We start from the raw sequence: 56247 nt of genomic DNA on the forward strand, positions 1-56247 counted from the left end.
GGCCGCCCGATCCACCGTCCCGCCCCCGCCGGCACCGGGACGGCGGATCGGTCTCGTGCGGCCGGAACGGGCGGACATGCCCGTCAGGGCGCGGCCCACAGCCCCCTGACGTGCCCGAGGTGCCGGACCATCACCGCCCGCACGGCCGCCTCGTCCCGGGCGAGCAGCGCGTCCAGGATCTCCAGGTGCTCCTCGGCCGACGCCTCCAGCCGCCCCTGCTCCACCAGCGACGTCAGTCCGTAGAGCCGGGAGCGGCGTCTCAAGTCGCGTACGACGTCCACGAGATGGCCGTTGCCGGCGAGGGCCAGCAGGCCGAGGTGGAAACGCAGGTCGGCCTCGACGTAGGCGATGAGGTCGCCGGCCGCGGCGGAGGTGACGATCTCCTGGGCGACCGGGCGGAGCGGCTCCAGAGCCACCGGGTCGGCCGTGCGGGCCAGTTCTGCCGTGGTGGGGATCTCGATCAGCGCCCTGATGTGGGTGTACTCGTCGAGCTGCCGCTCGGACACGGCGGTGACCCGGAAGCCCTTGTTGGGCACGGTGTCGACCAGGCCCTCCTTCGCGAGGTCGAGCATGGCCTCGCGCACGGGCGTGGCGGAGACACCGAAGCGGGCGGCGAGACCCGGGGCCGAGTAGACCTCGCCGGGCCGCAGTTCACCGGCGATCAGGGCGGCCCGCAACGCGTCCGCGACCCGCTCCCGGTGGCTGGGCTTCCTGCTGCCCAGCACGGGCAGGGCGGGGGTGTGCTGCGGGGCCATGACGGTCGGAGTCCTCTCTTGCGCAGGGGCGGGTTCGGCTCACAGGACGAACCCCGCCGGGAACGGGTCCTCGGGGTCCAGCAGGTACTGGGCGGTGCCGGTGATCCAGGCGCGGCCGGTGAAGCTGGGCAGCACGGCCGGGCGGCCGGCGACCTCGGCCGTGCCGAGCAGTCTGCCCGTGAAGCGCGTGCCGATGAAGGACTCGTTCACGAACTCGGTGTGCAGCGGCAGTTCGCCGCGCGCGTGCAACTGTGCCATCCGGGCACTGGTCCCGGTGCCGCAGGGCGAGCGGTCGAACCAGCCGGGGTGGATGGCCATGGCGTGCCGGGAGTGGCGGGCGGTCGAGCCGGGGGCGGCCAGGTACACGTGGTGGAGGCCGTGGATGGACGGGTCCTCCGGGTGGACGGGCGGGTCCTCGGCGTTGACGGCGGCCATCAGGGACAGGCCGGCGGCGAGGATCTCGTCCTTGCGTTCCCGGTCGAAGGGCAGGCCGAACTGCTCCAGCGGCAGGATGGCGTAGAAGTTGCCGCCGAAGGCGAGGTCGTAGGTCACCGTCCGGCCGTCGGCGAGGGTGGCCTTGCGGTCGAGGCCGAGGGCGAAGGAGGGCACGTTCCGGAGGGTGACCGTCCTGGCGGCCCCGTCCTCGACGGCCACCTCGGCGACGACCGGCCCCGCCGGGGTGTCGAGCCGGATGGTGGTGACCGGTTCGACGACCTCGACCATGCCGGTCTCGACGAGCACGGTCGCCACGCCGATGGTGCCGTGCCCGCACATCGGCAGGTAGCCGGACACCTCGATGTAGACGACGCCCCAGTCACAGTCGGGCCGGGTCGGCGGCTGGAGGATCGCGCCGCTCATGGCGGAGTGCCCGCGCGGCTCGTTCATCAGCAACTGCTTGATGTCGTCGCGGTGTTCGCGGAACCACAGCCGTCGTTCGTTCATGGTGGCGCCGGGGACGGTGCCGATACCGCCGGTGATCACGCGGGTCGGCATGCCCTCGGTGTGGGAGTCGACGGCGTGCAGGACGAGTTTGCTGCGCATGGTCCTTATGCCAATCCGGCCGCGACGGCCTTCTCCGTGGCGGCCCGGACCGCCGCCTCCTGACCGGGCAGCAGCGCGGCGCGCGGCGGGCGGCAGGGCCCGCCGTGACGGCCGACGAGGTCCATGGACAGCTTGATGGCCTGGACGAACTCCACCCGCGAGTCCCAGCGCAGCAGCGGATGCAGCTGCCGGTACAGGGGCAGCGCGGTGTCCAGGTCGCCGCCGACGGCAGCGCGGTACAGCTCGACCGAGGCGCGGGGCAGTGCGTTCGGATAGCCCGCCACCCAGCCCTTGGCGCCCGCGACGGCCAGCTCCAGCAGGACGTCGTCCGCACCGATCAGCAGGTCCAGTTCGGGGGCGAGTTCGGCGATCTGGTAGGCCCGGCGGACATCGCCGGAGAATTCCTTCACTCCGCGGATGTATCCCTCGCCGTGCAGCCGGGCGAGCAACTCGGGCACGAGATCGACCTTGGTGTCGATGGGGTTGTTGTACGCGACGACCGGCAGGCCCGACCGGGCGACCTCGGCGTAGTGGGCGAGGACGGAGCGCTCGTCGGCGCGGTAGGCGTTCGGCGGCAGCAGCATCACCGCGTGGCAGCCGGCCTCGCCGGCCTGCTCGGCCCAGCGCCGGGACTCGGCGGACCCGTACGCGGCGACGCCGGGCATCACGCGCTCCCCGCCGATCGCGGCGACGGCCGTCTCGACGGCCCGGGCCCGCTCCCCGGGCGTGAGCACCTGGTACTCGCCGAGGGAGCCGTTCGGCACGACGCCGTCGCAGCCGTTGTCGACGAGCCAGGCGCAGTGCTCGGCGTACCGGTCGAAGTTCACGGAGAGGTCGTCGTTCAGCGGGAGCGCGGTGGCGACGAGGACGCCGCGCCAGGGGCGGTGTTCGGTCATGACAGTCCCTCCTGGGGGTGTTGCCGGGCGAGGACGCCGAGCGGCACGGGACGGGCGAAGGGGCGCTTGGCGGGGGCGGGGGCGCAGCCGGCGAGACCGGCGATCGCAGGGCCGCACATCCGGCCCTGGCACCAGCCCATCCCGGCCCGGGTGAGCAGCTTCACGGTGCGTTCGTCGCGCGCTCCGAGGTCCCGGGCCTCGCGCACGGCCCCTGCGGTGACCTCTTCGCAGCGGCAGACCACGGTGTCGTCGGTGATCTGCTCGGGCCAGTGCGCGGGCGGCGCGTACGCGGAGTCGAGGGCGGCGGCGGACCGCTTGAGCTTCGTACGGGCCTTGAGGGCGGCGGGCGCCGGGCCGGGTGCGGTGCCGTACAGGTGGGCGGCGGCGGAGCAACCGGCGATGTGCCCCTCGGCGAGGGCGAGGGCGGCACCGCCGATGCCGGTGGCCTCCCCGGCGGCCCACACGCCGGGCACGTCCGTGCGCTGCCCGGTGTCGACGGCCACGGTGAGCCCCTCGAGCCGGCACCCGAGGCTCTCGGCGAGGTCGGTGTGCGGGAGCATCCCGTGCCCGACGGCGAGGGTGTCGCAGGGCAGGTGCCGTTCGGTGCCGGGCCGGACGCGCCCGCCGGCGTCGAGGGCGGCGACGGTGACACCGGTCAGCCGGTCGTCGCCGTGGGCGCGGACGACGGTGTGCCGGGTGCGGACCGGGATGCGGCGGCGCAGCAGCCCGGCGGCGTGTCCGGCGCCCTCCGGGAGCTTGGCGGCCAGGGCCGGGGCGTGGCGGGCGAGGCGTCCGGGACCGGCCGACTCGACGAGCGCGGCGACCTCGACGCCGGCTGCCGCGAGCCCGGTCGCCACGGGCAGCAGCAGCGGCCCGGTGCCGGCCACGACCGCCCGGCGTCCCGGCACCACGAGCCCGCCCTTGAGCATGGCCTGGGCTCCTCCGGCCGTGACGACGCCCGGGAGGGTCCAGCCGGGGAAGGGCAGCACCTGCTCGTAGCCGCCGGTGGCCAGGAGCACGGCGCGGACGTGCACCTCGACGGGCTGCTCCTGCTCCGGTCCGAGCAGGGCGTGCACGGTGAAGCCCTCCGGCGTCCGCTCCACACACCACACATGGTGTTCCGTCAGCACGCGCACGGCACTGGCGGCGAGTCCGTCCCGCAGCCGCTCCCAGGTCCGCCACCGGTGGTGCGGCGCCTCGGGCCGCGCGGCGGCGGGTCCGGCGGCGGGCTGCCGGTAGAACTGCCCACCGGGCTGCGTCGCGGCGTCGACGAGCGTGACCCGTACGCCGCGCGCGGCGGCCGCCAGGGCTGCGGCGAGACCGGCCGGTCCGGCGCCGATCACGGCGAGGTCAGTCCGCATCCCGCACCTCCTCGTGGCCCGTGCCGTCCTGTGTGCCGATCGCGTCCCCCGGCCGTACCGGCACCAGGCAGGCCCGCTGGTTGGGGCGGCCGTTCACGGTCACCAGGCAGTCGAAGCAGACGCCGATCCCGCAGAACACCCCGCGCGGACGGCCCTGGCCCCGCGTGGAACGCCAGGAGGTGACGCCCGCCGTCCACAGCACGGCGGCGACCGTCTGCCCGGGCAGCGCCTGGACCGGCCGCCCGTCGAAGGTGACCGTGAAGGCGGGGCCGGGCCCCGCAGGCTCCGGCGGGTTCACTCGGCCTCCTCGGTGAAGCGGTCGGGCCGGAACGGGGCGAGGTCCAGATCGGGTGCCCGCCCGGTCAGCACCTGGGCGATGAGATGCCCGGTGCCGGTGGCGAGACCGATCCCCGCGCCCTCGTGCCCGCAGGCGTGGAAGAGCCCGGGCGCCCTCGGGTCGGGGCCGATCGCGGGCAGGTGGTCCGGCAGATACGGCCGGAAGCCGGCGTACGTGCGCACGGCCCGGACCCCGGCGAGGAACGGGAAGAGGCCGGTCGCCCCGGCGGCCAGCGCCCGCAGTGCCGGGAGCGACAGCGACCGGTCGAAGCCGACCCGTTCGCGGCTGGCGCCGATGAGGACCGGCCCGGCCGGGGTGCCTTCCACCACCGGTGAGGTCTGCAGCGCCGCCGAGTCGCTCGCGACGTCGGCCACGTAGTCGGCGGCGTACACCTTGTGCCGGATGCGGGGCGGCAGCGGTTCGGTGACCAGGACGAACCCCCGCCGGGGCAGTACCGGCAGGGACACTCCGGCGCGGGCCGCCACCTCACCGCCCCAGGTTCCGGCCGCGTTGACGACCGCGGGGGCGTGCAGGTCGCCGAGGCCGGTACGCACGCCGCGCACCGCACCGCCCGGGCCGCGCAGGACTCCGGTCACCTCCCGGCCGGTGAGCACCCGGGCCTTCGAGGCGCGCAGCAGGTGCGCCGCCGCGAGGGCCGGCATCACCTGGGCGTCCTGCGGGTAGTGCATGCCGCCCGCGAGACCGGGGGCCAGGTACGGCTCCAGGTCGGTGAGCCGGCCGGGCGGCACCGGGACCGCCTCGACCCCGGCCGCGCGCTGCTCGGCGGCGAGTTTCTCCAGCCCGGACAGGGCCCGGTCCGTGCCGGCGACGACGACACCGCCCTTGGCCTCGTACTCCACGGCCCTGCCCAGTCCCTCCGCGGCCAGTCCGGCCCACAGGCGGGCGGAGAGCAGGGCCAGTTCGAGCTCCGGTCCGGGTTCCTTGTCGGAGACGAGGAGGTTCCCCTCCCCCGCTCCGGTCGTACCGCCGGCCACCGGACCGCGGTCCACCACGACGGTGTCCAGGCCCGCGCGGGCCGCGTACAGGGCGGCGGCGGCGCCGACCACTCCGGCTCCGACCACCACGACATCGCAGGTCAGCGACTCGCTCACGGCAGTACCATGTCACACACCACATGCTCGGGGGAAGGGTGCGGACAGGGGCGGGCGAAGGCGCGGGAGCGGTCAGTCGGCCGCGGGGACGACCCTGAGGTGGGAGGCGGAACGGCGCGTGCGGCGCTCCCGGGACGCGGAGCGGCGGGCCTCGCGCAGGACGAACGTGACCCGGGCACAGCCCAGCTCCTCGAGCGTCCTGGACGTCTCGACGACGACCCGGCACTCGGTGGCGCCCCGGCGCGGATCCGGGTGCAACAGCGGCCGTACGGCACCGTCCTGCTCGACGGCGCCCTCGCCGACCGCGCGGATCCAGTGCGGCAGGCCGTGCCGGTAGGCGGCCTCCATGATCGGGTCCTGGGCGATGTCGCGGCGGATGGCCTGCAGGCCGTGGTCCGGGCCGTGACTCTCCACGGTCCGCGCGAAGTGCGCGAGCATGGGCAGGCACCAGCTCGCCTCGTGCTCGCCGAGGACCGTGGGGGCATCGGGGTGGAACAGCACGAACCTGAGGAAGTTGTCGCCCGGCATGGCCGTCGGATGCGGGCCGACCTCGCGGAAAAGTGACCGGAAGGCGCCGTTGGTCAGCACCACGTCCCAGCAGTGGTCGACGACGAGGGAGGGGAAGGAGACACCCTCCAGAAGCCCGGCGTAGTCCTCCAGGTAGGCCTGGGCCTCGGGAGTCTCGGGGACGGGCCGCGGTGCCGGCCGCTGCCCTCCTGCCTGATATGCCATCGGGAGGTCACCCCTCTTGCCTGTGCGGCCTTGACGCGGCGCCCCGATCCTGCTGCCCCGAGCTGAGGCGTGTCAACTATCGTGGCATTCCATGCCTGTTGACGGCTGAAATTGGCCACAGTTGTGGCGAGACCTGGATGTGAGTTCGAAGCACCGGCTACGCTCCGGGAAGTTCACGCCGGGGTAGGTCACGGCATCCACTTGTGAGCAACCTGTGAGATACGTAGGAGATCTGTCGGTGACGGGTGGCTTCGTCGAGGGTCCGGGCGCCACGCCGACGGCCGTGCTACCGGCCGTCGTCTCCCGTGTCGGCGCGCTCGCCGACCGGCTCGGTGTGCCGCACGCCGAGGTCTTCGACATCGGCCGGCTGTCCGTCGCCTCCGGTGTCCCGGACCCCGTGGTCAAGGCCCTGCTCAGTGGCCGGCCTGCGGGTGAGCCCGATGTGCAGGCCCGGTTCCTGCAGCGCCTGGACCTGTTGCGCCGGACCCGTCTCAAGCCCAACGGCCGCAAGTACACCCAGCAGGAGATCGCCGACGGCGCGGGCATGTCCCGCCAGCAGGCCGGCGCCCTCATCAACGGCGACCGGCGGCCGACCATGGAGCACTGCGACGCCCTGCAGCGGTTCTTCCGGGTGCACGCCGGCTTCCTGACGGCCGAGGACCCCGAGGCGCTCGTGAGCGCCCTCCAGCACATCGAGCAGGAGCTGCTGCAGAAGCTCGCCGACCGTGAGCGGGAGGCCGCCGCGGCGGCGGACGACCCGCTGGAGCGGCTGTTGCAGGACCACGGCGTGCGCGGCATCGCCTGGAGAGCCGCGCAACTGCCCACCGACCAGCACCGCGACAAGGTCGCGGAGTGGCTGGACATGCTCCTGGAGAGCGTCAAGCGGCCCGAGTCGTGACCGTGGGGAGAACTGTGGGCATCGGTAAGGAAATGCGCCGCCTGTGCGGCGAGCTGGTAGCGGAGCTGACCCTCCCCGCGCCGGCTCGGCCCGACGAGTTGTACGCCGCCCTGTGCGACGGCATGAGCAGACGCCGCGGCCGGCCCGTCCGCTTCCGTACGGCCGCGTTCCCGCCCGGGACAGCCAGCGGGCTCTGGCTCGACATGGCCGAGCAGGACCTCGTCGTGATCGAGGAACGCACCGCTCCCGATCACCAGCTGGTGATCCTGGGCCACGAACTGTGGCACATGAAGGCCGGGCACTGCTCCCACCACGTGGAGGGCGCGGCCGTCGCCGCGCGGCTGCTGGACGAGGGCGCCGATCTCCAGGCGACCGTGCTGAAAGTCGCCGCGCGCACCCGTTTCGACCTCGACGACGAGAGGGAGGCCGAGAGCTTCGGTCTGCTGCTCGCCAGCAAGTGCCGGGCCTGGCTGGCCGGTTCGTCGTCCCGGGGGCCGGTGCAGCGGGACCATCTGGCGGGACGGATCGAGGCGTCGCTGGGGTATCGGGGACCGCAGGGCTGACGTGCCGTCCACCGCGGCAACGTGGTGCGGTCCGCCTCCGCCGAGCGGGCGAACCGGTGGGCGGCGGGGCCGGATTGTCAGTGGTGGACGGCAAGCTGGAGGTGCGCCACCGCTGTGCGGGGCGTGCGCGCCGCGAGGGCGCGGGACCGACGACGCCGACACGGGGAGAGCCGACCGATGCCCACCGCCGTTCTGACCGATCGTGAACGCTCCGCCGTCCAGGCCTATCTGCGGCTGCTGCACACCGTCCGGGCCGCCTTCGACCTGGAGGGCGGCCCGCCGCTCGTCCCGCCCGCGGTGCTCGCCGAGGCGGAGCAGGCGTTGGACCGTGCCGGACTGACCGGCAACGAGGAGGCGTTCTTCCGCCTCCTGGAGAACTGGTGCCCGGAGCCGGGTTCCTGACCCGGAGCACCGGAAGCGGGCCCCGGGCCCCGGCGGGTGGCCCGGGCCGGCCGTGCGCCGGAGGACGGCTGCGGAGATCCGGCGGGCGCCCCGGGGCGTCCCGCCCGGGCTTTCGGGGTCTGTGGGGCGGTCCTGCCGCGGATGCCGATGCCGGGCCCCGTGGAGCGGGGTCAGGCGTGGGGTACCGCGACCGCCGTCGTGACCAGGCCCCGACCCGCCGTCCAGCGGCCGTCGAAGTGGCCGACGCGGCGGCCGCCCACCCATGGGCCGGGGACGAGCAACGTCGCGCGGAAGGAGCCGTCGGCGGTGAGTTCGATGTCGGCCTCCATGAAGTCCAGCCACTTCCCGGTGAGGGGGAACCACGCCTTGTAGACGGACTCCTTCGCGCTGAACAGCAGCCGGTCCCAGTGGATCTCGGGGCGTTCGGCCGCGAGTCTCCGCAGCCGGTCCGCCTCGGCCGGCAGGGACACGGACGGCAGGACGCCTTCGGGCAGCGGGCCGTGGACCTCGGCGTCGATGCCGACGGAGGCCAGGTCGGTGGCACGGACCAGGGCGGCGGCACAGTAGCCGTCGCAGTGGGTCATGCTGCCGGCCAGACCGGCCGGCCAGCCGGGGGCGCCGCGTTCCCCGGGCAGGATCGGCTGTGGCGGCACGCCGAGCTTCTCCATGGCGCGGCGGGCGCAGGAGCGCACTACGGCGAACTCCCTGCGCCGCTTGGCGACCGCCCGTGTCAGGAGCGCCGCCTCCTCGGGGTACAGCGGAGTGTCCGCGTCCTCGTGGCCGTACGCCTCCACGGCGACCACTGCCTCCGGCAGCAGTTCCCCGATCACCGCTCCTCGCCCTCCCCCGGCAGGACGCGCCGCAGCCGCCCCGGCGGCTGGGACCGCTTGCTCCACTCGCGCGGGTAGCCCACCGACACCTCCTCGAAGCGCACGCCCTCGTGCCAGGTGGTGCGGGGGATGTGCAGATGGCCGTAGACCATGGTGTGCACACGGAACCTGCGGTGCCAGTCGGCGGTCAGGTCCGTGCCGCACCACATGGCGAACTCGGGGTGCCACAGGACGTCCGTCGGATGCCGGTGCAGCGGGTAGTGGTTGACCGGGATCACCGGCAGGTCGCTGGGCAGTTCGGCGAGTCTGCGTTCGGTCTCGGCGACCCGGGCCCGGCACCAGGCCTCCCGGCTCGGATACGGGTCGGGGTGCAGCAGGTACTCGTCGCTGCACACGATCCCGGTGCCCTGCGCGTACTCCAGGCCCTGCTCCTTGGTGGTGCAGCCGGCCGGCAGGAACGAGTAGTCGTACAGCAGGAACAGCGGGGCGATCGCCACCGGGCCGCCGGGGCCGTCCCAGACGGGGTAGGGGTCCTCGGGTGTCGTCACCCCGAGTTCCCGGCACAGCTCGACCAGGTAGTCGTACCGGGCGACACCGCGCAGGGTGACGGCGTCGCTCGGATGGGTCCACAGCTCGTGGTTGCCGGGCACCCAGACGACCTTGCGGAAGCGGCCCGCGAACGTCTTCAGGGTCCAGCGGATGTCCGCCACGGTCTCGGCGACGTCCCCGGCCACGAGCAGCCAGTCGCCGTCCGTCCCGGGCCGCATGCCCTCGACCAGGGCGCGGTTCTCCGGGTACCCGATGTGCAGATCGCTGATGGCCAGCAGTTGTGCGGCGCCACCGGCCGTCGACGTCACCTCTCGCCCCCTCCGCGCACCCGACGTCACCAAGAGATCACATCCGTGCGACCGGGACAAGGGCGGCCCCGGGGCCGCCACCGGAGAAATCCTTCACCTGCGCCTTGCACGACGAGGGCCGCCGAAGCCGTATGATCTGGCCCAACACCACCGCTAAGAACTCCCCTTCGCAGGGGCGGTTTGGTGACCCTCCATTTTCCTGCCCGGGCACGGGCTGCTCAGCCCTGCCCGCGAACCGTGAAAGGCGGCCTGCATGGTCTCTCGCGTACGCGTCTGGCTCAACCGCACGTACGCGGAGAACGTGTTCTTCATGGATCAGCTGCGGAGAAATCCCAGCGACCGGGCCGTCGAGATCCACGCCACTCACGGCGACCCCGACTCGCCGGTGCTGGCCGCCGCCGACACCGCCGAGCTGGAGCCCGAGAACCTGTCCCCCGCCGGGTACGCCGAGTACGCACTGGACCAGTGCGCGCGGCGCGGCATCGACGTGTTCGTGCCCCGGCTGCACCAGTCGGCGGTCGTGGCGCACCGCGCCGAGTTCGAGGCCGTCGGCACGGCGGTGCTGGCGCCGCCGCCCGAGGCCGTGGCCGTGTTCCACGACAAGGTGATCGCCTATGAGGCGGTCCAGGCGATCGGCGTGCCGGTGCCGCCGTGGTGGCGGGTCCGCTCGGAGAAGGAACTCGTCGCCGCCGTGGAGGAGTTGGAGGACGGCGGGCACAAGGCGTGCTTCAAGCCGGCGTCCGGGGCCGGCGGGGTGGGCTTCCGCGTGATCACGCGGACGCCCTTCTCGCTGATGCATCTGAGCGGGTTCCCGAGCCCGTACGTGCCGCTCGACCTGGTGCTGGAGGCGCTGCGGCAGGCCGAGGAGCCGGTCGACTGGCTGGTGATGCCGCGCCTGGAGCAACCCGAGGTGTCGGTGGACTGCCTGACCGGCCCGGACAACCGGGTCCGGCTGGCGGTGGGCCGCACCAAGAACGGCCGTCGCCGGGGCTTCACCCTGCACGAGCAGTGGCTTGACCCCGCCCGGCGGATCGCCGAGGGCTTCGGCCTGCACTACCTGTCCAACATCCAGTTCCGGATGTTCGGCGACCGGCCGGTCCTCATGGACGTCAACACCCGCCCGGCCGGCGGACTGCACCAGCTGTCCCTGTGCGGCGTCAACGCCCCCTGGGCCGCCGTGCAGCTGGCCCTCGGCGAGGACCCGGGCGAGATGGCCCCGCCGTTCCTGGGCCAGGACTACACGGTGGTGTCGGGGCCGCGTCCGCTGCGGCCGGTGTCGCTGCCGCAACAGCGCCCGGAGGCGACGGATCCGCTGCCGGCGGTACCCGCGGCCCCGTCGGCCGAACCGGTCGGCCCGGTCGGGGCGGCGGCACAGGCGCTGCCTCTCTGAGGGTGTCCGCGACGTCGCTTCGTCCGCCCGCAGGGCGCGAGGTGGGTGAACGCGGCCTGTCGGGACACTGGGACCTGGCCGCGAGCGCCTCGCGCCACACGGGGCTGTCGACGTAGTGGGGCGGCCGCGCTTGCGGGTGGAGACGTAGTCGGGGTGGTTCCGGTCGGAGTGCGAGCAGGAGAAGGCCCGCCTTGAGGCCCTGCTCACGCAGGGCCTCGGCGTAGCCGGCGATCAGGTCACGGCCCACCTTCAGGTCGCCGTGGGCGGTGCCCCACAGGGCGACCCCGTCGTGGTGGCGGCTGGTCAGGACGGCGTACCTGACGCCGGCCCGCGCGAAGAGCCTCGCCCAGTCGCGCGGGTCGTAGCGGGCGGCCGTGAACCGGTCGAGCTGGGACATGTACCGCTCGTGCGGGACGATGTCGCCGTCGCACGACCAGGACTCCTGGACGCCGTCGACCGCGTAGACGCCCCCGTGGACGAAGATGCCGAGCCTGGCGCCCTCGCGCCACGGCTGCGTGGCCGTGAGGTCAGCCCCTCCGCAGGCGCAGGGTGAGGATCTGGAAGGGCCGCAGTGTGACGGACACACCGCCGTCGGCCATGTCGGCATCCTCCAGCGGTCGCTCCAGCAGGTCGGTGATCTGGGCGCCCGCGAGGGGGAACCCGGTGCGCAGGGTGCCGGTGGCACGGCCGCCGCGGGACTCGTAGAGCCGTACGACGACATCGCCGGAGGCGTCGTCGGCGAGCTTGACCGCCTCCACGGTGACGCCCTCGCCCTCGGCGGAGACGACCGGTTCGGGGGCGCCGGCCGCGTCCGCCACCCGGAGCGGCAGGTTGAGGGAGTAGCCCTCGGCGACGGCGTCCTCGATGGTCGCGCCCGGCAGCAGGGCGTAGGTGAAGCGGTGGCGGCCCTGGTCGGCCTCGGGGTCGGGGATGCGCGGGGCGCGGACCAGGGAGAGACGGACGGTGGTCGTGGTGCCACCGTCATCGCGGACCGTGCGGGAGACGTCGTGGCCGTAGGTGGAGTCGTTGATGACGGCGACGCCGTAGCCGGGCTCGCCGAGGTGCACCCAGCGGTGGCCGGAGACCTCGAAGCGGGCCGCCTCCCAGGTGGTGTTGGTGTGGGTGGGGCGCTGGATGTGGCCGAACTGGATCTCGGCGGAGGAGTGCGAGGCGCGGATGTCGACCGGGAAGGCGGCCTTGAGGATCTTCTCGGTCTCGTGCCAGTCGATGTCCGTCTCGATGTCGATCCGGGGGCTGCCTGCGCGGACGGTGATCGTCTGGGTGATCGTGGAGCCCTTGCCGAAGGACCGCTCGACGCGGATGGCACCGATGAGCGGGTCCTGCTCGACGACCGTGACGGACGAGACGTCCAGGAGGTCCGTGTAGCGGTTCTTGTAGTGCTTGTCGATGTCCCAGGCGTCCCAGTAGTTGGGCAGGTCCGTGTGCAGACGGAGCAGGTTGCCCGGCTCGGCGAGGACCTCACGGCCGGCGCGCAGGTCGCGGACGGAGGACAGGGTGCCGTCCTCGGCGACCTCGACGCGGACCAGACCGTTGTCGAGGATCCGGCCGTCCACCGTCACCGGCTGCGAGGGCGCGGAGTCGGCGAGGGGCGCGGAGCCGCTCGCGGGTACCTCCACGTACACCGGTGCGTCGTCGGCGGTGCGCACCACTTCGGCGCGGCCGTAGGGGCTGGTGTTGAAGACGCGGGTGCCGCCGGTGCCCAGAGCGGCCACCGCCTCGGCGGTCAGCGCGTGCAGTTCCTGCGCGACACGGGCGTACTCGGCCTCGGCCTCGCGGTGCACCCAGGCGATGGAGGAGCCGGGCAGGATGTCGTGGAACTGGTGCAGGAGCACCGTCTTCCAGAGCCGGTCCAGCTTCTCGTGCGGGTAGGTGTAACCAGGAGCGTGCAGGGCGGCCGTCGTCGCCCACAGCTCGGCCTCGCGCAGGAGGTGCTCGGAGCGGCGGTTGCCCTGCTTGGTGCGGGCCTGGGAGGTGTAGGTGGCGCGGTGCAGCTCCAGGTAGAGCTCGCCGACCCACACGGGCGCGTCCGGGTACTCCTCGCGGGCCTTGGCGAAGAAGGCGTCGGGGTGTTCGACGACGACCTTCGCGGAGCCCTCCAGGTCGGCCAGCCGGCGGGCCCGTTCCATGATCTCGCGGGTGGGGCCGCCGCCGCCGTCGCCCCAGCCGAAGGGGGCCAGGGAGCGGGAGGCGCCGCCCTTCTCCCGGTAGTTGCGGACCGCGCGGGACATCTCCACGCCGCTGAAGCGGGCGTTGTAGGTGTCGACCGGCGGGAAGTGGGTGAAGATGCGGGTGCCGTCGATGCCCTCCCACCAGAAGGTGTGGTGGGGGAACCGGTTGGTCTGGTTCCAGGAGATCTTCTGGGTGAGGAACCACTCGTTCCCGGCGAGCTTGGCGAGCTGCGGGTAGGCCGCGTTGTAGCCGAAGGAGTCCGGCAGCCACACGCCCTTGGTCTCGATGCCGAAGTGCTCGATGAAGAACCGCTTGCCGTGGATGAACTGGCGGGCGACGGCCTCGCCGCCGGGCAGGTTGCCGTCGGCCTCGACCCACATGCCGCCGACCGGGGCCCACTGGCCGTTCTTGACCGATTCCTGGATGCGGGCCCAGACCTTGGGGTAGTGGTCGCGCACCCACTCGTACTGCTGGGCCTGGGAGCAGGCGAAGATGAAGTCGTCGTACTCGTCGGCCAGGGACGTGACGTTCGAGAAGGTACGGGACGTCTTGCGCTTGGTCTCGCGGATCGGCCAGAGCCAGGCGGAGTCGATGTGGGCGTGGCCGACGCCGGAGATCGTGTGCGCGCTGGCGTGCGCGGGCTTGGACAGCACCGGCTTCAGTGCTTCACGGACCGCGGCGGCCGAGCCGGAGACGTCGTCCAGGTCGAGCAGGTCCATCGCCCGGTCCAGGGCGTGCGCGATCTCGTGGCGGCGCGGGTCGTGCTCGCCGAGCTCCAGCATCAGCTCGCGCAGCACCTGCACGTCGAGGTCGAGGTGGAAGACCTCCTCGTCGAGGATGGCGAGGTCGGCGCCGCGGAAGGTGTAGAGCGGCTTGTCGCCCGCGGTCAGCTTGTCGCCGAGGGGTGTGGTCCTCGAGAAGTTGTCCGCGAGGATGTCCGGGTTGGAGGCGGCCTCGACCAGGTAGTCGACCGTCTCGCCGCCCTGCGCGGGGTTGGCGATCGCCACGTACTGGTTGAGCGGGTTGACGGCCTTCAGCGGGGTGCCGTCCGTGCGGTGGACGAGGGCCTCGGCCTGGTTGCCGGGCCAGCCGCCGACGAAGCCGAGGTCGATGACGGCCTCGACGCGGCGGCCCGCCCATTCCTCGGGCACCTGTCCGCGCATGCGGAACCAGGTGGTGCCCCAGGGCGGCCCCCACGGGGTGCCCATCGTGAACGGCTCGTAGGAAGCGGCGGCGGCCTCCTCGAACGGGACCGGCTCCCCCGGGGCCTGCCAGGCCTCCACCTCGAAGGGGACTCTGGCCGCGTAGACAGCGGACTTGATGCGCTGGTCGTGGAGGCGCTGCACACGCTCCTCGATGCGGCGGCTTTCGTCGTGCATGGGATGTCTCCAGGAAGCGGGAAGAGCCGGCGGGCGGGAAGCGGTGGGGGAAAGCGCTTACCGAACGGCGTTCACCTAAGGTACGCCAACCCGGGGTGCACCTCGGTGTACCCCTCGACCAGCCTGCGGGCCACGGCGACCGAGTCGACGAGCGGGTGCAGCGCGAAGGCCTTCACGGCCGTCGCGCGGGAGCCGGAGCCGGCGGCGTCCAGCACCTCGCGCTCGACCGCCTTGACCGCGCAGACCAGGCCGGTGGCGTGGTCGGGCAGCGGGTCGACGGCGACGGGGTGGGCGCCGTTGGCGTCGACGAGGCACGGCACCTCGATGACGGCCTCCGCGTCCAGGACCGCCAGCGTGCGCCGGTTGCGTACGTTGAGGATCAGAGTGGTGCGCTCGTCCCGGGCGATGGCCCGCATCAGGGCGAGGGCCACCTTCTCGTACCCGCCGGACAGGTCGTCCTCGTCGCGTTCGCCGGCGCCCGCGGTCTCGCGGTTCTCGGCCATGTACGTGGCCTCGCGCTCGGCGCGGGTGTCGTCCCACACCTTCAGGGCCGGGGCGTCCGGGTTGCCCATCTCGGCGTAGAAGCGGGCCTGCTGGTCGCGCAGGAACGCACCGCGGGTCTTCTCGGCCTGCTGGTAGGCCCGTACGGCTTCCCGGTTGAAGTAGTAGTAGTGCAGGTACTCGTTGGGGATCGCGCCCAGGGACCGCAGCCAGTCGGCACCGAAGAGCTTGCCCTCCTCGAACGAGCCGAGCAGGTGGGGGTCGGCGAGCAGGCGCGGCAGTTCGTCCCGGCCGGCGACGCGCAGGCCGCGCACCCAGCCGAGGTGGTTGAGGCCGACGTAGTCGATCCAGGCCTCCTTCGGGTTCGCGCCGAGCACCCGGGCGATACGGCGGCCGAGACCGACCGGGGAGTCGCAGATGCCGATGACGCGGTCGCCGAGGTGGCGGGACATGGCCTCGGTGACCAGCCCGGCCGGGTTGGTGAAGTTGATGACCCAGGCGTCGGGGGCGAGCCGGGCCACCCGCTGCGCGATGTCGACGGCGACCGGGACGGTGCGCAGGCCGTAGGCGATGCCGCCCGCGCCCACCGTCTCCTGGCCCAGCACGCCCTCGGCGAGGGCCACCCGCTCGTCGTTCGCGCGTCCCTCCAGGCCGCCGACGCGGATCGCGGAGAACACGAAGTCGGCGCCGCGCAGGGCCTCGTCGAGGCCGGTCGTGGCGCTCACCCGGGGCGCGTCGGGGACGCCCGCCGCCTGCTCGGCGAGGACACGTGTCACGGCCGAGAGCCGTCCGGGGTCCGGATCGTGCAGGACGACGTGCGTCACCCGGCCCTCGGCGTGGTCCTGGAGGAGCGCTCCGTACACCAGCGGGACGCGGAATCCTCCGCCGCCCAGAATCGTCAGCTTCACTCTTGCACCTTTCCCGCCACGACGACCTCGACGCATCCTCCTGGAAGGAGGCCCGCGTCGCCGCGTCGACCGGCCCGTTCGTCACCACCGCGTCCAGGTCCTCGGGACCGCGGACCTTCGCCGTCCCGCGCCCCGGGAACTTCGCGGCGTCGGCGAGCGGCACCGCCTTCTCGCCGGTTTTGATCATGGCGCGCTTGACGGGCACCTGCACGACCGTCGTGTCCATGACCTGCCCGCCGGTCCGCACGCCGCTCCGTCGCCTACGGCCACGACCGGGCCCTGCTCGCCCACGGCCAGGAGCCGCCGTACTCGCAGGACGTGCTGACGGGCGACCCGCCCGACGCGCGGACCGCCCTGGTACACCTCGAGGCCCGGCCACGCGAGTGGCTCGCCAGGACCGCCGCGAACGGCACCCAGTCGTCCCGGTCGCAGGACGTCTCCGGCGGCAGGGGCACCTGCACCCTGCGCATCCCGATGACCACGGGCGAGGAGTCCTTCTGCCTCCGGCCGCGCGGCGGCGACGGCAACCGGCACGGCCCCGGCCGGCTCGGCGCCTCGGTCGACCCGCACGCGCCGGTCCCGCACCCGCCCGGGGACGGTGACCCGTGGGCGGACACACGGCTCCACTCGAACCCGTGTTCGTCGACGCCGTGGGTTCCCGACCCCGGGTACCAGCAGGTCACGGACTGATCCGCGGAGGTACGGTGGGCCGCGTGACCGGTGAAGAGTCGCTGCGGCCCCAGTCCCTCATGCTGACGTTCCTGGGCGACCAGGTGCTCGGCCGTGACGTGTGCGTGTACTCGGGCAGCGTCATCGACGTGTTCGCCCGCGCCGGGATCGGCGAGCAGGCCACCCGCTCCACGCTGAGCCGCATGGTGGGCCGTGACCTGCTGCGCCGCCAGCGCGAGGGCCGCCGTATGTACTTCGGGCTGACCGAACGCTCGGAGGCGGTGCTGCGCGACGGCGAGCGGCGGATCTGGCAGACGGGCGCCGTCAACCGGCGGTGGGACGGCACCTGGACGCTGCTCGGTTTCTCCCTGCCGGAGTCCTGGCAGCGTCGGCGCCACGACCTGCGCTCCCAGCTGACCTGGAGCGGCTTCGGCCCGCTCTTCAACGGCCTGTGGATCGCACCCGGCGAGGTCGACGTGTCGGCCCTGGTGGCCGAGCTGGGCCTGGCCGCCCACGTGAAGGTGTTCCGGGCACACGCGGACACCGGCATGGACATCGGCCAGATGATCGAGGAGACCTGGGAACTGCCGGACCTGGCCGGGCGCTACGAGGGGTTCGTACGGCGCTGGCAGGCCTGGGAAAGCGACCTGCCGGACGCCGGCGACGCCCTCGCGCTACGCCTGCGCCTCCAGACGGAGTGGCTGGGGATCGTCCGGCGCGACCCGCGGCTGCCCGTCGGGCACCTGCCGCACGACTGGCCGGCCGAACGGGCCGAGAAGACGTTCCGGACCGTGCACGAACGGCTGTCACCGCTCGCCCGCGACGCCTCGGAACGCCTTCTGGACCTGGTGCCCGCGCGGCCTCAGGCGTAGAACCGCGAGAGGCTCTGCAGCACCGCGGCCGGCTTGCTGCCGCCCTCGATCTCGATGGCGCCCTCGACGGTGATCTGCACACCGCCCGGCACCTCCTCGACCTCGGCGAGCTTCGCCACCAGCCGGATGCGGGAGCCGACCTTCACGGGGGAGGGGAAACGCACCTTGTTGAGGCCGTAGTTGACCTTCGTCGTCACGCCCTGGACGTCCAGCAGCTCGGTGAACAGCGGTATGAAGAGGGAGAGCGTGAGGTAACCGTGCGCGATGGGCGCGCCGAAGGGGCCCGCCTTGGCGCGCTCGGGGTCCACGTGGATCCACTGGTGGTCACCCGTGGCGTCGGCGAAGGTGTTGATGCGCTCCTGCGTCACCTCGATCCACTCGCTGGTGCCGAGGTCGCTGCCGGCGAGCTTCTTGAGTTCGTCGAGGCCGTTGACGGTGATGCTCATGCGGATCCTTACTGGTTGCCGTAGCGCGTACGCACACGGGACTTGAGGAGTTTTCCGGAGGCGGTGCGCGGGAGTTCGTCCGCGACGACCACCGACTTGGGGATCTTGTACTTGGCGAGGCGGCCCGCGAGCGACGCGAGCAGCTCGTCGGGGTCGAGGGCCGCGCCCTCGCGGGGCACGACGACCGCGCGCGGCACCTCGCCCCACTTGTCGTCCGGCACCCCGATCACCGCGCACTCGACGATGTCGGGGTGGGCGAGGAGCTGGTCCTCGATCTCGGCGGGGTAGATGTTCTCGCCACCCGAGATGATCATGTCCTTGATGCGGTCGACGATGTGGACGTAGCCGTCCTCGTCGACCTGGGCGGCGTCCCCGCTGCGGAACCAGCCGTCCACGAAGGAGGCGGCCGTCTCCTCGGGCAGCCCCCAGTAGCCGGGCATGACGTGCGGGCCGCGCACCACGATCTCGCCCACCTCGCCGGTGCCGACCGGCGACAGGTCGGGCCGGACGACGCGTACGTCGCTGAAGAAGTGGGGCACGCCCGCCGAACCCGCCTTGGCGACGGCGTGTTCGGCGTCGAGGAAGAGCGTGCCGGGAGCGGCCTCGGTCATGCCGTAGCCCTGGAGGAAGGTCAGACCGCGCTCCTGGTACGCGACGATCAGCGGGGTGGGGACCGGGGAGCCGCCGCAGGTGAGGATGCGGAGCGACGACAGGTCCGCGTCCGGCCAGCGCGGGTGACGGGCCACCTGGTCGAACATGGTGGGCACGCCGAACATGAAGGTGATCCGGTGCCGTTCGATGAGGTCGAAGGTGGCGTCCGGGTCGAAGGCGTCGACCAGGACGCAGGTGCCGCCCTTCAGCAGGACGGGGAGCGTCAGCATGTTCAGGCCGGCGGTGTGGAACAGCGGGGCGGAGACCAGGGCTCGTTCGTCGGCGACCAGGTCGTGGTCGATGAGGACGTTGATCGCGTTCCAGGTGAGGTTGCCGTGGGTGAGCATGGCGCCCTTGGGGCGGCCTGTCGTGCCCGAGGTGTACATGATGATGCAGGTGTCGTCGGCGCCGACCGGTTCGTCGACCGGCTCCCCGGACGCCTCGGCGACGGCCGCCTCGTACTCGCCGCCGGCTTCCAGATAGACGCGGACGTCCGTGCTGCCGGGCAGGCCCGCGACCAGACCGGCGTAGGACGGGCCGTAGACGAGGGCCCGCGCGCCGGAGTCGGCGAGCTGGTAGGCGATCTCGGGGCCGGCGAGGCGGATGTTGAGCGGGACGAAGACCGCGCCGAGGGTGCCGGCCGCGAACAGGGTCTCCAGGTAGGAGGGGTGGTTCGGGCCGAGGTAGGCGATACGGTCGCCGCGGCGCACGCCCCGGGCGCGCAGGGCGTGTGCCAGGCGGGTGGTGCGGTCGTGCAGGCCGGCGTAGGTGCGGGTGGTGTCGCCGTGGATCAGGGCGGTGCGGTGCGGGGTCTTGCGGGCCCGGCGTGCGGGCCATGACCCCAGTCCCTCGTTGCGCATGTCACGCCCCTTACGGTTGCGTCAGCCCGAGGAGGCGGGCCGCGTTCTCCTTGAGGATCTTCGGCCGGACCTCTTCCTTGATCGTCAGCTTGTCGAAGTCGGCGAGCCAGCGGTCGGGGGTGAGGACGGGGAAGTCGGAGCCGAAGAGGACCTTGTCCTTGAGCAGGGTGTTCGCGTACTGCACGAGCTGCGGCGGGAAGTACTTCGGCGACCAGCCGGACAGGTCGATGTGAACGCCCGGCTTGTGTGTGGCGACGGCCAGGGCCTCGTCCTGCCAGGGGAAGGACGGGTGCGCCAGGATGATCTTCAGGTGCGGGAAGTCGGCCGCCACGTCGTCCACGTGGAGCGGGTTGGAGTACTTCAGCCTGATCCCGCCCCCGCCGGGGACGCCGGCGCCGATGCCCGTCTGTCCGGTGTGGAAGAGGGCGATCGCGCCCGTCTCCTCGATCACCTCGTACAGGTCGTACGCCACCGAGCGGTCGTTGGGGAAGAAGCCCTGGATGCTGGGGTGGAACTTGAAGCCCTTCACCCCGTACTCCTCGACCAGGCGGCGGGCCTGCTTGACGCCCGCCTTCCCCCGGAAGGGGTCGATGGAGGCGAAGGGGATGAGGACGTCGGCGTTGGCGGCGGCCGCCTCGGCGACCTCCTCGTTCGGGACGGGCGGGGTGCCGGTGGCGGACTCGGCGTCGACCGTGAAGATCACGGCGGCCATGTTCCGCTCGCGGTAGTAGGCGGCCGTCTCCTCCAGGGTCGGCTTCCGCTTGCCCTCGACCTTGAAGTAGGCGGAGGAGGCGTCGTGCAGGTCGTCGTCCAGGGAGGAGTGGCCTTTGGACGACACCTCCGCGTGGGTGTGGACGTCGATCGCGACCAGGTCCTCGACGTTCATAGAGGGGTCCATCACGCCTCCGGGAACTTCGGCGCCGGGATGCCGACCGACTGGAGCTCGGCACCGACCGAGGTGGGCCAGGCGTCGGCCAGCGTGTCCGGGGTCCAGCCGCCGTCGGCGTAGGCCGCCCTGATCTCCTGCGGATGCGACCAGAGTGCCACCTTGTCGCCGCCGATGCCGACGCACTGACCGGTGACGCCCCGGGCGGCCTCGGAGGCGAGGAACGGGACCAGGGCCGCGCAGTCCTCGGGGGTTCCGAAGCCCTCGCCCTTGCGCAGGAAGTCCGGCAGGGGCTCGCCGTTCTTCATGGCCTCGATGTACGGGGCGAAGGCCGGGATGGTCTCGGTCATCGCGGTGGCGGCGACCGGCACGATCGCGTTGACCGTGATGCCCGCGCGGCCCAGTTCCATGGACCAGGTGCGGGCCATGGCGGCGATCCCGGCCTTGGCGGCGGCGTAGTTCGTCTGGCCGAAGTTGCCCCGCTGACCGGCCGGGGAACCGACCAGGATCAGCGAGCCTCCCTCGCCCTGCTCGCGCATCCGGACGGCGGCGGCGCGGGCGCAGGTGAAGGTGCCCTTGAGGTGGGTGGTGAGCACCGCGTCGAAGTCCTCGTCGGTCATCTTCCACAGCACCTTGTCGCGCAGGATGCCCGCGTTGGTGACGAGGACGTCCAGGCGGCCGAACTCCTCGACCGCGCGGTTCACCAGCCGCTCGGCGGCCTCGGCGGTGCCGACCGGGACGACCTCGGCGACGGCCTTGCCGCCCGCCTCCACGATGGACTTCACGGCCGCCTCGGCCACGGCCTCGTCGACGTCGTTGACGACCACGGACGCGCCGTGGGCGGCCAGGGCGTGGGCATAGGCGAGGCCGAGGCCCCGGCCGCTGCCGGTGACGACGGCGGCCTTGCCGGAGAGATCGATGCTGGGCACGGGAGGGTCCCTTCACGAGCTGATGCGGGTGGTGCGGCTTCGAGATCGAAGCTAAGAGCAATAATTGTTGACGTCAATAGTTGTTGGAGACCTGTGGGTGCGGGATGCTGGAATCACCGGCAAGCAGCACCGAGCACAGGGAGCCCGCCATCACACGCCAGAACGCCACCGCGAAGCCCATCGACGCCCACGAGCCGTGGATGCGCGGACTGCACGCCGACACGGGCTACCTGCTGTACCGGCTCGGCCTGCGCTCGGGGCAGCTCTTCAACGCCTGCCTCCAGGAGTCGGGCCTGCGCCTGCGCCACTACGCCGTACTGCGCTACCTCGCCACCACGGACGGCGCCCTGCAGCGCGAGCTGAGCGCGCGGCTCGGCTACGACCCGAGCGCGATCGTCGGCCTGGTCGACGACCTGGAGAAGCTGGGCTTCGCCGAGCGCCGCCCCTCCCCCGACGACCGCCGCAGCCGGATCGTCGTCCTGGCCGACAGCGGCCGCGACTTCCTGCGCGACACCGACGAGGCCGGCCTGCGGGTGACCGGCGAACTCCTGGGCCCGCTCGACCCGACCGAGCGGGAGACCCTGCACGCACTGCTGCTGCGGATCGCCGAGGACGGCCTGAACTGATGTTGTGCAACTGATTGACGGCTGCACAATGGATGCATAACTTCACGGCCCAACCGCGCCCCGTCCCCAGGGAGCTCCCCGTGCAGCCATCCCCGTCAGCCGCCCAGCCATCCCCGGATTCCCGGCAGTTGCGCCGTGTCGCCGTCTCCGGCCTGCTCGGCACGACCGTCGAGTTCTACGACTTCCTCGTCTACGGCACGGTCGCCGCGCTCGTCTTCGGGGAGCTGTTCTTCCCGCGGGCCGACCCGGCGGTCGGCACCATCGCGGCGTTCGGCACCTTCGCCGCGGGCTATCTCGCCCGGCCGCTCGGCGGCATCGTCTTCGGGCACTTCGGCGACCGGCTCGGCCGCAAGTCGATGCTGCTGCTGACCATGATCCTCATGGGGACCGGGAGCTTCCTCATCGGCCTGCTGCCGACGTACGACACGATCGGCGTCTGGGCCCCGGTGCTGCTGGTCGCCCTGCGCGTGGTGCAGGGCATCGCGATCGGCGGCGAATGGGGCGGCGCGATGCTGATGGTCGTCGAGCACGCCGAGCACGCGCGGGGTTCCCGGCGCGGCCTGTGGTCCAGCTTCACCCAGCTCGGCGCCCCGCTCGGTTCCGTGCTGTCGGCCGGTGTCGTCACCCTTGTCGCCACCCTGCCGGACGAGCAGTTCCGCTCCTGGGGCTGGCGGGTTCCGTTCCTGCTCAGCATCGTGCTGCTGGCCGTCGGCCTGTTCGTGCGTCTGAAGGTCGCCGAGAGCCCGCTGTTCGCACAGGTCAAGCGCGAGCCGGTGGCCCGGCCGCCGATCGTGGAGGTGCTGCGCCGCCCGAAGCCCGTGCTGCTGGCCGCCTGCGTCGGCATCGGCGCGTTCACCGCACAGTCCCTGCTGACGAGCTTCATGATCTCCTACGCCGTCGGCGAGGGGTACAGCCGCCCGCAGGTGCTGACCGCCGTCACCATCGCCTCCTGCGTGGCCCTCGTCGTCCTGCCCGCCGCGTCCGCGCTGTCGGACCGGGTCGGGCGCCGGCCCGTCGTCCTCGCCGGTGCCGTCGCCTCGGCGGCGCTCGCCTTCCCCGTGCTGGCGCTGGTCGACTCCGGCTCCCCCGGCCTGCTGATCCTCGCCCTGGCGCTCGGCCACGGCGTCGCCCAGTCCACGATGTACGGCCCCTTGGGCGCCCTGCTCACCGAGATGTTCGGCACCCGCGTCCGCTACACCGGCGCCTCCCTCGGCTACCAGGGGGCGACCCTGATCGGCGCCGGGTTCTCCCCGCTGATCGCCGGCAGCCTCCTGGCCTCCTTCGGGGGCGGCAGCACCCCGGTGTCGCTGCTGCTGTGCGCCGGTGCGGCCGTCACCGCGATCACCGTGTGGCGGCTGCGCGAGACCCACACCGACGCGCTGGACTCCCCCACCGCCGCCCCCGCCCTGGAAGGAACCCCTCGTTGAGGATCCGCCTCGCCCTACTGACCGCCTGCCTGACCCTGGCGGCGACCGCCCTGCCGGCGCGGGCCGCCGCCACCGCCACCCACCTGGAGGGCCTGCTCCCCTCCGGCGCCGCCTACGTGATGGACGTCCCCGCGTCCTGGAACGGCACCGTGCTGCTCTACAGCCACGGCTACACCCCGGCCGGGGCCCCCAACCCGGCCCAGAACACGCCCGGTCCGGAAGCCCGCGACCAGCTGCTGGCCGAGGGGTACGCCCTGATCGGCTCCTCGTACGCGACGAACGGCTGGGCGATCACGGAGGCGGTGCCCGACCAGCTCGCCACACTGGACGTGTTCACGGAGAAGTTCGGCCCGGCCGGGCGGACGCTCGCCTGGGGCACCTCGTACGGCGGCTTCGTCACCAGCATGCTCGCCGAGCGGCACGCCGGCCGGTTCGACGGTTCGCTGGCGATGTGCGGGCTGGTGCAGGGCGGGGTCGCCAACTGGAACAGCACCCTGGACCCGGTGTTCGCGCTGCGCACGCTGCTCGCCCCGGACTCCGGCGTCCGGCTCGCCGGGTTCGCCGACCAGGCCGAGGCGGTCGCCGCGGGCAAGGCGCTCACCTCGAAGGTCGACGCGGCCCAGCAGACCCCCGGGGGAAAGGCCCGGATCGCCCTGGCCGCCGCCCTGCACAACATCCCCGGCCACAACGACCCTGCGCAGACCGAGCCGGGCCCCACCGACTGGAAGACCGCCCAAGCCAACCAGTACTCCGCCGTCCGGGGCCTGCTGCAACTGCCCGCGTTCAGCTGGCGGCAGGAGGCCGAGAGCCGGGCGGGCGGCAACCCGTCCTGGAACACGGGCGTCGACTACCGCTCGATACTCCTGCGCTCCCCGCTGTACAAAGAGGTGACAGAGCTCTACAAGGAGGCGGGACTGTCCTTGCGCACCGACCTCTCGGCCCTGGGCCGGGCACCCCGGATCTCCGCCGACCCGTCCGCGGTGCGGTGGATGCGGAACACCAGCGTGCTCTCCGGCCGCCTCACCGACCCCCAGCTGACCATCCACACGACCGGTGACGCCCTGATCCCGGTGCAGTCGGAGAGCGCCTACCGGAGGGCCGCCACGGCGGCGGGCTCCGCCGGGCTCCTGCGCCAGGCGTACGTCGACGCCCCGGGCCACTGCACCTTCACCCCGGGCGAGACACTGGCCGCCCTGCACACCCTGGAGCACCGCCTGGACACCGGCCGCTGGGACGCCTCGCCCGGCGCCCTCAACTCCCGGGCGAGGGCCGAGGATCCGACGACCGAGCCCCGCTACCTTCCGTACCGCCCGAGCAGCTACCCCCGCCCCTACGACCTCGCTCACCCGGGAGACGCCCGGCCATGACCGCCCCCACCGCGCCCGGCCGACTGCTGTCCGTGCTCGCGGCTTTCGACCACGAGCATCCGGCGCTGTGCCTGACGGACATCAGCCGGCGGGCCGGGCTGAGCCTGACCACCGCGCACCGCCTGGTGGGCGCGCTCACCGAGTGGGGCGCCCTGGAGCGGGACGAGTCCGGCGTCTACCACGTGGGGCTGCGGCTGTGGGAGCTCGCCGCTCTGGCCCCGCGCGGCCTCGCCCTGCGGCAGATCGCGCTGCCGTATCTGGAGGACCTGTACGAGGCGACGCACGAGAACGTGCAGCTGGCCGTGCGGGACGGCTCGGACGTCGTCTACATCGAGTGGCTGTCGGGGCGGTCGGCGGTCGGCGTGCACATCCGCGTCGGCGCCCGCTGGCCGCTGCACGCCACCGGGGTCGGACTCGCGCTGCTGGCCCACGGCGATCCGGTGTTGCAGAAGGAGTACTGCGCGGGCGAACTCGCGTCCTTCACCCCGCACACGATCACCGAACCGGAGCGACTGCGCCGGGCGCTGGCCGAGGTGCGCAGGTCGGGGATCGCGGTGAGCGACCGCCAGGTCACGGAGGACGCCCTGTCGGTGGCCGCGCCGGTACGCGGCGCGGACGGCACGGTGACCGCCGCCGTGTCGATCGTGGTGCCCCACGCGGACGCCCAGGTGCCGGTCCTGGGCCCCGCGGTGCGGGTGGCGGCACGAGGGATCTCGCGGGCGCTGGGGTGGCAGCCCTGAGCGGTGCCGGGGTCCGCCGGGCCGCTTGCCCCGAGGGTCAGGTCTCCCGGGCCGGGGCCATGGCCCAGCGGATGGTCCGGGTCAGGGCCAAGCCGGTGGGACGTACGGCGAGGTCCTCGACGACCGGCACCCGGGGCAGCCGCAGCATGCCGCGCGCCCAGGGCGGCAGCAGGGTGACGGCGTTCGCGGCCAGCCCGCCGTAGAAGGGCCGGACGGGAAGGGGCAGGGGAGGCTGGAACAGCAGGAAGCGGGCGGCGGCCCGGGCCTCGGGCGTGGCCCGCAGTTCGGGCCGGTAGGCGGTCAGGCGCTCGGCCAGTTCGCGGCGGTCCCGCGGTGGGTCGACGGCCCCCAGCGCCTCGGCGACGCGCGCGGTGTCGGCGACGTAGGCGTCGTAGCCGGCGGCGTCCAGCGGCCGGGCCCCGTAGCGTTCGTGGGCGCGCAGGAAGCTGTCCGTCTCGGCGGCGTGCACCCAGCCGAGCAGGTGGGGGTCGGCCGCGTGGTACGGCATGCCCTCGGCGCTCGTGCCGCGGATCCGTTCGTGGATGCCGCGCACGTGGTCGACCGCCTCCTGGGCGTCCGTGGCGGTGCCGTACGTCGTCACGGCCAGGAAGGTGCTGGTGCGCTGCAACCGGCCCCACGGGTCGCCGCGGAAGCCGGAGTGCCCGGCGACGGCCGCCATCGCCAGCGGATGCAGCGACTGCAGGAGCAGGGCGGTCAGACCGCCGATGAACATCGAGGCGTCGCCGTGGACCGTGCGGATCGGCCGGTCCGGCCCGAACCAGCGCGGGCCGGGGGTGTGGTGGATACGGGCACGGGTCGCGGGCCCGCCGGGTCCCGCGACGCGGCTGAACAGGGCCTGGCCCAGCTGTTCGCGGACTCCGGTCAGCACGGTCGGCCTCCCTCCTCCTGCTGACCAGTGTCCGGCATGACCGTGCCCGTCCGGGCATGCCGGACAGCCGCCGTCAGGAACCCGGCCCGGCCGCCGCACGGTCGGCCCGGCCGCCGGCGCCGAGCGGCCCGGTGTAGCGGACCGGGCCGGTGGCCTCCAGACGGGGCAGTTCGCGGCGCGCCACGCGCAGGACCACGGGGGGCATGGCCGGGCGTATCGGCTGGGCCAGCCGCAGCCACGCCGGTGCGTAGACGGCCGTGCGCCGCCGCTCCATGCCTCTGACCAGGCGGGCGGCGACCGCGTCCACGGGGTACACGCGGCGGGCCGGCGGGGGCATGTGCCGTCGCAGTTCCCGCAGCACGTCGTACCGGTCGGCGTCGCGGATCATGTCGGTGTCCGTCCAGTTGAGGTAGGCGATGCCCACCCCGACCCCGCGGTGCGCCACCTCCGCGCGCAGGGAGTGCGCGAAGGCCTCGGCCCCCGCCTTGGAGGCGCAGTAGGCGCTCATCAGCGGGGCGGCGCCGATCGAGGCCAGGGAGGCGACCTGGAGGAAGTAGCCCGCCGTGTCGAGCAGGTCCGGCAGGAACACCCGGGCCGTCTGGGCGCTGCCGGTGAGGTTGACGTCGATCACGCGGCGCCAGGCGGCCGGGTCCGAAGCGAGGAACGCGCCTCCCTCGGCGATGCCGGCGTTCGCCACCACCGCCGAGGGAGGGCCGAGGCGGTCCCGCACGGTGGCTGCCGCAGCCTCCAGGGCGGAGAGGTCGGTGACATCGGCCTCCAGAGCGAGGGCCGGGCCCGGCAGAGAGGCGGCCACCGCGTCCAGGGCGGTCTTCTCATGGCCGACGAGCGCCACCCGGGCGCCGCGCCCGGCGGCTTCGCGGGCCACAGCCGCACCCACGCCGCGGGCGGCTCCGGTGACGACGATCGTGCGTTCGGCGAGCGGGCTGCCTGCCATGGGCTGCCTCTCCTTCCGGCGCCGGCCCGGCCCGGGGAAGGCCGGGTCAGCGCCTGGCTCCGGTGCGGTCGCGATGGGCGAGGAGCCGCTGGGCGGCGACGAGGCCGGGAGGCCGGTTGCGGCGCAGGGCGGCCCGTGCGGCGTTGGCTCCGGGCGCGCCGTGCACCCCACCACCGGGGTGGGCTCCGGAGGAGGCGAGGTACAGGCCCGGCACCGGGGTCTCCGGGCGGCCGGTGCCGGGCAGCGGGCGGAAGACGAGCTGCTGGTGGATCGCGGTGGTACCCCCGTTGATGGCGCCGCCCGCGAGATTGCCGTCGAGCGCCTGAAGCGTCGGGGGCGCGAGGATGCGGCGGCCGCGGACCAGGGAGCGGAAGCCGGGCGCGAAGCGTTCCACCTGGCGTTCGACGCGGTCGGCCATGAGCTCCTGGTCCTTGGTGTCCCAGCGGCCGGTGATGCCCTCGTCGCCGGCGTCGGCGCGGATCTCGTGGGGAATGTGGGTGTAGGCCCAGGCCGATTCGGTGCCCTGCGGGGAGCGGGTGGTGTCGGAGGTGGTCATCTGGCCGAAGATCAGGAACGGCCGGTCGGGTACCTGCCGCATGGCGATCTGCGCGGCGAAGCGGGTCAGCTCGTCCATGCCGTCGGCGAGGTGCACGGTACCGGCCCGGGACGCCTGCTCGGCCTGCCAGGGCACCGGGCCGTCGAGCGCCCAGTCGACCTTGAACGTGGCGAAGTCCCACTGGAAGCGCCGCAGGTCGTCGAGGGTCTGCGCGGGCAGGTGGGCGGGGTCGACCAGTTCGCCGTACAGGGCGGGCACCGACACGTCCGCCAGCACCGCCCGGCGGGCCTGCACCGCGTCACCGCCCGCCGTGCGCACACCGACGGCCCGGCCGCCGCGCACGAGCACCCGCTCGACGCGTTGTCCGCAGCGCACCCGTCCGCCCCGGGCCTCCAGACGCCGGACCAGGGCCGAGGTCAGGGCGCCGGAGCCGCCGGTGGGAACCGGGAAGCCGTAGGTCTGGCCCAGCATGGTCATCAGCCAGCCGAAGCCGCCGCTGCCCGCCGACTCGGGGGCGAGGTCCGCGTGCAGGGCGTTGCCGGCCAGCAGCAGGCGCCCGCCCTGGCCGCGGAACTCCTCCTCCCCCAGGCGCCGCACCGGCAGCACCAGGGAGCGGGCCATGCGCAGTCCGCCCGCTGCCCGCAGCCGCAGCGCCAGCCGTGCCGTGGCGCGGACGGGCGGGAACGGGGTGAACAGGGTGCCCAGGAGGTCGGGGTGCAGGCTCTGCCACACGTCGTGCAGCCGGTGCCAGGCGGCTCCGTCGCCCGGTTCGAAGGTGTCGAGGGACGCGGCGGTGGTGTCGACGTTCCGGTCCAGGACGGCGCAGCTGCCGTCGGTGAGGGGGTGGGCCAGCACGCTGGGCGCGTGGCTCCAGCGCAGCCCGTGCTCCTCGGGGTGCAGCGCGGCCAGGACGGGCGAGGCGGCCGCGAGGGGGTAGAAGGAGCTGAACAGGTCGCTGACGAAGGCGGGGTCGACGCCCCGGTCGTGGCGTACGGCGCCGCCCGGTTCGGGCTGCTCCTCCAGCACCTCGACGCTCCACCCGGCGCCCGCGAGGACATTGGCGGCCACCAGGCCGTTGGGGCCCGCGCCGATCACCGCGGCGTCAGGCATGGCCGGCCCCGCCCGCTTCGGGCCCCGAGGTCACCTGGCCCAGGGGGCGGCGGCCGCTCCCCGGGGTCTGCGCCTCGGCCTCGCAGAGCCTGGCCAGGCGGGACAGCATGGCGCGGTGGCGCAGCTGGATCAGCGCCTCGAAGCCGACGTTGTGCATCCGGCCGCCCGCGCCCCGCAGGGGATGCTCGTCCACGATCACCAGGCAGTACTCGCCCCAGGGCCGCAGCTCGATCGCGATGCGTGCCGTGCCCAGCACACCGGCGTGGGCCTCCAGCTCCAGGCGGGTGCCTTCCTCGCAGTGGCGGACGACCGTCTCGTTGTCGAGCCGCATGGGCCCGAGCCGGACCTCGTAGTGGATCGCCGCGCCCGTACGCGGCCACTGTCCGCGCACCGGGTGGGACTCGGAGGTTCCCACCACCCACTCCGCGTAGCGGTGGCCGTCGGCCAGGACGTCCCAGACGGGGCCCGGGCCGACTCGGATCAGGCGATGGCGAACGGCCACGGTTGCCTCCAGCTGCCTCGACCGGTAGTCCGTCGTCCACCCCGAGTGCCCAGGAAGCCCTTGTTCAACAGCGCGGCCTCACGGCAGGGGGGCGGCGACGCGGTCGCCCAGGCAGGGTCGAGGTGGCCCCTGACCTCGCCCGAGAGCGCTCTCAGCCAGCCTCGTCGCCCGCACCTCCGCCGCTCCCGCAACCAGTCGGGAGCCCAGCCCTGTTCAAGCTCTGCACTCATCGAGGGCCGCCGTACTTTTCCCGGCTTTACCTCTTGACGGCCCGGACGGCGTGGAGCACATTGACGGCACTTTGAGAGCGCTCTCACCTCCCGCACGCGATCGAGAGGCATCCCCACATGAGCGACACCACCGGCACCTCCCCCAGACGGCGCCGCTTCCGGCAGGCGCTCGTCGCCGTCGTCAGCACGCTCTGCCTCGCGGCGGCCGCTTCCGCGGTCGCCACCCCGTCCGCGACCGCCTCCGCGCCGACGCCCCCCTCGGGCTGGACGCAGGTGTTCGTGGACGACTTCAACGGCGCCGCGGGCACCGGCGTCAACACCTCCGACTGGCGGTACGCCACCGGCAAGGGCTACCCGGGCGGTCCCGCCAACTGGGGCACCGGCGAGATCGAGACGATGACCAGCAGCACGGACAACGTCGCGCTCGACGGCAACGGCAACCTCCGCATCACGCCCCGGCGCGACGCCGCCGGCAACTGGACCTCCGGCCGGATCGAGACCAACCGCACCGACTTCCAGCCCCCGGCCGGCGGCAAGCTCCGCGTCGAGTCCCGCATCCAGGTGCCGAACGTCACCGGCGCCGCCGCCAAGGGCTACTGGCCCGCCTTCTGGATGCTGGGCTCCCCGTACCGCGGTGACTACTGGAACTGGCCGGCGGTCGGCGAGCTGGACATCATGGAGAACACCCAGGGCATGAACACGGTGTTCGCGACGATGCACTGCGGCACCTCTCCGGGCGGCCCCTGCAACGAGACCAGCGGCATCGGCGGTTCGACCACCTGCCAGGGCACCTCCTGCCAGGCCGGCTTCCACACCTACCGGATGGAGTGGGACCGCTCGACGAGCGTCGAGGAGATTCGTTTCCATCTCGACGGCGTCAACTTCCATACCGTGCGCGCCAACCAGGTCGACGCGACGACCTGGAGAAACGCCACCGACCACGGCTTCTTCATCATCCTGAACGTCGCGATGGGCGGCGGCTTCCCCGACGCCTTCGGCGGCGGCCCGGACGCCGGGACGCAGCCGGGCCACGCGATGGTCGTCGACTACGTGCAGGTGCTGTCGTCCGGCGGCGGCACCACACCTCCCCCGACCGGCGACCGCGACGCCTACGGCAGCATCCAGGCCGAGTCCTACGACGGCCAGTCGGGCGTCATCACCGAGACGACGTCCGACTCCGGCGGCGGCCGGAACGTGGGCGCGCTCGCCAACGGCGACTGGCTGCACTTCAAGGGCGTGAACTTCGGCTCCTCGGCGGCCCGGCAGTTCAGCGCCCGGGTCGCGAGCGGAGCGGCGGGCGGCGTCAGCGGGCTGGTCGAGGTGCGGCTGGACAGCCGGAGCAACGCGCCCGTCGGGAGTTTCGCGGTGGGCAGTACCGGGGGCTGGCAGTCCTGGCGGACCGTCCCGGCGAACATCAGCGCGGTGACGGGCACGCACGACGTGTATCTGACCTTCACCAGCGGACAGCCGGCGGACTTCGTGAACGTCAACTGGTTCACCTTCGGGCACTGAGAACTCCCGAGGAGGGGCTCCACGCACGCGTGGGGCCCCTCTTCGCCGCGCCCGGCCGCGTTCACCGCAGCTCCGCCCGGAACGCCGCCGGGGTCTGGTCCGTGTGCTGGTGGAAGAACTTGGAGAAGTTCGCGGCGTCCGGGAAGCCGACCGCCACGCCGACCCGGCCGATCGGCAGTTCGGTGTGGGCGAGGAGCCGTTTGGCCTCCAGGACCACGCGTTTGTCGATGAAGGCCTTGGGGGTGTCGCCGGTCGCGGCACGCACCGCCCGGACCAGGGTGCGGCGGGAGTAGCCGAGCGCGTCGGCATAGGCGCTGACACTGTGGCTGGTGGCGAAGTCCCGTTCCACGGCGTCCCGGAAAAGGGTGAAGGTGGAGTCGGACCGCTGCCGCAGGGCCTGGGTGGAACTCGCCGCCAGATGGGCGAGCCGCAGCAGGAACGCCGTCAGACAGTGGCGCAGGACGGCGGTGTGCAGGCTCAGCGGGAGCGTCGCCGTGTCCTCGTACTCGCGCCGCAGCTGGGCGAGCGCGGCTTCCAGACCGGCGAGTTGGGCCGCTTCGGGGCGCAACAGCGGCGGCAGGTCGTAGCGGTAGAGGCCGGTGGCCTCCACGGTCGAGCGGGGCAGAAAGCCGGGTTGCATGGTCAGCACGGTTCCGCGGTACTCGCTGCTGCGCGAGAAGCGGTGGACCTGCCCCGGGCGGATCCACAGCAGGTCCCCGGCCATGGCCTCGTACTCGGTGAAGTCGACCATGTGCCGGACCGGGCCCGCGCCGAACAGCATGACGACGTGGAAGTCGATGCGGTGCACGCGCTCCAGCGGCGCGTCGGCGTGCCAGGTGCGGCCGGTCCCCATCGGCCCGACCTGCATGCCGACGCCGCCGACGCTGAGCTCGACCGGGAAGGGGAACGTTCTGATCCCGTGGCCGTCCTGGCTTCCTATGTCCGCCATATCCGCTTCGTACCGTCCCGTTCGCGCGCCCTGCTGCCGGTGGTGTCCCACTTTCACCACAGGCTGGCACACGGCGACCTTCCCCCGTAAAAGTCAGACTTTTAGTTTTGAACGCGTCAGATCAGCAACGCCGCTCCCATCGAGGACTTCTTGAAGATGAGCACGCAGACAGCGGACAGCTTCGAATGGACCGAACTCGACCGGCGTGCCGTCGACACCGCCCGTCTTCTGGCGGCGGATGCCGTCCAGCGAGTCGGCAACGGCCACCCCGGTACCGCGATGAGCCTGGCCCCGGCCGCCTACACGATCTTTCACAAGGTGATGCGGCACGATCCCGCCGATCCCGAGTGGACCGGCCGTGACCGCTTCGTCCTCTCCCCCGGCCACACCTCGCTGACCCTCTACACGCAGCTCCACCTCGCGGGCTACGAGCTGGAGCTGGACGACCTGAAGTCGTTCCGCACGCACGGCTCCAAGACGCCCGGCCACCCCGAGTACGGCCACACCGCGGGTGTGGAGACCACCACGGGCCCGCTGGGCCAGGGCGTCGCCAACGCCGTCGGCATGGCGATGGCCGCCCGGTACGAGCGCGGCCTGTTCGACCCGGACGCCCCCGAGGGCGACTCCCCCTTCGACCACACGATCTGGGCGATCGTCTCCGACGGCGACCTCCAGGAGGGCGTCTCCGCCGAGGCCTCCTCGCTCGCGGGGCACCAGAGGCTCGGCAACCTGGTCTGCCTCTACGACGACAACCACATCTCCATCGAGGGCGACACCGCGACCGCGTTCTCCGAGGACGTGCTGAAGCGCTACGAGGCCTACGGCTGGCACGTGCAGCGGATCGAGCCGCGGGAGGACGGCGACGTCGACGTGCACGCGCTGTACGCGGCGTTGAAGGCGGCTCAGGCCGAGACCGGGCGCCCCTCGGTCATCGCGATGCGCACCATCATCGCCTGGCCCGCCCCCAACGCGCGGAACACCGAGGCCTCGCACGGCTCGGCGCTCGGCGAGGACGAGGTCGCGGCCACCAAGCGCCTCCTCGGCTTCGACCCGGAGCGGTCCTTCGAGGTCGCCGACGAGGTGCTGGCCCACACCCGCCGCGCCCTGGACCGGGGCGCCGAGGCGCACACCGCCTGGGACAAGCGGATCGCCGCCTGGCGCGGCGAGAACCCGGAGCGGGCCGCCACGTTCGACCGTGTCAGCAAGGGCGAGCTGCCCGAGGGCTGGGAGGAGGCCCTGCCGGTGTTCGAGCCGGGCAGGGCGGTCGCCACCCGTGCCGCGTCCGGCAAGGTCCTCCAGTCGCTCGGTCCGGTCGTCCCCGAGCTGTGGGGCGGTTCGGCCGACCTGGCCGGCTCCAACAACACCACCATCGACAAGACCAGCTCCTTCCTCCCCGAGGGCAACCCGCTGCCCGGGGCCGGCCCCTACGGCCGCACCGTCCACTTCGGCATCCGCGAGTTCTCGATGGCCGCAGAGATGAACGGCATCGCGCTGCACGGCAACACCCGCATCTACGGCGGCACCTTCCTGGTCTTCTCCGACTACATGCGCAACGCCGTGCGGATGTCGGCCCTGATGCAGCTGCCGGTGACGTACGTGTGGACGCACGACTCCATCGGCCTCGGCGAGGACGGCCCGACCCACCAGCCGGTCGAGCACCTGGCGTCGCTGCGCGCGATCCCCGGCCTGAACGTCGTACGCCCCGCGGACGCCAACGAGACCGCGGTCGTCTGGGCCGAGATCCTGAAGCGGCACTCCACCGCCCCCGCCCCGCACGGCCTCGCGCTCACCCGCCAGGGTGTGCCCACGTACGAGCCGGACCCGGACGCGGCGCGCGGCGGCTACGTGAGGTTCGAGGCGGAGGGCGGCGCACCTCAGGTGCTCCTGATCGCCACCGGTTCCGAGGTGCACGTCGCCGCCGGGGCGCGTGAGCTCCTCCAGGCCGTCGGCGTACCCACGCGGGTCGTGTCGATGCCGTCCGTGGAGTGGTTCGAGGAGCAGCCGCGCTCCTACCGCGACAGCGTGCTTCCGCCGTCCGTGAAGGCCAGGGTCGCCGTCGAGGCCGGCATCGGCCTGACCTGGTACCGGTTCGTGGGGGACGCCGGACGCATCGTCTCCCTGGAGCACTTCGGTGCCTCCGCCGACGCAGGGACCCTGTTCGCCGAGTACGGCTTCACCCCCGAGAACGTCGTCGCCGCCGCGCGGGAATCCCTGACCGCCGCCCGCGGCTGACCCGGCTGTCCGAAAGAAGATGATCACTGTGACCGAAGCGACCGCGAGCGCGGGAGCACTCGAGCGCCTCTCCGACGAGGGTGTGTCGATCTGGCTCGACGACCTGTCGCGCCGGCGGATCGAGTCCGGCGGCCTGGCCGGGCTCGTCGCCACGAGGAACGTCGTCGGCGTCACCACCAACCCGGCCATCTTCCAGGCCGCCATCGGCTCCGGCGCGGGCTACGAGGAGCAGCTCGCCGACCTGGCGGTGCGCGGTGTGACCGTCGACGAGGCCGTCCGCATGATGACGACCGCCGACGTCCGGGCCGCCGCCGACGTGCTGCGGCCGGTGTACGAGGCCACCGGCGGCCGGGACGGCCGGGTCTCCATCGAGGTCGACCCCCGGCTGGCGCACGACACGAGGGCGACCGTCGCCGAGGCCCGGCAGCTGGCCTGGCTGGTGGACCGCCCCAACGTGATGATCAAGATCCCGGCGACGAAGGCGGGTCTGCCGGCGATCACCGAGGTGACCGGCGCGGGTATCAGTGTCAACGTGACGCTGATCTTCTCGCTGGAGCGCTACCGCGAGGTGATGGACGCCTACCTGTCGGGGCTGGAGAACGCGCGGGCGGCCGGCCTCGACCTGTCGGCGGTTCACTCGGTCGCGTCGTTCTTCGTCTCCCGCGTGGACTCCGAGATCGACAAGCGGCTGACGCTGCTGGGCACGGACGAGGCCCTCGCCCTGCGGGGCCGGGCGGCCCTGGCCAACGCGCGGCTCGCCTACGAGGCGTACGGGCAGGTCTTCACCGGGCCGCGCTGGCAGGCGCTGGAGGAGGCCCGCGCGAACCGCCAGCGCCCCCTTTGGGCCTCCACCGGTGTGAAGGACCCCGCCTACAAGGACACCCTGTACGTGGACGAGCTGGTCGCCCCCGGCACGGTCAACACCATGCCGGAGGCCACGCTGAACGCCGTCGCCGACCACGGCGACGTCCAGGGCGACACCGTCACCGGCGGTTACGACCGGGCCCGCGCGGACCTGGCGGCCGTCGGACGGCTCGGCATTGCGTACGACGAGGTGGTGCGGCAACTGGAGGACGAGGGCGTGGCCAAGTTCGAGGTGGCCTGGCAGGACCTGCTGGACGCGGTCACCAAGTCCCTCAACAGCAAGGGAGTTGACTCGGAATGAGCGACGGGATCCCCCAAACGGCCGAACAGGAGACCAAGGGGAGCAAGGAGGAGAAGGAGGCCCGGGCCGCGCAGGAGGCGGCCGGGGTGGAGCAGACCGGGGTGAGCGGCACGACGGAGGCCGCCCCGGGCACGGACCGCGCCGACACCGACTTCAGCAACCCGCTGCGCGACGCACGCGACCGCCGCCTGCCCAGGATCGCGGGGCCCTCCGGGCTCGTCATCTTCGGCGTCACCGGCGACCTGTCCCGCAAGAAGCTGATGCCGGCCGTGTACGACCTGGCCAACCGCGGTCTGCTGCCGCCGGGCTTCTCCCTGCTGGGCTTCGCCCGCCGGGACTGGGAGAACCAGGACTTCGCGCAGGTGGTGCACGACGCGGTCCGCGAGCACGCGCGGACCCCGTTCCGCGAGGAGGTCTGGCAGCAGCTCGCCGAGGGCATGCGGTTCATCCCCGGAGACTTCGACGACGACACGGCGTTCAAGCAGCTGCGCGCCGCCGTCGAGGAGCTGGACGCCTCCCGGGGCACCAGCGGCAACTACGCCTTCTACCTGTCGGTGCCGCCGAAGTTCTTCCCCAAGGTCGTCCAGCAGCTGAAGAAGCACAAGCTGGCCGACGCTCCCGAGGGATCCTGGCGCCGCGCGGTCATCGAGAAGCCGTTCGGGCACGATCTGCGGTCGGCCGAGGAGCTCAACGCGATCGTGCACGACGTGTTCGACCCGGAGCAGGTCTTCCGTATCGACCACTACCTCGGCAAGGAGACCGTCCAGAACCTCCTGGCACTGCGTTTCGCCAACCAGATGTTCGAACCGATCTGGAACCGGTCGTACGTCGACCATGTGCAGATCACCATGGCCGAGGACATCGGCATCGGCGGCCGGGCCGGGTACTACGACGGCATCGGCGCCGCCCGTGACGTCATCCAGAACCACCTGCTCCAGCTGATGGCGCTCACCGCGATGGAGGAACCGGCCGCCTTCGACGCGGCTTCGCTGCTCGCCGAGAAGCTGAAGGTCCTCAAGGCCGTGCGGCTGCCGCAGGACCTGGGGCAGGGGGCCGTGCGCGGGCAGTACGCGGCGGCCTGGCAGGGCGGCACGAAGGTGCGCGGCTATCTGGAGGAGGACGGCATCGACCAGTCCTCCACGACGGACACCTACGCCGCGGTCAGGCTCCAGGTGGAAAACCGCCGCTGGGCCGGCGTCCCGTTCTACCTGCGCACCGGCAAGCGCCTGGGCCGCCGGGTGACGGAGATCGCGGTGGTGTTCCAGCGGGCGCCGCACTCCCCCTTCGACTCCACCGCGACCGAGGAGCTGGGCTCCAACGCGATCGTCATCCGCGTCCAGCCGGACGAGGGTATGACGGTCCGCTTCGGTTCCAAGGTGCCGGGCACGTCGATGGAGATCCGGGACGTCACGATGGACTTCGCCTACGGCGAGTCGTTCACCGAGTCGAGCCCCGAGGCGTACGAACGGCTGATCCTCGACGTCCTCCTGGGCGACGCCAACCTGTTCCCCCGTCACCAGGAAGTGGAAGAGTCCTGGAAGATCCTCGACCCGATCGAGCAGTACTGGGCCACGCACGGCCGGCCCGCGCAGTACGCCTCGGGCAGCTGGGGACCCGAGGAAGCCGACGAGATGCTCGCACGAGACGGACGGAGCTGGCGCAGGCCATGAAGATCGACCTGACCGACACCACGGCAAGCAAGATCAACAAGGCGCTGGTGCAGGGGCGCCGCGCCATCGGCACGCCTGCCGTGGGCATGGTCCTGACGATGGTGATCGTCACGGACGAGGAGAACGCCTACGACGCGATCAAGGCGGCCGAGGAGGCCTCGCACGAGCACCCCTCGCGCACTCTGGTCGTCATCAAGCGGCACGCCCGCACCCCGCGCGACCGCCAGTCCTCCCGCCTGGACGCCGAGGTCCGGGTGGGTGCCGACGCGGGCACCGGGGAGACGGTGATCCTGCGGACCTACGGCGAGGTGTCCGACCACGCCGACTCGGTGGTGCTGCCGCTGCTGCTGCCGGACGCGCCGGTGGTGGTGTGGTGGCCGGTGGACGCCCCCGAGGTGCCCTCCAAGGACCCGCTGGGCGCGCTGGCCCAGCGTCGGATCACCGACCTGTACGCCGTCGAGAACCCCCTGGAGACGCTCCGGTCCCGGGTCCGCGCCTACGCGCCCGGTGACACCGACCTCGCCTGGACCCGGCTGACGCCCTGGCGTTCGATGCTGGCGGCGGCGCTGGACCAGGCCCGGGTGCCGATCACTTCGGCGGCGGTGGAGGCCGAGGCCGAGAACCCGGCCGCCGAGCTGCTGGCCCGCTGGCTGGAGGCCCGGCTGCACGTCCGGGTGGACCGCGTGGTCACCGCCGGGCCGGTCGTGACGGCGGTGCGCCTGGGCACGCGGAGCGGTGAGATCGTCATCGACCGCCCGGAGGGGCCGCTGGCCACGCTGACCCTGCCGGGGCAGCCGTCGCGCACCCTCGCACTGAAGGTCCGTGCCACCTCCGAACTGATCGCCGAGGAGCTGCGGCGCCTCGACGCCGACGAGATGTACGCCATCGCCCTGAACGGCGAGGCAACCGAGGAGACCCCTGCTCATGTCTGACTCCCCCTCCGGTTCCCCGAGGCTCACCCGGCGTCCCGAGTGGACGGCCCTGGAGGACCACCGCACGGACGCCCTGCCGCGGCCGGACCTGCGTGAACTGTTCGCGGCGGACCCGGGGCGCGCCGAACGCTACGTCGTGCACGTGGGCGACCTGCGGATCGACTACTCCAAGCACCTGGTCACCGACGAGACACTGGCCCTGCTCCAGGAACTGGCCGCGGCGACCGACGTCTTCGGGTTGCGGGACGCCATGTTCCGCGGCGAGCGGATCAACGTCACCGAGGACCGGGCCGTCCTGCACACCGCGCTGCGCGCCCCGCGGGACGCGGTGATCGAGGTCGACGGAGTGAACGTCGTCCCGGGCGTGCACGCCGTGCTCGACAGGATGGCGGCCTTCGCGGACCGTGTGCGCTCCGGGGAGTGGACCGGCCACACCGGCAAGCGGATCCGCACCGTCGTCAACATCGGCATCGGCGGCTCCGACCTCGGCCCGGCGATGGCCTACGAGGCGCTGCGCCCGTTCACCGCGCGGGAGCTGACCTTCCGCTTCGTGTCGAACGTGGACGGCTCCGACCTGCACGAGGCGGTGCGCGACCTGGACCCGGCGGAGACGCTGTTCATCGTCGCGTCCAAGACCTTCACCACGATCGAGACGATCACCAACGCGACGTCGGCGCGCTCCTGGCTGCTCGACGGCCTGGGCGGCGACGAGAAGGCGGTGGCGAAGCACTTCGTCGCGCTGTCGACCAACGCGGAGAAGGTCGGCGGCTTCGGCATCGACGTCGACAACATGTTCGAGTTCTGGGACTGGGTCGGCGGCCGCTACTCGTACGACTCCGCGATCGGCCTGTCCCTGATGATCGCGATCGGCCCGGACCGCTTCCGGGAGATGCTCGACGGCTTCCGCATCGTCGACGAACACTTCCGCAACGCCCCCGCGGAGGCCAACGCCCCGCTGCTCATGGGCCTGCTGGGCATCTGGTACGGCAACTTCCACGACGCCCAGTCCCACGCCGTCCTGCCCTACAGCCACTACCTGTCCAAGTTCACCGCCTACCTCCAGCAGCTCGACATGGAGTCCAACGGCAAGTCGGTGGACCGCGACGGAAACCCGGTGGAGTGGGAGACCGGGCCGGTGGTGTGGGGCACACCGGGCACCAACGGGCAGCACGCCTACTACCAGTTGATCCACCAGGGCACCAAGCTGATCCCGGCGGACCTGATCGGCTTCGCCCGCCCGGTCGCCGAGCTGAGCGACGAACTCACGGCGCAGCACGACCTGTTGATGGCCAACCTGTTCGCGCAGGGGCAGGCGCTCGCCTTCGGCAAGACCGCCGACGAGGTGCGCGCGGAGGGCGTGCCCGAGAAGCAGGTGCCGCACCGCACGTTCCACGGCAACCACCCCACCACCACGATCCTGGCCACCGAGCTGACCCCGTCGGTCCTCGGCCAGCTGATCGCCCTCTACGAGCACAAGGTGTTCGTGCAGGGCGCGGTCTGGAACATCGACTCCTTCGACCAGTGGGGCGTCGAACTCGGCAAGGTCCTCGCCAAGCGCGTCGAGCCCGCCCTGACCGAGGGCGCAGACGTCCCCGGTCTCGATCCGTCCACGGCCGCGCTGGTGGCCGCCTACCGCAATCTTCGGGAAGTGAACTGATATGCAGATCGGTCTTGTGGGTCTCGGCAAAATGGGCGGCAACATGCGCGAGCGCCTGCGCAACGCCGGCCACACCGTCGTCGGCTACGACACCAACCCCGAGAAGTCCGACGTCGCCACCCTGGCCGACCTCGTCAACCAGCTGGAAGCACCGCGCACGGTCTGGGTCATGGTCCCGGCCGGCGACCCCACCCAGCACGTCATCGACCGTCTGGCGGACCTCCTCAAGCCGTACGACACGGTGGTCGACGGCGGCAACTCCCGCTGGACGGACGACGAGAAGCACGCCGAGGAGCTGAGCAGGCGCGGGATCGGCTTCGTCGACGCGGGCGTCTCGGGCGGCGTGTGGGGCCTGAAGAACGGCTACGCCCTGATGGTCGGCGGCGAGAAGGAGTACGTCGACCGGCTGCGGCCGATCTTCGAGGCGCTCAAGCCGGAGGGCCCGTACGGCTTCGTCCACGCGGGCAAGGTGGGCGCCGGGCACTTCGCCAAGATGGTCCACAACGGCATCGAGTACGCGATGATGCAGGCCTACGCCGAGGGCTGGGAGCTGCTGGAGGCCGTGGACTCCGTGGACAACGTCCGCGAGGTGTTCCGCTCCTGGCAGGACGGCACGGTCATCCGCTCCTGGCTGCTGGAGCTCGCGGTCGACGCGCTCGACGAGGACGAGCACCTGGAGACCCTGCGGGGCTACGCCCAGGACTCCGGTGAGGGACGCTGGACCGTGGAGGCCGCGGTCGACAACTCCGTGCCGCTGCCCGCGATCACCGCATCCCTGTTCTCGCGGTTCGCGTCCCGGCAGGACGACTCGCCGCAGATGAAGATGATCGCGGCGCTGCGCAACCAGTTCGGCGGCCACGCCGTCGAGTCCGCGAAGAAGGCGTAGCACGTGGGCGATCTGCTGCTGGTCCGGCACGGCGAGACGGAGTGGAGCCGGAGCGGACAGCACACCAGCTTCACCGACCTGCCGCTCACCCGGCAGGGTGAGCGGCAGGCCACGTCGCTCGCCCCGCTCCTCGCGGGCCGCTCCTTCGCGCTGGTCCTCACCAGCCCGCTCGGCCGCGCGGTGCGCACCGCCGAACTCGCGGGCCTGACGGGGGCCGTGCGGGACGCGGACCTGCACGAGTGGTACTACGGCGCCTACGAGGGCGTCACCTCGGAGGAGGTTCACCGCACCCGGCCCGACTGGGACCTGTGGACCGACGGCGGGCCGTCCGGGCCGGAGGGCCGGCCCGGCGAGTCCCCGGAGGAGGTAGGCGAGCGGGCCGACCGGGTGCTGACCCGGGCGGCCGAGGCCCTGCCCGAGGGTGATGTGATCCTGGTGGCGCACGGCCACTTCCTCCGTGTGCTGACGGCCCGCCGGCTGGGTCTGTCCCCGGCTGAGGGACGGCTGTTCCGGCTGGAGACCGGGACGGTCTGCCGGCTGTCGACCGAGCACGGCCGGCCCGTGATCGCGGAGTGGAACACCAGGGCGTAACCGTCCCCGGCCGGAGGGGAGTTGACAGCCTCCGGCCGGGCGCGTCAGAGTCCCCGCTGATGGAGATCGACAACATGACACCCGCCGAGGAGCAGGTGTGGCGTGCCTTTCCCCGCGGGCAGGACGTGGACTTCCGGGGCCCGGCCGACGAGGACCCGGCACGGGGGGCGGACTGGGGACCCGAACGGACCGTACGGGCGGCCGTGGTGCGGGCCCTGCTGCTGAGCGCGCCGCAGGAGGACGGGGAGACCGCCGCCCTCAGGCTGGCGGGCGCGCGGATCACCGGGGTGCTGAACCTCCAGTACGGCGAGATCGACCACGCCGTGCGCCTCAGTGCCTGCTCCTTCGAGAACGTGCCCGTGCTGTACGCGGCGCGGCTGCGCCAGCTGAACCTGCGCGGCTCGGTCCTGCCCGGCCTGGACGCCGCCACCGTGCGCGTGGACGGCGTCCTGCGCCTGTCGGACTGTGTGTTCGCCGGGCCCGTACGGCTGGGCGGGGCGCAGATCTCCGGCGCGCTGTTCATGGACGGGGCCGCCATCGGCGAGCCGCCGTCCGGCGAGCCGGCGCTCCAGCTCAACCATGTGACCGTCGGGGACGGCCTGTCGGCGCCGGGCATGCGGACGCGCGGCGAGGTGCGGCTGACGGGCGCGTCGGTCGCGGGCTCGATCGACCTCAACAAAGCGCGGCTCGAGGCCGGTGCCGGTGAGGTCGCCCTCGACGCGGAGACGCTCACGGTGGAGGGCGACACGCTGCTGCGCGAAGCGGGCGTACGGGGCTGGATCGGCCTGCGGGGCGCCCGGATCGCGGGCCGTCTCGACCTGTCGCACGCGCGGCTGGCGAACCCGGGCGACGCGGCGCTGCGGGCCAGCAGCTGCACCATCGGGGAACTCTGGGTGCGCAAGAGCCCTCCCATGGAGGGCACCCTCAATCTGCGCCGCGCTCAGGTGGACGTGCTGTTCCTGGAGCCGGAGGCGGTCCCCGGGGAGGTCCTGCTCAACAGTCTCGTCTACACCTCCCTCACCCCGCACGAGCCCGCCGAGCGGCGCCTGGAGATGCTGGAGCGGGACGGCGAGGGCTATGTCCCGCACGCGTACGAGCAGTTGACCGCCGCCTATCGCAGGATCGGCGACGACCCCGCCGCCCGCCTCGTCCAGCTCGCCAAGCAGCGCCGCCGGCGCGGCACCCTGCCCTGGTACGGCCGGCTGTGGGGCCATGTGCAGGACGCCACCGTCGGCTACGGCTTCCGCCCCCTGCGGGCCGCAGGCTGGCTGGTGTCGCTGCTCGTGGTCGGCTCCCTCGCCTACGCGCTGCACCATCCCGAACCGCTGAAGGCCGACGAGGCACCGCAGTTCAACCCGGTGTTCTACACACTCGACCTGCTGCTGCCGGTGATCTCCTTCGGGCAGGAGGCCGCGTTCGCGCCCACCGGCGGGTACCAGTGGCTCTCCTACGCCCTCGTCCTCACCGGCTGGATCCTCGCCACCACCGTCGTCACCGGCATCACCCGGACCGTCAGCCGCCAGTGAGCGAGCGCACCGTGTGCTGCGCGGCGAGCCGCACCGGGGCGTTGGCGGCGCCGTAGCCCCGGTAGCCGCCGTCGCGCTGGACGAGCTCGAAGAAGACGCGGCCGACCGTGCGGGTGTAGCAGTGGCGGAAGACGCCGTGGGCGTCGCGGTCGTAGAGGATGCCGAGGTCGCGGTAGGTCTCCAGCTCGCCGTCGGCGAACTCGAAGCGGGCGGCGAGGTCGTCGTAGTAGTTCGCCGGGACCGGCAGCGGACTGCCGCCCGCGTCCCGGAAGCGGCGTACCGCGGCGACCACGTCGTCGGTGGCCAGGGCGATGTGCTGGGCGTGGACGGTGTCGTCCGTGGGCGCCGCGCCGACGGTGAGGGCGATCCGGACGCTGCCGTCGGGGCTGGTGACGGCACGGCTGCGCATGAGGCCGTACGGGTCGGCGACGTCCACGCTCTCCTGGGCGTGCAGACCGAGTACCCCGCGGTGGAAGAGGGCCGCCTCGTCGAAGTGGTGCCAGGGCTGGGTCAGGGCGAGGTGGTCGATGCCCCGGATGCCCTCCTGGCCCGACGGCCGGCCGGTGGCCTCGAAGTCGGCCCGCCAGTCGGGCAGTTCCGGGCGCCCGGTGGCGCAGAAGAACAGCTCCGTGCCGTCGGGGGCGGCGACCGCGTCGAGCGGGGCGTCCTCCGGGGCGCGGCGGCGCGGCAGTACCGGCGCGAGCAGTGCCTCGGCGCGCCGGGCCGCTCCGGCCGGGTCCGGGGACTCCAGCCCGATCGCGGCGAGCCGGGTGCCGTCCCGGCGCACGGCCGGCCCGGTGTTGACCAGGATCCGGGCGTCGCCCTGCTCCCACAGGCCGACGGGCTTGCCGCGGTGCCGTGCGGTACGGGTGAAGCCCAGGGCCCCGAGCAGGGCGGCGAGGGGTTCGGCGTCGGGCGTGACCAGCTCGGCGAAGGCGACGCCGGTGGGGACGACCGGGCTGGGCAGGGGCGCCTTGCCCACCGTCTCCTGGAGGACCAGCAGGGAGCGCCGGGCGTCGACGGCGGTCGGGCCGGCGTCGGCCTGCCGGAAGACGTCGTTGAAGATCTCCAGGGACAGGGGGCCGTCGTAGCCGGTGGCCAGCACGTGCCGCACCAGCCCCGCGACGTCGAAGCCGCCCTGTCCCGGGAAGCAGCGGTAGTGGCGGCTCCACTGCAGGACGTCCATGGCGAGCAGCGGGGCGTCGGCGAGCTGGAGGAAGAAGATCTTCTCGCCGGGGATGCCCTCGATGCCCTTGGGGTCCGAGCCGCGGGACAGGATGTGGAAGCTGTCCAGGCAGGTGCCGAGCGCGGGGTGGCCGGCCGTCTCGACGATGCGCCAGGCGTGGTCGTACGTACTGACGTGCCGCCCCCACGCGAGCGCCTCGTAGGCCACCCGGATGCCGGACTCCCCTGCCAGGTCGGCGAGTCGGCTGAGCTGCTCGGCGGCGAGGGCGTCGTCGTCCACCGCCTGCGGGGAGACGCTGGAGCAGACGAGGACCGTGTCGGCGCCGAGCCGGCGCATCAGCTCGAACTTGTGCCGGGCCCGCCGCAGGTTCCGGGCGAACTCGGCCTCGGGGACGGACTCCATGTCCCGCATCGGCTGGTAGAGGTCGATGCGGAGCCCGAGGTCGGCGCAGCGGGCGCGGATGTCCTCGGGAGTGAGGGGGGCGGCCAGCAGGTCGTCCTCGAAGATCTCCACCCCGTCGAAGCCGGCCCGGGCGGCGGCTTCGAGTTTCCCGGTGAGGGAGCCGCTGAGGGAGACGGTGGCGATGGACGTACGCACGTCGGTACCTCTCTCTAGTTCGAAGCCCCGACGGCCCCGGCCAGTTCGGTCAGGTCCGCCAGCATCCGCGCGGCATCGGGTTCCCCGCCGGTGAACAGGCGGAACGCGTCGGCGGCCTGGAAGGCGGCCATGCCGCCGCCGTCGAGGGTGGCGCAGCCCAGGGCGCGGGCGGTGCGCAGCAGCTCGGTCTCCAGCGGGCGGTAGACCACCTCGGCCACCCACAGCCCGGGGTGCAGCAGCTCGGCGGGCAGCGGCAGGCCGGGGTGGGCGGCCATGCCGGTGGGGGTGGCGTGGACGACGCCGTCGGCGTGCGCGAGCAGCTCGGCCTGCCGGTCCGGCCGGGCGGCGGCCGCGCGGCCCTCCCCGAAGGTCCGGTTCAGGGAACCGGCCAGCGCCGCGGCCCGGTCGGGCAGGGCGTCGACGACGGTGACCCGCCCGGCGCCGAGGGTGAGAGTGGCGTGGGCGACGGCCGCGCCCGCACCCCCGGCGCCCAGCTGCACGACCCGCTCCAGCGGCGCGTCGGGCAGCCCGCGCGCGAAGGACGCGGCGAAGCCGGTGACGTCCGTGTTGTGGCCGACCGCGCGGCCGTCCTCGAACACGACCGTGTTGACGGCGCCCAGCGACTCGGCCTGCGGGGCGAGCGCGTCCAGGTGCTCGATGACGAGCTGTTTGCACGGGTGCGTGATGTTGAGTCCGTCGAAGCCCAGGTCGCGGGCGGCCCGCACCAGGTCTCCGGCCGCCTCGGGCGGCACCCCGAGGGTGTCGATGTCGATCAGCCGGTACACCAGGCGCAGGCCCTGCCGGCCGGCCTCCCGCTCGTGCAGCGCCGGGCTGAGGGACGGGCCGATGCCGGAACCGATCAGTCCGACGAGATACGACTCCTTGGGCACGCGCGCCTCCCGAGCGGCTACTAATGTACGAACTAGTACGTTAGCTATATCAGCCGCGCACGGGCTCGGGAAGACCCCGCGGACGAACGGGCCTCTGCTTCTAGAATCACCGGCACCGGACCCTCCGCCCGAAGGAACCTGATGACCAGCGCCGAAGAACCGGCACGCCCCGGCGAGCGCATCCGTGACGCCGCCCGCACCCGGGCGGAGATCCTCGACGTCGCCACCCAGGAGTTCGCCCGGGTCGGCTACGACGGGGCCCGGGTGGACGAGATCGCCGCCCGCACCCGCACCACGAAGCGGATGATCTACTACTACTTCGGCGGCAAGGAGCAGCTGTTCACGGCCGTGCTGGAGCGCGCGTACGGCGTGATCCGGGAGGCCGAGCAGCAGCTCGACGTCGATCACCTGGACCCGGTGGCGGCGATCCGGCGCCTGGCCGAGCTGACCTTCGACCACCACGAGCAGCATCCCGACTTCATCCGCCTGGTCAGCATCGAGAACATCCACGAGGCGCAGCACATCGCCGGTTCCGAGAAGCTCGGGAAGATCGGCTCCCCCGCCCTGGACGTGATCCGCCGGATCCTGGCGTCGGGTCAGGAGTCGGGCCTGTTCACGGCCGACGTCGACGCCGTCGACCTGCACGCGATGATCTCCTCCTTCTGCTTCTTCCGGGTCTCCAACCGGCACACCTTCGGCGCGCTGTTCGGCCGCGACCTGCTCGACGGGGCGCAGCGCGCGCACTACCGCGCGATGCTGGGCGACATGGTGATCGCGTACCTGACGGCGGAGCGCACGGCGGACTGAACACCCCGCGCGCGACCCCTTGACACCGGCGGCACGCGGGCGCAGCATCACTGGCCATCCCCTACTAACTACCCAGTGGGTTAATTAGCCGCGATCCGGCACGTCCCCCTCTGCTCGCCGTTCGTCTCACTCCGCCTAGGGTGGAGCCCCCCAAGGAGCCGCCGTGTCCGTCCCCGCCATGCCCTCAGGGTCCGCCGCCCCGCCCGGTCAGCCCAGGAAAGCCGCCACCGCCGCCTGGATCGGCAGCGCCCTGGAGTACTACGACTTCTTCATCTACGGCAGCGCCGCCGCGCTGATCTTCCCCGAGGTGTTCTTCGACGAGTCCGACCCGGCCACGGCGACCCTGCTGTCGCTGGCCACGTTCGGGGTCGCGTACGCCGCGCGCCCGGTCGGCGCGCTGTTCCTGGGCCACTTCGGGGACCGTGCGGGCCGCAAGAAGATCATGGTCTTCACGCTGATGCTGATGGGCCTGTCGACGTTCCTCATCGGCTGTCTGCCGACCCGGGACCAGGTCGGCAACCTTGCTCCGGCCCTGCTGGTGCTGTGCCGGGTGCTGCAGGGCATCTCGGCGGCGGGCGAGCAGGCCAGCGCCAACTCCATGACGCTGGAACACGCGCCACCGGGCCGGCGCGGCTTCTTCACCAGCTTCACCCTCAGCGGCACGCAGGGCGGCCAGCTGCTGGCCACGCTGGTCTTCATCCCGGTCGCCGCGCTGCCCGAGGACCAGTTGCTGTCCTGGGGCTGGCGGCTGCCGTTCTGGCTGAGCGTCGCGGTCGCCGTCGTCGGCTACGTCATCCGCCGCAGGCTGGACGAGACGCCGGCCTTCGCGCAGCAGGCCGCGGAGGAGGGCGTGGCCAAGCTGCCGCTCGTGATCCTGCTCCGCGAGCACTGGGCGGACGTGCTCCGGGTGATCGCGGCTGCGCTGATCGCCTCGGTCAGCACGATCTTCACGGTGTGGGCGCTGGCGTACGCCACCAGCGACGCGGTCGGCATGTCGCGTACGGCCATGCTGTGGGTGGGCGCCCTGGCCAATGTCGTCGCGCTCGCCGCGATCCCGCTGTGGGCGACGCTGTCCGACCGGATCGGGCGCCGCCCGGTGTTCCTCATCGGCGCGGTGGGCAGCGCCGTGACGATGTTCCTGTACCTGTGGGCGGTCTCCACGGGCTCCTACCCGCTGACGTTCCTGACGGGCATCGTCTGCTTCGGCGTGGTCTACAGCGCCGCGAACGGCGTGTGGCCCGCCTTCTACGGCGAGATGTTCGCGACCCGGGTCCGGCTGTCCGGCGTGGCCATCGGCACGCAGATCGGTTTCGCGGCGGCCGGGTTCGCGGTGACGTTCGCGGCGCAGATCGCGGGGCCGGGGGGCGACGACTGGCCGGCGGTGGCGCTGTTCACGGCGGCGTTGTGCGTGCCGCCCGTGATCGCGGCGGTGTCGGCGCGGGAGACGCACCGGGTGCCCACGGAGTCGCTGGGGGAACGCGCCGAACCCGGAGCCGTTCAGGAGGAGAAGGTGACGGCCTGAGGCCGTCGTTCCCTGCCGGTCCCTCTGGGCCCGGCCGTGGACGGTCCACGGGTGCGGGGGCGTGGGGGCTGGCCGCGCAGTCCCCCGCGCCACCGAGGAACCTTGCCCGGCGCTCGATGCGTTCAGCTGTTGGACCAGGCCCGCCGGCACAGCACCAGGCGGTAGCCGTCCGGGTCCTCGACGGTGGCTCCCCACTCGTTCCAGTAGGGGTTCGGGGACTCCACCCTCTTCCCGCCGTGCTCCTCCAGGCGGGCGACCAGGTCGTCCGGGACGGGTCCGTCCACGTAGACGACCAGCAGGTCCTCCTCGGTCGGGCGGGGCTCGACGGGGCGGGCGGGCTCGTGCACGAGCTCCAGGTGCCAGTCGGCGTCGGGCCAGCCGAGCATCAGCAGGTCGTGCTCCCCGGGTCCGTCCCCGCCCTCGGCCCGCCACACCACACGGAGCCCGAGCCCTCCGCTCCAGAACCGCTCGGCCGCCACGAGGTCCCTGGAGGGACGGGCGATACGGATGTGACTGCGACCGTTCACGGGCATCGTGACCTCTTCTCCGGCGTACGGCGGGGCGACGACCCGAGCCTAGGAAACCCGCCTCCACCAGGCCATCGGCCATTGGTCCTGCGCCCCTGGCCTCAGGGCCCTCGCTCACGTGTTCCTGCGCGATCATGAACCGTTCCTGCACCACGATGGGGTCTGAGGCGGTCCGGGCGGGGTATGCCGGATCTCACCTCGACGAGCGCGACGGGAGAAGAGCCATGGCACAGCTGCGACAAGAGGTCGATCCGGGTGAGGCCGGACTGGATCCGCAGGTGCTGGGCCGCCTGGACCGGAACTTCGCCCGGCTGGTCGACGACGGGCGGCTGCCGGGATTCCTCGTGTCCGTCGCCCGGGCCGGACGCGTCGCCCACCTCACGACGCACGGCCTGCGCGACATCGCGGCCGGGCTCCCGGTCGAGCCCGACACGCTGTGGCGGGTGTACTCCATGACGAAGCCGGTCACCGCGGTCGCCGCGCTGCTGCTGGTGGAGGAGGGCCGGCTGTCGCTCGACGACCCGGTCGCCGGCCACCTGCCCGCCTTCGCCGACCCGCGGGTCTACGTCGGCGGCTCCGGGGCGGATGTCGAGACCCGCCCCGCCGACGGCCCCATACTCGTCCGGCATCTGATGACCCACACCTCGGGTCTGACCTTCGGCTTCTACCACACCCACCCCGTCGACGCCCTGTACCGCGAGGCCCACCTGGAGTCGTCGGTGCCGCCGGGCGCGAACCTGGCCGAGACCATCGAGGTGTACGCGAGCCTGCCGCTGCAGTTCGAGCCGGGCACCGAGTGGAACTACTCGGTGGCCAGCAACGTCCTCGGCCGGATCATCGAGGTCGTGTCCGGGCAGCCGCTCGACGTGTTCTGCGCCGAGCGGATCTTCGGGCCGCTCGGCATGACGGACGCGGGCTTCCACGTCACGGACGCGCAGGCGCCCCGGCTCTCCGAGATGTACGGGGAGAAGGAGGGCGGCGGCATCGAGCCGTTCCCGGGGCTCCCGCTGCGCGGCCGGCCGCGGTTCCTGTCGGGCAGCGGCGGCATGGTGTGCTCGGCCCACGACTACCACCGCTTCATGGAGCTGCTGCGCCGCCGGGGCGAGCTCGACGGCGTGCGGCTGCTCGCCCCGCGGACGGTGGATCTGATGACCCGCAACCACCTGCCCGGCGGTGCCGACCTGCGGGCCTTCGGCAGCCGCCCCGCCCACGACGAGCCCGGCAACGAGGGGCTCGGATTCGGTCTCAACTGCTCCGTGGTGATCGACCCGTCCCGCACCCTGGTGCCGTCCGGGCTCGGCGCGTTCGGCTGGAGCGGTGTGGCCACGACGACGTTCTGGGTCGATCCGGGCCGCGACCTGACGGTGCAGTTCATGACGCAGGTGCGGCCCAGGACCTCCCACACGGTCTTCAAGGACCTCAAGCGGCTGGTCCACGAGGCCCTGTCGGAGTGAGACTCGCTACTGGTCGACACGGAGCGTGAACTCCACTCCGTCCCGCGCGAGTTCACGCAGCCACTGCTCGGACCGGGCGGCCGTCCCCGCGGCGCGGTTCAGGCCCGGCGGCAGGGAACCGTCCAGGACGTGGCGGACGCCCAGGGCGAGGGTCCGCGAGACGCAGCGGGCCATCGCGCTCTCCTCGGCGTCGCCCACCAGGTCCAGCAGGCAGCCGCCCGCCCAGGTCCGCCCGGACTCGGCCCGCACGTCCAGCGACACGGCGAGGACGACCCGGTCACGGTCGTCGTCCGTGGTGGGGTAGGTGGCGGCCAGTTCCCCCGCCAGGGCGGCGATACGGTCGTCGTCGCCGGTCCTCAGCTCCTCGAAGACACCCTCCCAGGCGCGCAGCCAGCCCCCCAGACGCAGGGTGCCGCGGACGAACGTGCGCGGGGTCCAGGCCTCCGGCAGGCCGTACTGTGCGACGAACGGGACGCTGTCACGGTTGGGGTAGACCTCGAAGGTCTCCCCGCCGACGACGTGCCGCCGCGTCGCCTCCCAGGGCCGCCCGGCGACCGTCTGCGCACCGTCCTCGATGTAACGGGCCGGGGAACGCAGGGCGTTCAGGACACCAGCGGGTGCCCAGCTGAAGCGGTACGTGAAGTCGTTCGGGACGGCGGGGACGCCGCCGCAGTACGACGTGAGGGCGTACGAGGCGGGCGTCGCGTCGCCGATCGCCTCCCGGGCCCGGGCGACCAGGGCGTGGGCGAAGAAGTGGTCGATGCCCGGGTCGAGCCCGGCCTCGGCGAGGACGACGAGCCCGGCCTTCCCGGCGGCGGGCACCTGCTCCAGCACCGCGTCCGACACATAGCTGGAGCACGCGAAGTGCGCCCCCTGCCGTACGCACGCGGCGAGCAGCGGGGCGTGCTCCGGCGCGGGCAGCATCGACACGACGACATCGCCCGGCGCGAGTTCGGCGGCGAGCGCGGACAGCGTGTAGGCACGGGGCTCGGCGCGGCCGGTGAGGCCCAGCCGGCCGAGGGCGTCGGCGGCGCGGGCCTCGGTGCGGTGCCAGAGCCGGACGCGCCCGGCGGTCTCGCACAGCGCGGCGAGACCGCTGCCCGTGGACAGGCCGGCGCCGATCCAGTGGACGGTGCCGCTCGCCGTCGCCGGTTCAGTGGCCATGTGGCTCCTCCTCCTTGTCGAGGCCGTGGGCGCGGGAGGCGTCACGGAACCGGTCCAGGCAGCGTCCCCAGGGCCCCGAGACGCCGAAGTCGAGCAGGTGGGGCAGCAGGGCGGCCGAGAAGTCGGCGCTGGACTCCAGCGGCAGCAGGGAAGGCAGGTTGTCGATGGCGATGAGGTCGAGCGGGGGGTCGTCGCGCAGCCGGCGCACGGGCTCGTCCCAGGAGGTGGTGTCGTCGTACACGGGAAGGACGTTGAGCGGGGAACCGACGTCGCAGGTCACGTCGCACAGGGTGCGCAGACGGCGGCCGGGGGTGTCGAGGTCCTGCTCGTGCAGGAAGGGCGGGACGGGGCTGGTGGCGAGCACCGCGTTCACCATCACGTCGTGCCGCAACAGGGCGGGGCGGTCCAGGTGCCGGGTCTCGGCGAGGTCCCAGCAGGTCGGGTCGACGCCTGCGGTGGCGAAGGCCGTGCGGGCGCCGCGGCCGCTGCGGCCCAGGGCGCCGATGACGAGGCCGGCGAACTCGGCGTCGCCGGCGGCGGGCTTCAGCGTCTCGTCCAGGTCTCCCTTGGTGGTCGGCGCCAGCGGTGCCCGCAGCCGGTCCCGGTGCCGGAGCACGGCCAGGGCGGCGCCCAGATAGCCGGCCCAGAAGCCGAAGGCGGCGAGGCGCCGGCCGGTGTCGTCCACCAGGTACTCCAGGTCGAACAGCGCCCCGCCCCCGGTGGCGAACCGGCCCAGCAGCTCCGCCGCTCCGGGCTGGTTCTTGTAGGCGTGGCCGAAGAAGATGTGCCGGTGCGTCAGTGCGGCCGGGTCCTGGGGCAGTTCCTTCAGGCCGAGCACGACGGCGTCCCGCGGCGCCGTCACCCAGGAGCCCGCGGGCGCGACGCGGCAGCCGGCCGCCTCGAACTCCTCGATCGGGAAGACCCGCTGCGGGGACTCCTCGACGGTCAGTTCCACTCCGTTGCCGACGAGCCGCCGGGCGTCGTCGGGCACGATCGGAGTGCGTCGCTCGGTCGTTCGGGCCTCGTGGCGCAGCCACAGATGGAGCTCGGTCATACCAGTGGGCCTCCGGCGTGAGGCGCCGGCCGGTGAGGGCCGACGCTCAAGGGGCGGACGTCCACGAAGCGTACGCGGCCCGCCTGCGGGTCGCGCCCGGATGCGCCCAGGTCACGTCGGGGAAGCCAAAACCGGCCGAGGCGGTCAGGAGGAGCTGACCACCGCGTCCAGGTGGGGCAGATGATGGTCGAGGCGCTCCCGCTTGGTGCGCAGGTAGGTGATGTTGTTCTCGCACGGCGGGATCAGCAGCGGCACCTGCTCGGCGACCGTGATGCCGTGGTCCACCAGTGCCTCGCGCTTGCGCGGGTTGTTGGACATCAGCCGCACGGACCGCACGCCCAGGTCGTCCAGGATCCGCGCGGCGACACCGTAGTCGCGGGCGTCGACCGGCAGGCCGAGGGCGAGGTTGGCCTCGACGGTGTCCAGACCCTCCGCCTGCAGGGCCATGGCGCGCAGCTTGGCGAGCAGACCGATGCCGCGGCCTTCATGCCCTCGGAGGTAGACCACGATGCCGGCGCCCTCGGCGACGACCGCGCGCAGGGCGGCGTCGAGCTGGTCGCCGCACTCGCAGTGCTGGGAGCCGAAGGCGTCGCCGGTCAGGCACTCCGAGTGCAGCCGGATGAGGACGCCGTCCGTGCCGATCTCTCCGTAGACCAGGGCCACCTGTTCGTCACCGCGGTCATGGTCCAGGTAGCCGACCGCCTGGAATTTCCCGTACACGGTGGGCAAGGGCGCATTCACGACGCGTTCCACGCCGGTCCGCTGCGCTGACTTCTTGCCGAGTACGCCAATTTTTTCTGTCATGATTCTCGAGTTCCTAAGCAGAGACGAAAGGCCGTGACGTTATGAGTGATCTGGTGCCGGCGGACACCACGGAAGACGTACGGACGCGGGGCTCCGGTGTCTCACGGCAGGTCGCGGTGCTTCCCGTGGGGAGCTTCGAGCAGCACGGTCCGTACCTCCCGCTGGCGACCGACACGCTCGTCGCCTGTGCCGTCGCGCGGGAGATAGCCGGCGCGTACCCGGTGCACCTCCTTCCTCCGGTGACGATCTCGTGCTCGCACGAGCACGCGGCCTGGCCGGGGACCGTCAGCATCTCCTCGGTGACCCTTCATGCGGTGGTACGGGACATTGCGGCTTCGCTGCGCCGGTCCGGGGTCGACGCCCTGGTGGTGGTCAACGGGCACGGCGGCAACTACGTGCTGGGCAACGTGGTTCAGGAGTCCTCCGCGCGCGGCGAGCGGATGGCGCTCTTCCCGGCCGCGGAGGACTGGGAGGCGGCGCGCGAGCGGGCGGGTGTGGTCACCTCGCTGCTCACCGACATGCATGCGGGGGAAATAGAGACCTCCATCCTTCTGCACGCTCATCCCGAAATGCTCCGACCCGGTTACGAGACTTCCGATTTCGTCGCTGACGACCGGCGTCATCTGCTCACCCTCGGCATGTCCGGCTATACCGATTCCGGTGTCATCGGCCGTCCTTCGCTGGGTTCGGCGGAAAAGGGGAAGGAACTCCTGGCGAGCCTCGCGGATTCCTTCGGGGCGTATTTCTCGATGCTGGCCTCCGACGCGTAGTCACCCTGCGGCGCGGGGACGGGTTCCGGGGCCGCCACGGTGGCCCCGGCCCCCTCCCGCAGGCCCGCGTACCAGCGGGCGACGAGCACGATCAGGCCGGGCAGGCTGGCCACCAGGCTGAGGACCCCGTAGACGACCGCGACGGCCAGTCCCCGGCCGGCGCCCAGGCCCGCCGCGCCGAACGCCCAGGCGGTGACGCCCTCCCGGGGCCCCCAGCCGCCGACGTTCAGCGGCAGGCCCATCGCCAGCAGGGCGAGGACCGCGAGGGGCAGCAGGACGGCCACGGAGGCGGCGGTCCCGGCGACACGAGCGGCGAGTACGAACATCGCGACGTAACCTGCCAGCACCACCACGGAGGAGACAACCACTCCCGGCCCGTTCTGCCGCGACAGCAGCCCTTCGCGGGCCTCGGCGAGGACCGCGCGCAGCCTGCGGCCGCGGGGGGAGGGTGCCACGCGGTTCATGCGCAGGGCGAGGACGACGGCGAGTGCCCCCACGGCGGCCAGGGCCGCGAGCGGGGTGACGTGCCGGGCCTCGGCCAGCACCGGGGACGGCATGGTCAGCAGGACGACGGCCCCGAGAGCGAACAACGCGATCTGCCCGGCGGCCCGTTCGAGGACGACGGCCTTCACGCCCCGCCGCACGTCCCCCTCGCTCTGCCCGTGCCGCACGGCCCGGTGCACGTCGCCGAGGACGCCGCCGGGCAGGGCCGCGTTCAGGAACAGCGCGCGGTAGTAGTCGGCGACGGCCGGCCCGAACGGCAGCCGGATCCTGAGCCCCCGGGCCACGATCGCCCACCGCCACGCGCTGCACACGGTGGTGACGAGACCGATGCCGAGCGCGAGCAGCAGCGACACCCCGTCGATCCGCCGCAGCCCGTCCAGGAAGACGCCGGTTCCGAGCCGCCAGAACAGCACCGCCAGGATGGCGATTCCGGCGACGGTGCCGAGGTGCGTGCGGACCTTGGGGGAGGCGAGGCGGGCCAGCGCCGTGCGGATCGGGCCGGGCGACGAGGTGGTGGCGCTGTCCGGGCCGGCATCCGGCGACGGGGCTCGGGCCGTCCGGCCGGGGCCGGCCGCGGCGGCGGGCTCGCTCCCGGCGCCCACGGCCGGGCGCGGCACGGCCGCGTCGGCCCGGGCCGCACCCGCAGCACCGGAGACCGCGGGCACTCGGGTGCCGCTGCCGGTCAGGGGGGACCGACGGTTCTCGGTGAGGGTGGTGCGGGGGCGCGTTCCCGTCGCCTGGGGGCTCATGACGCTCCGCCTGCCGGGCGGGACAGGGCCAGGAGGTCGACATGGTGGACGGTGACGCGCAACTCGCCCGCGGCGCAGGCCGCCAGCCGGTTGGTCAGATAGACGTCGGCTTCGGCCCGCAGCTCGGGGCGCTCCTCGACGGCGGCACCGACCCAGCCGCGCAGCCACTGCTCGGTGAGCGCGGCCTGCTCGGGGCCGAGTCGCCAGGGGCTCGGGTGCAGCCGTACGGTCGCGCCGTGCTCGGAGAACGCCTCGGCCGCCGCCGTGACCGCGTCGGGGCCGAGCAGTCCGTCGCGGCGCTGGTGGTCGTTGAACGCCTGGGCGAGCTCCGCGTCCAGCGGGTGGGACGGGGTCAGTTCCACCCGCCCGGCGACGGACAGTGTCAGCAGGGCGGGGCAGCCGGCCCCGGCGCAGGCGGCGGCGAGGGTGCCGACCTCCTCGCGGGTGAGGACGTCCAGCAGGGCGGACGCCGTCACCAGGGACGCGCCCTGCAGGGCGTCCGGGGTGAGGCGGGCGACGTCACCGCGCCGCGTCTCCACGGAGACCCGGCTGCCGTCGGCGGCCGAGCGCGGGGAGGAGACGGCGGCGAAGTGCAGCAGGTAGGGGTCGCGGTCGTGCAGGATCCAGTGCTGGGCCCCGTCCAGGCGGGGGGCGAGCCAGCGGCCCATCGAGCCGGTGCCGCAGCCCAGGTCGTGGATGACGACGCCGCCCGGCTTGCCGGGCATGTTGGCGAGCCGGATCCGCAGCGGGTCGAGCAGGTCGTGCGCCCGCCCGGCGGCGTCGGCCGGCTCCCGCAGCTCCAGCCACTCGGGCGCGTACCGGGGCGGATCGTCCGGGTTGGCCTCACGCAGCTTGACGGTCGGCCGCGAGCCGGGCTTGCCGCTGGGTCCGGCGCCGGGGATGACGGCCCCGGGCACCTGCCCCGGACCGAAGGCGACACTGGAGCCCAGGCCGGGGAGCACGGCGTTGTCGCCGGGCACCACGCCCGCGGTGCCCGCTCCCGCGGCCTGCCCCGGGCCGGGCTTCCCGCCCGGCGTCACGCTGTCCGTCACACCCGTGCCCCCTCTCGGCCCGGGCTGTGCCGGAATCGCCCCGCTCTGCTGGGTCGTCGTCGCCGGGTTCGTCATGCGGCCCTCCGGGGTTCGGTCGGGAGCCGGCGCAGTACCGCCGCCAGGCTCTGTGCGGTCGTCGCCCAGCCGCCCAGGGCGGCGCGGCGGCTGCGGGCGGCGGCC

At 72.9% G+C, this 56247-nt stretch carries 50 protein-coding genes and 5 pseudogenes (1 of these 55 only partly in view); 24 read left to right on the forward strand and 31 right to left on the reverse strand.

The window, feature by feature from the left end:
• Positions 1-83 precede the first annotated feature (83 nt).
• From ACFU3E_RS22970 to ACFU3E_RS23000, 7 genes are all read right to left on the reverse strand, one after another.
• The gene (locus ACFU3E_RS22970; protein WP_384161191.1) at positions 84-755 is read right to left on the reverse strand and encodes a GntR family transcriptional regulator; all 672 of its coding nucleotides are present in this window, start codon (positions 753-755) and stop codon (positions 84-86) included.
• 39 nt (positions 756-794) lie between these two features.
• Positions 795-1796, reverse strand: coding sequence for a proline racemase family protein (locus ACFU3E_RS22975; protein ID WP_384161194.1), 1002 nt, complete (start codon positions 1794-1796; stop codon positions 795-797).
• Between the two features lie 5 nt (positions 1797-1801).
• Positions 1802-2692, reverse strand: coding sequence for a dihydrodipicolinate synthase family protein (locus tag ACFU3E_RS22980; protein WP_384161196.1), 891 nt, complete (start codon positions 2690-2692; stop codon positions 1802-1804).
• Positions 2689-4053, reverse strand: coding sequence for an FAD-dependent oxidoreductase (locus ACFU3E_RS22985; RefSeq protein WP_384161199.1), 1365 nt, complete (start codon positions 4051-4053; stop codon positions 2689-2691). The genes ACFU3E_RS22980 and ACFU3E_RS22985 overlap by 4 nt, the downstream gene beginning before the upstream one ends.
• Positions 4043-4351 (reverse strand): (2Fe-2S)-binding protein, encoded by a 309-nt coding sequence (locus ACFU3E_RS22990; protein ID WP_384161201.1) that lies wholly within the window; start codon positions 4349-4351, stop codon positions 4043-4045. The genes ACFU3E_RS22985 and ACFU3E_RS22990 overlap by 11 nt, the downstream gene beginning before the upstream one ends.
• On the reverse strand, positions 4348-5502 hold the full coding sequence (locus ACFU3E_RS22995) for an NAD(P)/FAD-dependent oxidoreductase (protein WP_384161204.1): 1155 nt from the start codon (positions 5500-5502) through the stop codon (positions 4348-4350). Before ACFU3E_RS22995 ends, ACFU3E_RS22990 begins: the two co-directional genes overlap by 4 nt.
• A 72-nt stretch (positions 5503-5574) precedes the next feature.
• Positions 5575-6234, reverse strand: a complete 660-nt coding sequence (locus tag ACFU3E_RS23000) for a hypothetical protein (RefSeq protein ID WP_384161206.1) — start codon at positions 6232-6234, stop codon at positions 5575-5577.
• Positions 6235-6472: 238 nt separating this feature from the next.
• Between ACFU3E_RS23000 and ACFU3E_RS23005 the strand changes: the two genes are divergently transcribed.
• The 3 genes from ACFU3E_RS23005 (at position 6473) to ACFU3E_RS23015 (ending at position 8097) form a co-directional block, all read left to right on the forward strand.
• The gene (locus tag ACFU3E_RS23005; protein WP_384161209.1) at positions 6473-7132 is read left to right on the forward strand and encodes a helix-turn-helix domain-containing protein; all 660 of its coding nucleotides are present in this window, start codon (positions 6473-6475) and stop codon (positions 7130-7132) included.
• A gap of 32 nt (positions 7133-7164) precedes the next feature.
• Positions 7165-7695 (forward strand): toxin-antitoxin system, toxin component, encoded by a 531-nt coding sequence (locus ACFU3E_RS23010; protein WP_384161404.1) that lies wholly within the window; start codon positions 7165-7167, stop codon positions 7693-7695.
• Between the two features lie 177 nt (positions 7696-7872).
• Entirely contained in the window at positions 7873-8097 is a 225-nt protein-coding gene (locus tag ACFU3E_RS23015) for a hypothetical protein (RefSeq protein WP_384161212.1), read from the forward strand.
• 170 nt (positions 8098-8267) lie between these two features.
• Here the strand turns inward: ACFU3E_RS23015 and ACFU3E_RS23020 are convergent, their stop codons facing one another.
• Together ACFU3E_RS23020 and ACFU3E_RS23025 are read right to left on the reverse strand one after the other, a co-directional pair.
• Positions 8268-8927 carry a 4'-phosphopantetheinyl transferase gene (locus tag ACFU3E_RS23020; RefSeq protein ID WP_384161215.1) on the reverse strand — a complete coding sequence of 220 codons (660 nt, stop codon included), beginning with the start codon at positions 8925-8927 and terminating at the stop codon, positions 8268-8270.
• Positions 8924-9784: a metallophosphoesterase family protein gene (locus ACFU3E_RS23025; RefSeq protein WP_384161218.1), complete on the reverse strand. Its 861-nt coding sequence runs from the start codon at positions 9782-9784 to the stop codon at positions 8924-8926. Before ACFU3E_RS23025 ends, ACFU3E_RS23020 begins: the two co-directional genes overlap by 4 nt.
• Positions 9785-10037: 253 nt before the next feature.
• Between ACFU3E_RS23025 and ACFU3E_RS23030 the strand changes: the two genes are divergently transcribed.
• Positions 10038-11174, forward strand: coding sequence for an ATP-grasp domain-containing protein (locus tag ACFU3E_RS23030; RefSeq protein WP_384161221.1), 1137 nt, complete (start codon positions 10038-10040; stop codon positions 11172-11174).
• A gap of 117 nt (positions 11175-11291) precedes the next feature.
• Here the strand turns inward: ACFU3E_RS23030 and ACFU3E_RS23035 are convergent.
• The 4 genes and pseudogenes from ACFU3E_RS23035 to ACFU3E_RS23050 all read right to left on the reverse strand — a co-directional run.
• Positions 11292-11658 (reverse strand): annotated as a pseudogene (locus tag ACFU3E_RS23035) (alpha-L-fucosidase); the annotation flags it as partial.
• A gap of 43 nt (positions 11659-11701) precedes the next feature.
• Complete coding sequence (locus ACFU3E_RS23040) at positions 11702-14743, reverse strand: alpha-mannosidase (RefSeq protein ID WP_384161224.1); 3042 nt, start codon at positions 14741-14743, stop codon at positions 11702-11704.
• Between the two features lie 71 nt (positions 14744-14814).
• A complete protein-coding gene (locus ACFU3E_RS23045; RefSeq protein ID WP_384161227.1) occupies positions 14815-16152 on the reverse strand; it encodes a 6-phospho-beta-glucosidase in 1338 nt (445 codons plus the stop codon).
• Positions 16149-16405: pseudogene (locus tag ACFU3E_RS23050) on the reverse strand (ArsR family transcriptional regulator); the annotation flags it as partial. The gene ACFU3E_RS23045 and the pseudogene ACFU3E_RS23050, both read right to left, overlap by 4 nt.
• On the opposite strand from ACFU3E_RS23050, the pseudogene ACFU3E_RS23055 reads away from it, so the two are divergent.
• The 3 genes and pseudogenes from ACFU3E_RS23055 to ACFU3E_RS23065 all read left to right on the forward strand — a co-directional run.
• Positions 16405-16569: pseudogene (locus ACFU3E_RS23055) on the forward strand (carbohydrate kinase family protein); the annotation flags it as partial. The pseudogenes ACFU3E_RS23050 and ACFU3E_RS23055 overlap by 1 nt on opposite strands.
• Positions 16570-16578: 9 nt before the next feature.
• Positions 16579-16788: pseudogene (locus ACFU3E_RS23060) on the forward strand (histidinol-phosphatase); the annotation flags it as partial.
• Positions 16789-16865: 77 nt separating this feature from the next.
• A complete protein-coding gene (locus ACFU3E_RS23065; protein WP_384161230.1) occupies positions 16866-17693 on the forward strand; it encodes a PaaX family transcriptional regulator C-terminal domain-containing protein in 828 nt (275 codons plus the stop codon).
• Here the strand turns inward: ACFU3E_RS23065 and ACFU3E_RS23070 are convergent.
• From ACFU3E_RS23070 to ACFU3E_RS23085, 4 genes are read right to left on the reverse strand one after another with little or no spacing between them, the layout of a single operon-like run.
• On the reverse strand, positions 17684-18139 hold the full coding sequence (locus tag ACFU3E_RS23070; protein ID WP_384161233.1) for a MaoC family dehydratase: 456 nt from the start codon (positions 18137-18139) through the stop codon (positions 17684-17686). The two genes, ACFU3E_RS23065 and ACFU3E_RS23070, sit on opposite strands and share 10 nt — an antisense overlap.
• Before the next feature lie 8 nt (positions 18140-18147).
• Positions 18148-19650, reverse strand: coding sequence for a long-chain fatty acid--CoA ligase (locus tag ACFU3E_RS23075; RefSeq protein WP_384161237.1), 1503 nt, complete (start codon positions 19648-19650; stop codon positions 18148-18150).
• Between the two features lie 10 nt (positions 19651-19660).
• Positions 19661-20536, reverse strand: coding sequence for an amidohydrolase family protein (locus ACFU3E_RS23080; RefSeq protein ID WP_384161240.1), 876 nt, complete (start codon positions 20534-20536; stop codon positions 19661-19663).
• Positions 20537-20547: 11 nt separating this feature from the next.
• Positions 20548-21465 carry an SDR family NAD(P)-dependent oxidoreductase gene (locus ACFU3E_RS23085; protein ID WP_384161243.1) on the reverse strand — a complete coding sequence of 306 codons (918 nt, stop codon included), beginning with the start codon at positions 21463-21465 and terminating at the stop codon, positions 20548-20550.
• A gap of 200 nt (positions 21466-21665) precedes the next feature.
• On the opposite strand from ACFU3E_RS23085, the gene ACFU3E_RS23090 reads away from it, so the two are divergent.
• The 4 genes from ACFU3E_RS23090 to ACFU3E_RS23105 all read left to right on the forward strand — a co-directional run bounded on the left by ACFU3E_RS23090 (position 21666) and on the right by ACFU3E_RS23105 (position 25625).
• Complete coding sequence (locus tag ACFU3E_RS23090) at positions 21666-22091, forward strand: MarR family winged helix-turn-helix transcriptional regulator (protein ID WP_384161407.1); 426 nt, start codon at positions 21666-21668, stop codon at positions 22089-22091.
• Positions 22092-22171: 80 nt separating this feature from the next.
• Entirely contained in the window at positions 22172-23518 is a 1347-nt protein-coding gene (locus ACFU3E_RS23095; protein ID WP_384161246.1) for an MFS transporter, read from the forward strand.
• Entirely contained in the window at positions 23515-24885 is a 1371-nt protein-coding gene (locus ACFU3E_RS23100; RefSeq protein ID WP_384161249.1) for an alpha/beta hydrolase family protein, read from the forward strand. The genes ACFU3E_RS23095 and ACFU3E_RS23100 overlap by 4 nt, the downstream gene beginning before the upstream one ends.
• Positions 24882-25625 (forward strand): IclR family transcriptional regulator, encoded by a 744-nt coding sequence (locus ACFU3E_RS23105; RefSeq protein ID WP_384161252.1) that lies wholly within the window; start codon positions 24882-24884, stop codon positions 25623-25625. Before ACFU3E_RS23100 ends, ACFU3E_RS23105 begins: the two co-directional genes overlap by 4 nt.
• Positions 25626-25662: 37 nt before the next feature.
• Here the strand turns inward: ACFU3E_RS23105 and ACFU3E_RS23110 are convergent, their stop codons facing one another.
• The 4 genes from ACFU3E_RS23110 to ACFU3E_RS23125 all read right to left on the reverse strand — a co-directional run bounded on the left by ACFU3E_RS23110 (position 25663) and on the right by ACFU3E_RS23125 (position 29637).
• Positions 25663-26514: an oxygenase MpaB family protein gene (locus tag ACFU3E_RS23110; RefSeq protein ID WP_384161255.1), complete on the reverse strand. Its 852-nt coding sequence runs from the start codon at positions 26512-26514 to the stop codon at positions 25663-25665.
• Between the two features lie 73 nt (positions 26515-26587).
• Complete coding sequence (locus tag ACFU3E_RS23115; RefSeq protein WP_384161258.1) at positions 26588-27469, reverse strand: SDR family oxidoreductase; 882 nt, start codon at positions 27467-27469, stop codon at positions 26588-26590.
• Between the two features lie 46 nt (positions 27470-27515).
• Positions 27516-29135 carry a phytoene desaturase family protein gene (locus tag ACFU3E_RS23120; RefSeq protein ID WP_384161261.1) on the reverse strand — a complete coding sequence of 540 codons (1620 nt, stop codon included), beginning with the start codon at positions 29133-29135 and terminating at the stop codon, positions 27516-27518.
• On the reverse strand, positions 29128-29637 hold the full coding sequence (locus ACFU3E_RS23125; protein WP_384161264.1) for an SRPBCC family protein: 510 nt from the start codon (positions 29635-29637) through the stop codon (positions 29128-29130). The genes ACFU3E_RS23120 and ACFU3E_RS23125 overlap by 8 nt, the downstream gene beginning before the upstream one ends.
• 347 nt (positions 29638-29984) lie before the next feature.
• Here ACFU3E_RS23125 and ACFU3E_RS23130 point away from each other — a divergent pair, with 347 nt between their 5' ends.
• Entirely contained in the window at positions 29985-31379 is a 1395-nt protein-coding gene (locus ACFU3E_RS23130; RefSeq protein ID WP_384161266.1) for a glycoside hydrolase family 16 protein, read from the forward strand.
• Between the two features lie 61 nt (positions 31380-31440).
• Here ACFU3E_RS23130 and ACFU3E_RS23135 read toward each other — a convergent pair whose 3' ends face one another.
• Positions 31441-32328, reverse strand: coding sequence for a helix-turn-helix domain-containing protein (locus ACFU3E_RS23135; RefSeq protein WP_384161268.1), 888 nt, complete (start codon positions 32326-32328; stop codon positions 31441-31443).
• 156 nt (positions 32329-32484) lie between these two features.
• On the opposite strand from ACFU3E_RS23135, the gene tkt reads away from it, so the two are divergent.
• The 8 genes from tkt to ACFU3E_RS23175 are packed head-to-tail and all read left to right on the forward strand — an operon-like array spanning position 32485 to position 42987.
• Positions 32485-34560, forward strand: coding sequence for a transketolase (gene tkt, locus ACFU3E_RS23140; protein WP_384161271.1), 2076 nt, complete (start codon positions 32485-32487; stop codon positions 34558-34560).
• 19 nt (positions 34561-34579) lie between these two features.
• Positions 34580-35725 carry a transaldolase gene (tal, locus tag ACFU3E_RS23145; protein WP_384161274.1) on the forward strand — a complete coding sequence of 382 codons (1146 nt, stop codon included), beginning with the start codon at positions 34580-34582 and terminating at the stop codon, positions 35723-35725.
• Positions 35722-37395: a glucose-6-phosphate dehydrogenase gene (gene zwf / locus ACFU3E_RS23150; protein WP_384161277.1), complete on the forward strand. Its 1674-nt coding sequence runs from the start codon at positions 35722-35724 to the stop codon at positions 37393-37395. The genes tal and zwf overlap by 4 nt, the downstream gene beginning before the upstream one ends.
• Complete coding sequence (gene opcA / locus ACFU3E_RS23155) at positions 37392-38327, forward strand: glucose-6-phosphate dehydrogenase assembly protein OpcA (protein ID WP_384161280.1); 936 nt, start codon at positions 37392-37394, stop codon at positions 38325-38327. Before zwf ends, opcA begins: the two co-directional genes overlap by 4 nt.
• Positions 38320-39984 carry a glucose-6-phosphate isomerase gene (pgi, locus tag ACFU3E_RS23160; protein ID WP_384161283.1) on the forward strand — a complete coding sequence of 555 codons (1665 nt, stop codon included), beginning with the start codon at positions 38320-38322 and terminating at the stop codon, positions 39982-39984. Before opcA ends, pgi begins: the two co-directional genes overlap by 8 nt.
• A 1-nt stretch (position 39985) precedes the next feature.
• Positions 39986-40870 (forward strand): phosphogluconate dehydrogenase (NAD(+)-dependent, decarboxylating), encoded by an 885-nt coding sequence (gene gnd, locus ACFU3E_RS23165; protein WP_384161287.1) that lies wholly within the window; start codon positions 39986-39988, stop codon positions 40868-40870.
• A 3-nt stretch (positions 40871-40873) separates the two neighbouring features.
• Positions 40874-41461: a histidine phosphatase family protein gene (locus ACFU3E_RS23170; protein WP_384161290.1), complete on the forward strand. Its 588-nt coding sequence runs from the start codon at positions 40874-40876 to the stop codon at positions 41459-41461.
• A gap of 59 nt (positions 41462-41520) precedes the next feature.
• Positions 41521-42987, forward strand: a complete 1467-nt coding sequence (locus tag ACFU3E_RS23175) for a membrane-associated oxidoreductase (protein ID WP_384161293.1) — start codon at positions 41521-41523, stop codon at positions 42985-42987.
• On the opposite strand, the gene ACFU3E_RS23180 is transcribed toward ACFU3E_RS23175, so the two are convergent.
• Positions 42974-44770, reverse strand: coding sequence for a bifunctional sugar phosphate isomerase/epimerase/4-hydroxyphenylpyruvate dioxygenase family protein (locus ACFU3E_RS23180; protein WP_384161295.1), 1797 nt, complete (start codon positions 44768-44770; stop codon positions 42974-42976). The genes ACFU3E_RS23175 and ACFU3E_RS23180 overlap by 14 nt on opposite strands.
• Before the next feature lie 14 nt (positions 44771-44784).
• Positions 44785-45660 carry a shikimate dehydrogenase gene (locus ACFU3E_RS23185; protein WP_384161298.1) on the reverse strand — a complete coding sequence of 292 codons (876 nt, stop codon included), beginning with the start codon at positions 45658-45660 and terminating at the stop codon, positions 44785-44787.
• Positions 45661-45801: 141 nt separating this feature from the next.
• Between ACFU3E_RS23185 and ACFU3E_RS23190 the strand changes: the two genes are divergently transcribed.
• The gene (locus ACFU3E_RS23190) at positions 45802-46467 is read left to right on the forward strand and encodes a TetR family transcriptional regulator (protein WP_384161301.1); all 666 of its coding nucleotides are present in this window, start codon (positions 45802-45804) and stop codon (positions 46465-46467) included.
• 163 nt (positions 46468-46630) lie between these two features.
• Positions 46631-47989, forward strand: coding sequence for an MFS transporter (locus ACFU3E_RS23195; protein WP_384161304.1), 1359 nt, complete (start codon positions 46631-46633; stop codon positions 47987-47989).
• Between the two features lie 122 nt (positions 47990-48111).
• Here ACFU3E_RS23195 and ACFU3E_RS23200 read toward each other — a convergent pair whose 3' ends face one another.
• Positions 48112-48522 carry a VOC family protein gene (locus ACFU3E_RS23200; RefSeq protein ID WP_384161307.1) on the reverse strand — a complete coding sequence of 137 codons (411 nt, stop codon included), beginning with the start codon at positions 48520-48522 and terminating at the stop codon, positions 48112-48114.
• A 218-nt stretch (positions 48523-48740) separates the two neighbouring features.
• Between ACFU3E_RS23200 and ACFU3E_RS23205 the strand changes: the two genes are divergently transcribed.
• Entirely contained in the window at positions 48741-49970 is a 1230-nt protein-coding gene (locus ACFU3E_RS23205) for a serine hydrolase domain-containing protein (RefSeq protein ID WP_384161310.1), read from the forward strand.
• A gap of 6 nt (positions 49971-49976) precedes the next feature.
• Here the strand turns inward: ACFU3E_RS23205 and ACFU3E_RS23210 are convergent, their stop codons facing one another.
• The 3 genes from ACFU3E_RS23210 to ribA form a co-directional block, all read right to left on the reverse strand.
• Entirely contained in the window at positions 49977-51134 is a 1158-nt protein-coding gene (locus tag ACFU3E_RS23210) for a saccharopine dehydrogenase family protein (RefSeq protein WP_384161313.1), read from the reverse strand.
• Positions 51124-52188, reverse strand: a complete 1065-nt coding sequence (locus ACFU3E_RS23215) for a saccharopine dehydrogenase (protein WP_384161315.1) — start codon at positions 52186-52188, stop codon at positions 51124-51126. Before ACFU3E_RS23215 ends, ACFU3E_RS23210 begins: the two co-directional genes overlap by 11 nt.
• A 144-nt stretch (positions 52189-52332) precedes the next feature.
• Positions 52333-52992 (reverse strand): GTP cyclohydrolase II, encoded by a 660-nt coding sequence (gene ribA / locus ACFU3E_RS23220; RefSeq protein WP_384161317.1) that lies wholly within the window; start codon positions 52990-52992, stop codon positions 52333-52335.
• Between the two features lie 41 nt (positions 52993-53033).
• Between ribA and ACFU3E_RS23225 the strand changes: the two genes are divergently transcribed.
• Positions 53034-53762, forward strand: coding sequence for a creatininase family protein (locus ACFU3E_RS23225; RefSeq protein ID WP_308311361.1), 729 nt, complete (start codon positions 53034-53036; stop codon positions 53760-53762).
• 107 nt (positions 53763-53869) lie between these two features.
• On the opposite strand, the pseudogene ACFU3E_RS23230 reads toward ACFU3E_RS23225, so the two are convergent.
• The 3 genes and pseudogenes from ACFU3E_RS23230 to ACFU3E_RS23240 all read right to left on the reverse strand — a co-directional run.
• Positions 53870-55015, reverse strand: a pseudogene (locus ACFU3E_RS23230) (lysylphosphatidylglycerol synthase transmembrane domain-containing protein); the annotation flags it as partial.
• Complete coding sequence (locus ACFU3E_RS23235; protein ID WP_384161320.1) at positions 55012-56142, reverse strand: SAM-dependent methyltransferase; 1131 nt, start codon at positions 56140-56142, stop codon at positions 55012-55014. The pseudogene ACFU3E_RS23230 and the gene ACFU3E_RS23235, both read right to left, overlap by 4 nt.
• A protein-coding gene (locus ACFU3E_RS23240; RefSeq protein ID WP_384161323.1) for a glycosyltransferase family 4 protein crosses the window boundary here: on the reverse strand, positions 56139-56247 show its 3' portion. Its footprint extends 1097 nt past the window's final position; only the last 109 of its 1206 coding nucleotides appear in the window; its start codon lies off the right edge, out of view; the stop codon is at positions 56139-56141. Before ACFU3E_RS23240 ends, ACFU3E_RS23235 begins: the two co-directional genes overlap by 4 nt.

The sequence above is a fragment of the Streptomyces sp. NPDC057424 genome (genome assembly GCF_042803315.1).
Taxonomy (GTDB): domain Bacteria; phylum Actinomycetota; class Actinomycetes; order Streptomycetales; family Streptomycetaceae; genus Streptomyces.

Excerpts from the sequence above, each read along its gene's own strand:
- ACFU3E_RS22970 (WP_384161191.1), bottom strand. The coding sequence starts at position 755 with ATGGCCCCGCAGCACACCCCCGCCCTGCCCGTGCTGGGCAGCAGGAAG.
- ACFU3E_RS22975 (WP_384161194.1), bottom strand. The coding sequence starts at position 1,796 with ATGCGCAGCAAACTCGTCCTGCACGCCGTCGACTCCCACACCGAGGGC.
- ACFU3E_RS22980 (WP_384161196.1), bottom strand. The coding sequence starts at position 2,692 with ATGACCGAACACCGCCCCTGGCGCGGCGTCCTCGTCGCCACCGCGCTC.
- ACFU3E_RS22985 (WP_384161199.1), bottom strand. The coding sequence starts at position 4,053 with ATGCGGACTGACCTCGCCGTGATCGGCGCCGGACCGGCCGGTCTCGCC.
- ACFU3E_RS23000 (WP_384161206.1), bottom strand. The coding sequence starts at position 6,234 with ATGGCATATCAGGCAGGAGGGCAGCGGCCGGCACCGCGGCCCGTCCCC.
- ACFU3E_RS23010 (WP_384161404.1), top strand. The coding sequence starts at position 7,165 with ATGCGCCGCCTGTGCGGCGAGCTGGTAGCGGAGCTGACCCTCCCCGCG.
- ACFU3E_RS23015 (WP_384161212.1), top strand. The coding sequence starts at position 7,873 with ATGCCCACCGCCGTTCTGACCGATCGTGAACGCTCCGCCGTCCAGGCC.
- ACFU3E_RS23030 (WP_384161221.1), top strand. The coding sequence starts at position 10,038 with ATGGTCTCTCGCGTACGCGTCTGGCTCAACCGCACGTACGCGGAGAAC.
- ACFU3E_RS23040 (WP_384161224.1), bottom strand. The coding sequence starts at position 14,743 with ATGCACGACGAAAGCCGCCGCATCGAGGAGCGTGTGCAGCGCCTCCAC.
- ACFU3E_RS23070 (WP_384161233.1), bottom strand. The coding sequence starts at position 18,139 with ATGAGCATCACCGTCAACGGCCTCGACGAACTCAAGAAGCTCGCCGGC.
- ACFU3E_RS23075 (WP_384161237.1), bottom strand. The coding sequence starts at position 19,650 with ATGCGCAACGAGGGACTGGGGTCATGGCCCGCACGCCGGGCCCGCAAG.
- ACFU3E_RS23080 (WP_384161240.1), bottom strand. The coding sequence starts at position 20,536 with ATGAACGTCGAGGACCTGGTCGCGATCGACGTCCACACCCACGCGGAG.
- ACFU3E_RS23090 (WP_384161407.1), top strand. The coding sequence starts at position 21,666 with ATGCGCGGACTGCACGCCGACACGGGCTACCTGCTGTACCGGCTCGGC.
- ACFU3E_RS23105 (WP_384161252.1), top strand. The coding sequence starts at position 24,882 with ATGACCGCCCCCACCGCGCCCGGCCGACTGCTGTCCGTGCTCGCGGCT.
- ACFU3E_RS23115 (WP_384161258.1), bottom strand. The coding sequence starts at position 27,469 with ATGGCAGGCAGCCCGCTCGCCGAACGCACGATCGTCGTCACCGGAGCC.
- ACFU3E_RS23120 (WP_384161261.1), bottom strand. The coding sequence starts at position 29,135 with ATGCCTGACGCCGCGGTGATCGGCGCGGGCCCCAACGGCCTGGTGGCC.
- ACFU3E_RS23130 (WP_384161266.1), top strand. The coding sequence starts at position 29,985 with ATGAGCGACACCACCGGCACCTCCCCCAGACGGCGCCGCTTCCGGCAG.
- ACFU3E_RS23135 (WP_384161268.1), bottom strand. The coding sequence starts at position 32,328 with ATGGCGGACATAGGAAGCCAGGACGGCCACGGGATCAGAACGTTCCCC.
- tkt (WP_384161271.1), top strand. The coding sequence starts at position 32,485 with ATGAGCACGCAGACAGCGGACAGCTTCGAATGGACCGAACTCGACCGG.
- tal (WP_384161274.1), top strand. The coding sequence starts at position 34,580 with ATGATCACTGTGACCGAAGCGACCGCGAGCGCGGGAGCACTCGAGCGC.
- zwf (WP_384161277.1), top strand. The coding sequence starts at position 35,722 with ATGAGCGACGGGATCCCCCAAACGGCCGAACAGGAGACCAAGGGGAGC.
- opcA (WP_384161280.1), top strand. The coding sequence starts at position 37,392 with ATGAAGATCGACCTGACCGACACCACGGCAAGCAAGATCAACAAGGCG.
- pgi (WP_384161283.1), top strand. The coding sequence starts at position 38,320 with ATGTCTGACTCCCCCTCCGGTTCCCCGAGGCTCACCCGGCGTCCCGAG.
- gnd (WP_384161287.1), top strand. The coding sequence starts at position 39,986 with ATGCAGATCGGTCTTGTGGGTCTCGGCAAAATGGGCGGCAACATGCGC.
- ACFU3E_RS23175 (WP_384161293.1), top strand. The coding sequence starts at position 41,521 with ATGGAGATCGACAACATGACACCCGCCGAGGAGCAGGTGTGGCGTGCC.
- ACFU3E_RS23190 (WP_384161301.1), top strand. The coding sequence starts at position 45,802 with ATGACCAGCGCCGAAGAACCGGCACGCCCCGGCGAGCGCATCCGTGAC.
- ACFU3E_RS23200 (WP_384161307.1), bottom strand. The coding sequence starts at position 48,522 with ATGCCCGTGAACGGTCGCAGTCACATCCGTATCGCCCGTCCCTCCAGG.
- ACFU3E_RS23205 (WP_384161310.1), top strand. The coding sequence starts at position 48,741 with ATGGCACAGCTGCGACAAGAGGTCGATCCGGGTGAGGCCGGACTGGAT.
- ACFU3E_RS23210 (WP_384161313.1), bottom strand. The coding sequence starts at position 51,134 with ATGGCCACTGAACCGGCGACGGCGAGCGGCACCGTCCACTGGATCGGC.
- ACFU3E_RS23215 (WP_384161315.1), bottom strand. The coding sequence starts at position 52,188 with ATGACCGAGCTCCATCTGTGGCTGCGCCACGAGGCCCGAACGACCGAG.
- ribA (WP_384161317.1), bottom strand. The coding sequence starts at position 52,992 with ATGACAGAAAAAATTGGCGTACTCGGCAAGAAGTCAGCGCAGCGGACC.
- ACFU3E_RS23225 (WP_308311361.1), top strand. The coding sequence starts at position 53,034 with ATGAGTGATCTGGTGCCGGCGGACACCACGGAAGACGTACGGACGCGG.
- ACFU3E_RS23235 (WP_384161320.1), bottom strand. The coding sequence starts at position 56,142 with ATGACGAACCCGGCGACGACGACCCAGCAGAGCGGGGCGATTCCGGCA.